The organism is Shewanella sp. K8, from assembly GCF_028823715.1.
In the GTDB taxonomy this organism is placed as follows: domain Bacteria; phylum Pseudomonadota; class Gammaproteobacteria; order Enterobacterales; family Shewanellaceae; genus Shewanella; species Shewanella algae.
Genome location: NZ_JAPEHY010000006.1, coordinates 57,672 through 115,342, shown reverse-complemented (window position 1 = coordinate 115,342; position 57,671 = coordinate 57,672). Strand labels below are relative to the sequence as shown.

The 57,671-nt window shown below is 53.6% G+C and carries 45 protein-coding genes and 1 riboswitch (2 of these 46 cut by a window edge); of the genes, 22 read left to right on the top strand and 23 right to left on the bottom strand.

Translation table 11 applies throughout. The annotated features are described in order from the left end of the window. The 4 genes from ON072_RS05170 to ON072_RS05155 all read left to right on the top strand — a co-directional run. Positions 1-3,423: the 3' portion of a pilus assembly protein gene (locus ON072_RS05170; RefSeq protein ID WP_240539461.1), read on the top strand. It extends 150 nt beyond the left edge of the window; the window shows 3,423 of its 3,573 coding nt (coding positions 151-3,573); the start codon falls outside the window, past its left edge; its stop codon occupies positions 3,421-3,423. Between the two features lie 16 nt (positions 3,424-3,439). Continuing rightward, positions 3,440-3,751, top strand: coding sequence for a TapY2 family type IVa secretion system protein (locus ON072_RS05165; RefSeq protein WP_044734008.1), 312 nt, complete (start codon positions 3,440-3,442; stop codon positions 3,749-3,751). A gap of 637 nt (positions 3,752-4,388) precedes the next feature. Then, positions 4,389-7,907, top strand: coding sequence for a pilus assembly protein (locus tag ON072_RS05160; RefSeq protein ID WP_315903432.1), 3,519 nt, complete (start codon positions 4,389-4,391; stop codon positions 7,905-7,907). Positions 7,908-7,917: 10 nt separating this feature from the next. Beyond that, positions 7,918-8,232, top strand: coding sequence for a TapY2 family type IVa secretion system protein (locus ON072_RS05155; protein ID WP_028779050.1), 315 nt, complete (start codon positions 7,918-7,920; stop codon positions 8,230-8,232). A 50-nt stretch (positions 8,233-8,282) separates the two neighbouring features. Here ON072_RS05155 and ettA read toward each other — a convergent pair whose 3' ends face one another. Beyond that, positions 8,283-9,950 carry an energy-dependent translational throttle protein EttA gene (ettA, locus tag ON072_RS05150; RefSeq protein WP_025887609.1) on the bottom strand — a complete coding sequence of 556 codons (1,668 nt, stop codon included), beginning with the start codon at positions 9,948-9,950 and terminating at the stop codon, positions 8,283-8,285. 228 nt (positions 9,951-10,178) lie between these two features. Between ettA and glyA the strand changes: the two genes are divergently transcribed. The 12 genes from glyA (at position 10,179) to ON072_RS05090 (ending at position 21,358) form a co-directional block, all read left to right on the top strand. After that, the gene (gene glyA, locus ON072_RS05145) at positions 10,179-11,432 is read left to right on the top strand and encodes a serine hydroxymethyltransferase (RefSeq protein WP_025009435.1); all 1,254 of its coding nucleotides are present in this window, start codon (positions 10,179-10,181) and stop codon (positions 11,430-11,432) included. A 109-nt stretch (positions 11,433-11,541) separates the two neighbouring features. Continuing rightward, positions 11,542-11,994: a transcriptional regulator NrdR gene (nrdR, locus tag ON072_RS05140; protein ID WP_025009434.1), complete on the top strand. Its 453-nt coding sequence runs from the start codon at positions 11,542-11,544 to the stop codon at positions 11,992-11,994. A 40-nt stretch (positions 11,995-12,034) separates the two neighbouring features. Beyond that, positions 12,035-13,159, top strand: coding sequence for a bifunctional diaminohydroxyphosphoribosylaminopyrimidine deaminase/5-amino-6-(5-phosphoribosylamino)uracil reductase RibD (ribD, locus tag ON072_RS05135; RefSeq protein ID WP_109248318.1), 1,125 nt, complete (start codon positions 12,035-12,037; stop codon positions 13,157-13,159). Then, on the top strand, positions 13,160-13,816 hold the full coding sequence (locus tag ON072_RS05130; RefSeq protein WP_062793311.1) for a riboflavin synthase: 657 nt from the start codon (positions 13,160-13,162) through the stop codon (positions 13,814-13,816). A gap of 81 nt (positions 13,817-13,897) precedes the next feature. Next, entirely contained in the window at positions 13,898-15,004 is a 1,107-nt protein-coding gene (gene ribBA, locus ON072_RS05125) for a bifunctional 3,4-dihydroxy-2-butanone-4-phosphate synthase/GTP cyclohydrolase II (RefSeq protein ID WP_025009432.1), read from the top strand. A 119-nt stretch (positions 15,005-15,123) separates the two neighbouring features. Then, a complete protein-coding gene (gene ribH / locus ON072_RS05120; RefSeq protein WP_025009431.1) occupies positions 15,124-15,600 on the top strand; it encodes a 6,7-dimethyl-8-ribityllumazine synthase in 477 nt (158 codons plus the stop codon). Between the two features lie 13 nt (positions 15,601-15,613). Next, positions 15,614-16,021, top strand: coding sequence for a transcription antitermination factor NusB (gene nusB / locus ON072_RS05115; protein ID WP_025009430.1), 408 nt, complete (start codon positions 15,614-15,616; stop codon positions 16,019-16,021). A gap of 88 nt (positions 16,022-16,109) precedes the next feature. Beyond that, a complete protein-coding gene (thiL, locus tag ON072_RS05110; protein WP_044735717.1) occupies positions 16,110-17,066 on the top strand; it encodes a thiamine-phosphate kinase in 957 nt (318 codons plus the stop codon). Continuing rightward, positions 17,067-17,561 (top strand): phosphatidylglycerophosphatase A family protein, encoded by a 495-nt coding sequence (locus ON072_RS05105; RefSeq protein WP_025887610.1) that lies wholly within the window; start codon positions 17,067-17,069, stop codon positions 17,559-17,561. Positions 17,562-17,827: 266 nt separating this feature from the next. Further along, positions 17,828-19,273, top strand: coding sequence for an NfeD family protein (locus tag ON072_RS05100; RefSeq protein ID WP_025887612.1), 1,446 nt, complete (start codon positions 17,828-17,830; stop codon positions 19,271-19,273). Position 19,274: 1 nt separating this feature from the next. Further along, complete coding sequence (locus ON072_RS05095; RefSeq protein WP_025887614.1) at positions 19,275-20,069, top strand: slipin family protein; 795 nt, start codon at positions 19,275-19,277, stop codon at positions 20,067-20,069. A gap of 176 nt (positions 20,070-20,245) precedes the next feature. Beyond that, positions 20,246-21,358, top strand: coding sequence for an energy transducer TonB (locus tag ON072_RS05090; protein ID WP_025887615.1), 1,113 nt, complete (start codon positions 20,246-20,248; stop codon positions 21,356-21,358). Between the two features lie 71 nt (positions 21,359-21,429). Here ON072_RS05090 and ON072_RS05085 read toward each other — a convergent pair whose 3' ends face one another. The 6 genes from ON072_RS05085 to nadK form a co-directional block, all read right to left on the bottom strand. Then, a complete protein-coding gene (locus tag ON072_RS05085; RefSeq protein ID WP_025009425.1) occupies positions 21,430-21,999 on the bottom strand; it encodes a LutC/YkgG family protein in 570 nt (189 codons plus the stop codon). 4 nt (positions 22,000-22,003) lie between these two features. Beyond that, on the bottom strand, positions 22,004-23,380 hold the full coding sequence (locus ON072_RS05080) for a lactate utilization protein B (protein ID WP_028779061.1): 1,377 nt from the start codon (positions 23,378-23,380) through the stop codon (positions 22,004-22,006). Between the two features lie 10 nt (positions 23,381-23,390). Beyond that, on the bottom strand, positions 23,391-24,134 hold the full coding sequence (locus ON072_RS05075) for a (Fe-S)-binding protein (protein WP_045282525.1): 744 nt from the start codon (positions 24,132-24,134) through the stop codon (positions 23,391-23,393). A 312-nt stretch (positions 24,135-24,446) separates the two neighbouring features. Beyond that, on the bottom strand, positions 24,447-27,251 hold the full coding sequence (locus ON072_RS05070) for an FAD-binding and (Fe-S)-binding domain-containing protein (protein WP_028779062.1): 2,805 nt from the start codon (positions 27,249-27,251) through the stop codon (positions 24,447-24,449). A gap of 80 nt (positions 27,252-27,331) precedes the next feature. Beyond that, positions 27,332-28,978, bottom strand: a complete 1,647-nt coding sequence (locus tag ON072_RS05065) for an L-lactate permease (protein WP_037473773.1) — start codon at positions 28,976-28,978, stop codon at positions 27,332-27,334. Positions 28,979-29,616: 638 nt separating this feature from the next. Next, positions 29,617-30,495 (bottom strand): NAD(+) kinase, encoded by an 879-nt coding sequence (gene nadK, locus ON072_RS05060; protein WP_062793309.1) that lies wholly within the window; start codon positions 30,493-30,495, stop codon positions 29,617-29,619. Positions 30,496-30,589: 94 nt separating this feature from the next. Between nadK and grpE the strand changes: the two genes are divergently transcribed. Continuing rightward, positions 30,590-31,207 carry a nucleotide exchange factor GrpE gene (grpE, locus tag ON072_RS05055; RefSeq protein WP_025009423.1) on the top strand — a complete coding sequence of 206 codons (618 nt, stop codon included), beginning with the start codon at positions 30,590-30,592 and terminating at the stop codon, positions 31,205-31,207. 159 nt (positions 31,208-31,366) lie between these two features. Here the strand turns inward: grpE and ON072_RS05050 are convergent, their stop codons facing one another. The 8 genes from ON072_RS05050 to ON072_RS05015 all read right to left on the bottom strand — a co-directional run bounded on the left by ON072_RS05050 (position 31,367) and on the right by ON072_RS05015 (position 41,401). Next, on the bottom strand, positions 31,367-33,085 hold the full coding sequence (locus ON072_RS05050; RefSeq protein WP_261752899.1) for a proline--tRNA ligase: 1,719 nt from the start codon (positions 33,083-33,085) through the stop codon (positions 31,367-31,369). Positions 33,086-33,197: 112 nt separating this feature from the next. Further along, positions 33,198-34,445 carry a diguanylate cyclase domain-containing protein gene (locus ON072_RS05045; protein ID WP_123115970.1) on the bottom strand — a complete coding sequence of 416 codons (1,248 nt, stop codon included), beginning with the start codon at positions 34,443-34,445 and terminating at the stop codon, positions 33,198-33,200. A 16-nt stretch (positions 34,446-34,461) separates the two neighbouring features. Further along, positions 34,462-35,115: an acyltransferase gene (locus ON072_RS05040; RefSeq protein ID WP_144164744.1), complete on the bottom strand. Its 654-nt coding sequence runs from the start codon at positions 35,113-35,115 to the stop codon at positions 34,462-34,464. Further along, positions 35,112-35,846, bottom strand: a complete 735-nt coding sequence (gene tsaA, locus ON072_RS05035) for a tRNA (N6-threonylcarbamoyladenosine(37)-N6)-methyltransferase TrmO (protein WP_071237879.1) — start codon at positions 35,844-35,846, stop codon at positions 35,112-35,114. The genes ON072_RS05040 and tsaA overlap by 4 nt, the downstream gene beginning before the upstream one ends. A 10-nt stretch (positions 35,847-35,856) precedes the next feature. Continuing rightward, positions 35,857-36,237: an Rcs stress response system protein RcsF gene (gene rcsF / locus ON072_RS05030; RefSeq protein WP_071237878.1), complete on the bottom strand. Its 381-nt coding sequence runs from the start codon at positions 36,235-36,237 to the stop codon at positions 35,857-35,859. 61 nt (positions 36,238-36,298) lie between these two features. Further along, positions 36,299-37,567, bottom strand: a complete 1,269-nt coding sequence (locus tag ON072_RS05025; protein WP_274625987.1) for an amidohydrolase family protein — start codon at positions 37,565-37,567, stop codon at positions 36,299-36,301. Positions 37,568-37,599: 32 nt separating this feature from the next. Beyond that, a complete protein-coding gene (locus tag ON072_RS05020; RefSeq protein WP_274625984.1) occupies positions 37,600-40,710 on the bottom strand; it encodes an amidohydrolase family protein in 3,111 nt (1,036 codons plus the stop codon). Between the two features lie 295 nt (positions 40,711-41,005). Further along, positions 41,006-41,401, bottom strand: a complete 396-nt coding sequence (locus ON072_RS05015; RefSeq protein WP_025009415.1) for an H-NS histone family protein — start codon at positions 41,399-41,401, stop codon at positions 41,006-41,008. 319 nt (positions 41,402-41,720) lie between these two features. Here ON072_RS05015 and ON072_RS05010 point away from each other — a divergent pair, with 319 nt between their 5' ends. The 3 genes from ON072_RS05010 to ON072_RS05000 all read left to right on the top strand — a co-directional run bounded on the left by ON072_RS05010 (position 41,721) and on the right by ON072_RS05000 (position 45,336). Continuing rightward, positions 41,721-42,470, top strand: coding sequence for an electron transfer flavoprotein subunit beta/FixA family protein (locus ON072_RS05010; protein WP_129978785.1), 750 nt, complete (start codon positions 41,721-41,723; stop codon positions 42,468-42,470). Then, positions 42,471-43,394: an electron transfer flavoprotein subunit alpha/FixB family protein gene (locus ON072_RS05005; protein ID WP_109248488.1), complete on the top strand. Its 924-nt coding sequence runs from the start codon at positions 42,471-42,473 to the stop codon at positions 43,392-43,394. It begins immediately after the preceding gene. A gap of 90 nt (positions 43,395-43,484) precedes the next feature. Continuing rightward, positions 43,485-43,683: riboswitch (Lysine riboswitch) on the top strand. 81 nt (positions 43,684-43,764) lie between these two features. Next, on the top strand, positions 43,765-45,336 hold the full coding sequence (locus ON072_RS05000) for a Na+/H+ antiporter NhaC family protein (RefSeq protein ID WP_028779072.1): 1,572 nt from the start codon (positions 43,765-43,767) through the stop codon (positions 45,334-45,336). 131 nt (positions 45,337-45,467) lie between these two features. On the opposite strand, the gene brnQ is transcribed toward ON072_RS05000, so the two are convergent. Beyond that, on the bottom strand, positions 45,468-46,790 hold the full coding sequence (gene brnQ, locus ON072_RS04995) for a branched-chain amino acid transport system II carrier protein (RefSeq protein ID WP_096141480.1): 1,323 nt from the start codon (positions 46,788-46,790) through the stop codon (positions 45,468-45,470). 684 nt (positions 46,791-47,474) lie between these two features. Beyond that, positions 47,475-49,613, bottom strand: a complete 2,139-nt coding sequence (locus tag ON072_RS04990) for a M3 family metallopeptidase (RefSeq protein WP_144167444.1) — start codon at positions 49,611-49,613, stop codon at positions 47,475-47,477. Between the two features lie 273 nt (positions 49,614-49,886). On the opposite strand from ON072_RS04990, the gene ON072_RS04985 reads away from it, so the two are divergent. Together ON072_RS04985 and ON072_RS04980 are read left to right on the top strand one after the other, a co-directional pair. Next, the gene (locus ON072_RS04985) at positions 49,887-50,465 is read left to right on the top strand and encodes a thymidine kinase (protein ID WP_025009412.1); all 579 of its coding nucleotides are present in this window, start codon (positions 49,887-49,889) and stop codon (positions 50,463-50,465) included. Positions 50,466-50,739: 274 nt separating this feature from the next. Then, complete coding sequence (locus tag ON072_RS04980) at positions 50,740-51,585, top strand: tetratricopeptide repeat protein (RefSeq protein ID WP_186298906.1); 846 nt, start codon at positions 50,740-50,742, stop codon at positions 51,583-51,585. Between the two features lie 13 nt (positions 51,586-51,598). Here the strand turns inward: ON072_RS04980 and ON072_RS04975 are convergent, their stop codons facing one another. The 6 genes from ON072_RS04975 to ON072_RS04950 form a co-directional block, all read right to left on the bottom strand. After that, positions 51,599-52,714: an FUSC family protein gene (locus ON072_RS04975; protein WP_028779076.1), complete on the bottom strand. Its 1,116-nt coding sequence runs from the start codon at positions 52,712-52,714 to the stop codon at positions 51,599-51,601. Positions 52,715-52,928: 214 nt separating this feature from the next. Further along, entirely contained in the window at positions 52,929-53,390 is a 462-nt protein-coding gene (locus ON072_RS04970; RefSeq protein ID WP_107111145.1) for a methyltransferase family protein, read from the bottom strand. A gap of 137 nt (positions 53,391-53,527) precedes the next feature. Next, positions 53,528-53,827 carry a DUF3861 domain-containing protein gene (locus ON072_RS04965; RefSeq protein ID WP_208163532.1) on the bottom strand — a complete coding sequence of 100 codons (300 nt, stop codon included), beginning with the start codon at positions 53,825-53,827 and terminating at the stop codon, positions 53,528-53,530. Between the two features lie 257 nt (positions 53,828-54,084). Further along, positions 54,085-54,912, bottom strand: coding sequence for a hypothetical protein (locus tag ON072_RS04960; RefSeq protein WP_025887646.1), 828 nt, complete (start codon positions 54,910-54,912; stop codon positions 54,085-54,087). A 240-nt stretch (positions 54,913-55,152) separates the two neighbouring features. Further along, on the bottom strand, positions 55,153-56,544 hold the full coding sequence (locus ON072_RS04955; RefSeq protein WP_028779079.1) for an NAD-dependent succinate-semialdehyde dehydrogenase: 1,392 nt from the start codon (positions 56,542-56,544) through the stop codon (positions 55,153-55,155). 337 nt (positions 56,545-56,881) lie between these two features. Next, positions 56,882-57,671, bottom strand: partial view of a glycerol dehydrogenase gene (locus ON072_RS04950; RefSeq protein WP_045282513.1) — the 3' portion only. 323 nt of this gene lie beyond the right edge of the window; 790 of the gene's 1,113 nt are visible here — the last part of the coding sequence; the start codon falls outside the window, past its right edge; it ends in the stop codon at positions 56,882-56,884.

Genomic DNA, 57,671 nt, shown 5'->3' with positions numbered 1-57,671 from the left:
ACCGGCGATAGGCCGCAAATCCTGATCATTTTTGATAACTCCCGCAGCATGGAAGAGTACGTCTATGATGTCGATGAAAGTTACTCGGGAGTAGAGGGCTCCGGCAGTCAAAATACCGAAAGCGGGTTCCTGTATTTTACCAAGGGCACTCCAGATTCAGTTAATATTCCTGTGTTGGATGAACAGAAAGGAAGCCGGCGGTTCAAGAGGGAGAATAACGGTTGTCAAACTTCCTGGGAGTATTTAAATAAGTATGGAACTTATACCGGGTTTATTCGGGAATATAGCTTCTCGGGGCAGAATGGTACCTGGAAAGAATTACCTGAGAATGCCGGTGCCAATCTTACCTTGATTGATTGTTTCGAAGATATTCAGGATGAACGCTATGGTAACGCCTCAGGAATTGTAGATGGCTTGCCGCTCGATGGCACCGGTAATCGTAAAGAAGTGGTTGGTTACACAGAGGTGAATGACGGCTCCAGCGCTGAGCAGAAAAAAGCCGCCAAGGAAGCCGCAGAGCGAACCGGTTTCGGCACGGGTCGGCCGGTTACTTTCTACACGGAAGATTATCTGCGCTGGTATCACAGCGACAAAAAGAAAGTAACCAAGACCCGGTTGCAGGTCGCCAAGGACGCGATTCAAAATGTGATAGTGACCACTCCTGGGGTTGATTTGGGGCTGGCAATCTTCAACTTGAACTTCAAGCTGGAAGGGGAGCGTGATGGTGGACGGATCATCTCGGGGATCAAGTCCATGACCGCTGCCAGCAAGATAGAGCTCATTAACAGGATTAATGATATTTCCTACGCCCAGGCCACGCCACTGTGTGAGACCTTTTATGAGGCTTTTCGCTATTTTAGCGGCAAGGGAGTGCACTTCGCCGATAAAGACAGTGATTATTTTTTTACAAACAGCGATGGCAAGGTTGTCGATCAGTATCTGGTTAAAGATACCCCGCAAAGGGATATGAGCATTATCAAGGGTGGCAGCTATGTTTCGCCGTTCAAGCCATGCCAGAGCCAGGTTTATGTTGTTTATATCACCGACGGTGAACCCACTCAGGATGCCTCTGCCGATGATCTGATCCAAGAGATGACGGGGGATGAGGATGCCTATATCACCCAAAGAAGCCGGAGTTATCTCAGTGCCCTGAGCAGTTGGATGAGTCGGAATGACCTTAACTCCAATCTGGCAGGCAAACAGACAGTGACCACTTTTACCATAGGCTTCAGCGAGGGGGCGGCCAAGGCCGAAGCCTTACTGAGAAAAACCGCCGAAAAGGGGGGCGGCCGCTACTTCGATGCCCAGGATGCCAGCAAGTTGCAGTCGGCAATTCAATCTGTGGTTAATCAAATTCTGGAGAAGAACGCCAGCTTCACCTCGCCTTCGGTGGCCAGCAATAATTTCAACAAGCTACAAACCTTGGATTCAGTGTATTACTCGATGTTTTTGCCCAACAAGGGACCTCGCTGGCGTGGCAATATCAAGAAGTTCCAAGTGACGGATAAAGGCAAAGTGGTCGACAGCAAAGGTGAGCCGGCCATTGCCGAGAATGGCAATATCAGTGCCAAGAGCTGTTCTTTTTGGAGTTCCAGCGGGGCTTGCAGTCAAGGAGGCGACGGCGATGATGTGACCAAGGGTGGGGTGGCCGAAGCCCTCTATAACCAAAAGCAGCGCACTTTTTATGGCAATTTTGCCGCCGGGGGCGACTTGTCACCGCTGACCTTAGATGCCGCCAGCGGTTATGCCGGTGGTGAAGCCAAGCTGGCGCAGCATATGGGGGTAGACAGCAGCCAGTTGCAGGGGCTGTTTGATTGGGCACGCGGCGAGGATGTCGATGACGACAACCGCAACGGCAATCGCAGCGATAAGCGCCGCGATCTTTTGGGTGACCCCCTGCATTCCAAGCCTCTGGCGATAGATTTTGGTTCGTCCGCAACCGACCCGGATATCCGTATCCTGGTGGGCAGTAATCATGGCATGCTGCATATGTTTCAGGACAAGGGAGCTTCGGTCAGTGAGAGTTGGGCCTTTATGCCCTGGGAATTTCTGCCCAATCTGGCTGAACTTAAAGCCAATGCACCGTCGGGCGTGCATTCGGTTTATGGTTTCGATGGTTCACCTGTGGCCTTTACCAAACGTGTGGGCAACAGGCTTGAGAAAGCCTGGGTGTTTATGGGGCTGCGGCGCGGCGGCCGTGGTTACTATGCTCTGGATGTTACCAACCCGGATAATCCCAAGCTGATGTGGCATGTTAATGCCGATACGGCCGGCATGAGCGAGTTGGGGCAAAGCTGGGCCAAACCTGTGGTGACCAGTATTCCTGGTTATGGGGATAAGCCGGTACTCATCTTTGGGGCCGGGTACTCTCCGGCCAAGGATACTCTGAGGGTGGGCAGCGCCGACAGCCAGGGGCGCGGGGTATTTATCCTGGATGCTGAAACCGGTAAGTTGCTGCACAGGTTCGGCCCCGGCGGTGATACCGAAATGCCTGAACTCAGAGACAGTATCCCCAATACGGTGGCCGTGCTTGATGACAATAGTGATGGTGTCAGCGACCGCATCTATGCTACAGACACAGGGGCCAATATCTGGCGTCTGGACCTGCCCGATGCCGACCGCAATAATTGGAGCGCCTTCAAGTTTGCTTCTCTTGGCGGCAGCACTGAGAGTACGGACAGGCGCTTCTTTGCCGCGCCTGTAGTGGCGCAAACCATGTTAAGTAATAAGTCCGAGAACCGGGTCACGACCAACGGCGAGTCAAAGACAGTCAATTCATCCATGGAGATCCCCTATGATGCCGTAGTGGTTGGCTCTGGACTCAGGCCATCGCCTTCGGATACCAGTCGTTCGGACATGTTCTTTGTGTTGCAGGACAGAAACACTGCCAGCCAAAATTTCAATGAAATAGATCCCCCACAACCACTGACCCTGGCCGAACTCTACGATGTGACGGCCAAGGCGCCGAATTCCGCCCAGGAACATATCGATTTTGGCCGCAAACTCGGCTGGTATTATGACTTTACCCGCAGTGGTGAAAAGAGTCTGTCCGATGCCAGTATTATCAAAGGGCGGGTGTTTTTCACTTCCTATGTCCCGGGCAGTAAAGCCTCGGCGGAGCAATGTCTGGTCTCGGGCAAGGGGTATCTCTACGGCTTTGATCTGCATAAGGGGGCGCGCAGCTATACCCAGACGTATCTGGAGACGGGGGAAAGTCTCCCCGACACCCCGCAGTTGGTGGTGCAGCCAGGCACCAATGCCGACGGAACCGCCGGGGACAGCTATCTCTATCTGATTGGTATTGGGAATGCCGCAGCACTCATGGACAAGCTGGTTGATGACAAGGGCTGCCCTGCTGGGGACGAACAGTGTGTCGGTGAAGGCCCGGCGACTCACAAACTCTATTACTTCCAGGCCGATTGAAGCGCAGAGGTGTACAGTGAACAAGGTGATTCTTAGCTTGTCTTTGAGCGTATGTTTCCCCCTGATGGCGAGCGAGGGGCAAACGCGACAGGATTATAAGTGCCTGGTGGAAACAACAAGAACGTCGCAGGAGATCATCCGGGTCTCCTGGGATCCGTCCAAGGCGGAACTCTATCAGCGACAGATGCCGGGAATGGTGCTGGAGCGGATTGGCAATCGTGGGCAGCGCCATTACATACGCGAAGTGTTTGAGTGCGTATCAAGGAATGAGGAATTTTACTCTGCCACAGGAAGAAAAATCGACCAGGCCGGCAAAAATCTGGACTGAGAAACCCAGGGTTGGCTTCATCGCTCTGTTTGCATCAAATAGGTAAATGCCCGAACAAGAGGTTTCTTTCGTGGCCAAGTCTCTCCTATTGATAACTTTCTTCTTCGGTGCCTTATTCCGAGTTTTTAGGATATCAGCAAATGCCATGTTAATTATAATTGAGGTTTTGATACATATATTTTACATTTGATTCGGCGCAGCCAAGAGGTGTGCCACTCCTGTTTTGAATAAAGGTCATTTTAAAAACACCATAATAGTAGTGAATACCGGATCTTCTAAAATGAACTGGCTGATATTGTGCGGGTGTTCGGTTAAATGTTGAAGTCGAGTCAGATATTTGGCTAAGGTCAAATCTGTTTGATTAACCTGAGGCCAAATCGACACATTTTGATATTAATGTAAATAATTTGATTAATTTGTTGTTTGGGTGTTCCTGTCGTGGTAAATAGAGGCTCGAAGAGATAAAAGCCTTATTTTACAGTCCGGTGTTTTGTTTATCTCTATCAGAACAGTGGAATAAACACCGGTAAAACACGACGTAACTACCATGACAAATCACGGATGTATCGGCCCTTGTTGGCGGCAAATCAGCAGGCGATTCCTGGCCTTGTTGCTCTCCTGTATTGGCAGTTTTATATTGGCCAGCCCATTATTGGCCGATGACACTGAACTCTATGTTTATGAGTCCTCATCGCGCAGCGGTGCCCGGCCGCAAATGCTGATCATTTTCGATAACTCAGCCAGTATGGGTAATTATGTATACGATGTGGATGAGAGTTATTCTCCCGGCGCAGGTGGTGGCGCTCTTGAGCCCAAGAAAGAATTTATTTACTTCACCAAAGGTGCTCCTGATTCAGACAATATGCCGGTTCCGGGCAAGCAGGATAAGACCTGGCGTTTTTTGCGCAGCAATAACGGCTGCCAAACGTCCTGGGAATATCTGAACAAGTATGGGATTTATACCGGTTTTGTCCGTGAATACAGTTTCTCCGGACAAAATGGCACCTGGAAAGAGTTGCCCGAAAACAATGGTGCCAATGTTACCCTGGTAGATTGTTTCGAGGATATTCAGGATGAGCGTTATGGCAATGCCGAAGGGATACCCGATGGTTTGCCGCTGGATAGTGCCGGTAACCGCAATCAAGTGATCAGCTACACCCAGGTCAGCAATGGCTCGACCGAGGCGCAGAAGAAGGCGGCTAAGGACGCGGCCGAGCGCACAGGTTTTGGCACAGGTCGTGTGGTGACCCTCTACACAGAAGATTATCTACGCTGGTACCACAGCGACAAGAAAAAGGTCACCAAGACTCGCCTGCAACTCGCCCAGGAAGCGATTCAGAACGTGATTGTGACGACTCCCGGGGTGGATTTGGGACTGGCCATATTCAACCTCAACCATGACAGGGAAGGAGTGCGTGACGGCGGGCGGATCATCTCCGGGATAAAACAGCAGAGTGCTGCCAGTAAGATAGCACTTATCGAGAGTGTCAAGGAAATCGCTTACGCCCAGAATACACCCTTGTGTGAAACCCTCTACGAGGCCTATCGTTACTTTAGTGGTCAAGGGGTGTATTTTGGAGACGATGACAGCGATTACACTTTCTACAAGAGGGACTATTGGGGGCGGGTTGTCACTGATCGTTGGGGCCGCCCCATAGTCACCCGCACCTACCTTACGGAAAATACGCCGCAAGCGGATCCGAGCATTATCAAGAATGGCATCTATGATTCACCGTTTAAAAAATGTCAGAACCAAGCCTATGTAATCTATATCACAGACGGTGAGCCGACGCTGGATAGCGCCGCTGACGGCTTGGTGCAGGGGATGACCGGGGGCAAGGATGCCTATGTGAGCCGTAATGGCAACAGTTATCTCAGTGCCCTGAGCAGCTGGATGGCCAGCAATGATGTCAACCCCAATATGGCCGGCAAACAGACGGTCAATACTTTTACCATAGGTTTCAGTGAGGGGGCGGCCAGGGCGGAAGCCTTGCTGAGAAAGACTGCTGAAAAAGGCGGCGGCCGTTACTTTGATGCCCAAAATGCCAGCAAGCTGCAGTCGGCAATCCAGTTGGTGGTCAATCAAATTCTGGAGAAGAATGCCAGTTTCACCTCGCCCTCAGTGGCCAGCAACAACTTTAACAAGGTGCAGACCTTTGACTCTGTGTACTATTCCATGTTCCTGCCCAACAAGGGCCCCCGTTGGCGTGGCAATATCAAGAAATTCAGGGTGACAGGCACAGGGGATGTGGTAGACAAAAACGGCAATCCGGCCATTGCCGACAATGGCAATATCAATACCTCGGCCTGCTCCTTCTGGAGCTCTCAGGCGGCTTGCAACGCCGGTGGTGATGGCGACGATGTCACCAAAGGTGGGGTGGCCGAGGCCCTCTATAACCAAAAGCAGCGCACTTTCTACGGCAATTTTGCTTCCAAAGGCGGTTTGTCGCCCCTGACCAAGGCCGCGGCCAGCAGTTACGCCGGTGGCGAGGCCAAGCTGGCGCAGCATATGGGAGTAGACAAAAGCCAACTGCAGGATCTGTTCGACTGGGTTATCGGCAAGGATATTGACGATGACAACCAAAACAACAGCCGCAGCGATAAGCGCCATGACCTTCTGGGCGACCCCTTGCATTCCAAACCTTTGGCCATAGATTTCGGTTCGTCCGCAAAGAACCCGGATATCCGTATTCTGGTGGGCAGTAACCACGGCATGCTGCATATGTTTCAGGACAAAGGGGACTCGGTCAATGAGAGCTGGGCCTTTATGCCTTGGGAATTTTTGCCCAATCTGGCAACGCTCAGGGCCAATGTACCTTCCGGCGTGCATTCGGTTTATGGTTTTGATGGTTCACCCGTGGCTTATATCAAGCGCAGCGGCAATAAGATGGAGAAGGCCTGGGTATTTATGGGGCTGCGGCGTGGTGGCCGTGGTTACTACGCCATGAATGTGACCAATCCGGATAAGCCTAGCCTGATGTGGCATATCAGCGCAGACTCGGCCGGCATGAGTGAGTTGGGGCAAAGCTGGGCCAAGCCTGTGGTGACCACCATTCCAGGTCAGGGTGATAAGCCGGTGCTCATCTTTGGGGCAGGGTACTCTCCGGCCAAGGATACTCTGGAGGTCGGTGGCGCCGATAGCCAGGGCCGCGGGGTGTTCATTCTGGATGCCGAAACCGGCAAGTTACTGCACAGATTTGGCCCCAGCGGTGATACTCCAATGCCGGGGCTGAGGGACAGCATTCCCAATTCGGTCGCGATTCTTGACAGCAATGGTGATGGCGTTACTGACCGTATCTATGCCACGGATACCGGGGCCAATGTTTGGCGGCTGGATATGGCTGGTGCCGACACCAAACAATGGAGTGCCTTCAAGTTTGCTTCTCTTGGCGGCAGCACAGAGAATACCGACAGGCGTTTCTTTGCCGCCCCTGTGGTGGCGCAAACCATGTTTGGCAATCTGAGCGAGAACCGTGTCACGGTCAACGGCCAGTCAAAGACGGTGATTTCGGCGCAGCAGATCCCTTACGATGCCGTGGTAGTTGGCTCCGGACTCAGGCCATCTCCATCGAACACCAGTCGCTCGGACATGTTCTTTGTTCTGCAGGACAGAAATACCCTTAGTCAGAGTTTCAAGGGTAAGGCAGTGCCTCAGGCACTGACGTTGGCGGATCTTTACGATGTGACTGCCAAGTCGCCGACTTCAGAGAAAGAACATATTGCTTTTGGCCGCAAGCGCGGTTGGTATTACGACTTTACCCGCAATGGTGAAAAAAGCCTTTCCGATGCCAGTATCATCAAAGGGCGGGTTTTCTTTACCTCCTATGTGCCCGGCTCGCAGACCTCCACCAACCAGTGTTTGGTTGCCGGGCAGGGCTACCTCTATGGCTTTGATCTGCACAAGGGCACCCGCAGTTACACAAAAACCTATCTGGAGATGGGAGAGAGTGTCCCGGATACACCGCAGTTGGTTGTGCCGCCCAATATCAGGAGTGATGGCACTGTGGCCGATAGCTATATGTATTTGATAGGCATTGGCAATGCCGGCGAAAAGATGGAGAAGGTGAAGCCGGATCCAGGCTGCCCACCCGGCGATCATAAGTGTGTCGGCGGCGGCCCGTCTACCAACAAGATCTATTACTATCAGGCCAACTGAGGAGCGGATGATGAACAAGCTGATATTGTCTTTGGCCATACTCTTGAGTCTGCCCCTGGCTGCCGCACAGCCCAAGGGGCAACGTCAGGACTATAAGTGCCTGGTGGAAACAACAAGAGCGGCGCAGGAGATTATTCGGGTCTCCTGGGATCCGGCCAAGGCCGAGCTCTACCAGCGGCAGATGCCGGGAATGAAGCTGGAGCGGATAGGTAACCGCGGCAAACGCCATTATGTGCGTGAAGTGTTTGAGTGTGTGCCCAGAGAGCAGGCGTTTCGCTCGGACAGTGGCAGGCAGTTGGACGATTCTGAAGCCGGCCTGGGTTAAAGGAAATAAAAAACGGAGGCGTTTGCCTCCGTTTTTGTACGGTTTTTCTATTACTTGGTCATCCGCTTGTACTTGAGTCTGTGCGGCTCAATCACATCGGCACCGAATTGGTTTTTCAGCCAGGCCGAGTATTCTGTGTAGTTACCTTCGTAGAAGTTAACCTGACCCTCGTCTCGGTAGTCGAGGATGTGAGTACAGATACGGTCGAGGAACCAACGGTCGTGCGAGATCACCATGGCGCAGCCGGGGAATTCCAATAGCGCTTCTTCCAGTGCCCGCAGAGTTTCCACGTCCAGATCGTTGGTCGGTTCGTCGAGCAGCAACACGTTGCCGCCGGCCTGCAGCAGCTTGGCCAGATGCACCCGGTTACGTTCACCACCGGAAAGTGAACCGATGATCTTCTGCTGATCGCCACCACGGAAGTTGAAGCGACCGACATAGGCGCGGCTCGGGATCTCCAGATTGTTGATCCGCATTATGTCCTGACCGCCGGAAATCTCTTCCCAAACCGTGTTCTTGTCGTTCATCGAGTCACGGAACTGTTCCACAGAGGCGATTTGTACCGTATCACCTATCTCGATTTCACCGCTGTCGGGCTGCTCGGCGCCGCTGAGCATTCTGAACAGGGTCGACTTACCGGCACCGTTGGCACCGATAATACCGACGATGGCGCCCTTGGGAACGCTGAAGCTTAAGTTGTCTATCAGAATGCGGTCACCATAGCTCTTGGTGAGATTACGCACCTCAATCACCTTGTCACCCAGGCGAGGACCGGGCGGAATAAACAGCTCATTGGTCTCGTTGCGGCGCTGATAATCTGAGCTGTTCAACTCTTCGAAGCGGGCCATACGGGCCTTGCCCTTGGACTGACGTCCCTTGGCACCCTGACGCACCCACTCCAATTCCTTGGCAATCGTCTTCTGGCGGGCGCTTTCGCTGGCGGCTTCCTGCTTCAGACGGGCATCTTTCTGTTCCAGCCAGGAGGAGTAGTTGCCCTGCCATGGGATACCTTCACCCCGGTCCAGTTCCAGGATCCAGCCGGCGGCATTGTCGAGGAAGTAACGGTCGTGGGTAATGGCGACCACAGTGCCTGAGTATTCCTGCAGGAAGTGCTCCAGCCAGGCAACGGATTCGGCATCAAGGTGGTTGGTCGGTTCGTCCAGCAGCAGCATCTCCGGCTTTTCCAGCAGCAGACGACAGATGGCCACCCGGCGACGTTCACCCCCGGAGAGCACCTCCACCTTGGCGTCCCATTCCGGCAGACGCAGGGCGTTGGCGGCGCGCTCGAGAATATTGTCCAGATTGTGGGCATCCTGGGCCTGAATGATGGCTTCCAGTTCGCCTTGCTCCTTGGCCAGGGCGTCGAAGTCGGCATCCGGCTCAGCATAGGCCGCATAGACTTCATCCAGACGCTTGAGGGCGTTTTTGGCTTCGCTGACGGCTTCTTCTATGGTTTCCCGTACTGTCTTGTTGGGATCAAGCTGGGGCTCCTGGGGCAGGTAACCTATCTTGAGTCCCGGCATGGGACGGGCTTCACCTTCAATTTCTGTGTCCAGACCTGCCATGATTTTCAACAGGGTGGATTTACCCGAGCCGTTGAGACCCAGGACACCAATTTTGGCGCCGGGGAAGAAACTCAATGAAATATCTTTGAGGATCTGCTTTTTGGGCGGCACTATTTTGCCGACCCTCAGCATGCTGTATACAAACTGAGCCATATTGTTTCTCTGTTGTCCTGAACTGAGTTTTCCTAAACTGGCGGCAGTTTACCAATTTGACAGGGCTCCTGCCAGATGCGGCCGGATAGCGGCACCATTGTTCAGCAAATGAAACATAGTCATCTGCTGACACAAGGATTTTCATCATCCTGCGACTGGGATATTTGTCACACTCAGAGTAGAATACCGCGCAACCCTACCAATAAGATTTGCCAGCTGGAGTGACAGATGCTGAAGAAAAGTATGAACATTGCCGACTATGATCCTGAGCTGTTCAAGGCGATTGAGGATGAAACCCGTCGTCAGGAAGAGCACATTGAGCTGATCGCCTCCGAAAACTACACCAGCCCCAGAGTCATGGAAGCCCAGGGCTCACAACTGACCAACAAGTATGCCGAAGGTTATCCAGGCAAGCGTTACTACGGTGGTTGTGAGTATGTCGATGTGGTGGAGACTCTGGCAATTGAGCGTGCCAAGCAGCTGTTTGGCGCTACTTACGCCAACGTTCAGCCACACTCAGGTTCACAGGCCAACAGCGCGGTTTATATGGCGTTGCTGCAACCCGGCGATACCGTACTGGGGATGAACCTGGCTCACGGTGGTCACTTGACCCACGGCTCTCCGGTTAACTTTTCCGGCAAGCTGTACAACATCATTCCTTACGGTATCGATGAGTCCGGCAAGATTGACTACAGCGAACTCGAAACGCTGGCGCTGGAACACAAGCCCAAGATGATCATCGGCGGCTTCTCGGCCTACTCAGGCATAGTTGACTGGGCCAAGCTGCGCGAAATCGCCGACAAAATTGGCGCTTACCTGTTTGTCGATATGGCACACGTGGCCGGTCTTATCGCTGCCGGTGTTTATCCTAACCCTGTGCCGCACGCCCACGTGGTGACTTCGACCACTCACAAGACACTGGCCGGTCCCCGCGGTGGTGTGATTCTGTCGGCTGCCGACGATGAAGATCTGTACAAGAAGCTGAATTCCGCGGTATTCCCGGGCGGTCAGGGTGGTCCTCTGATGCACGTTATCGCCGGTAAAGCAGTGGCCTTCAAAGAAGCACTGGAGCCGGAATTCAAAACCTATCAGCAGCAGGTGGTTAATAACGCCAAGGCCATGGTTGAGGTGTTCCTCGAACGCGGTTACAAGATAGTTTCCGGCGGTACCAGCAACCATCTGATGCTGGTGGACCTGATTGGCCGTGAGCTGACCGGTAAAGAAGCCGACGCCGCTCTGGGCCGCGCCAACATCACAGTCAACAAGAACTCAGTGCCTAACGACCCCCGCTCACCCTTTGTGACCTCCGGGGTGCGTATCGGTACTCCGGCCATCACTCGCCGCGGTTTCAAGGAAGCCGAAGCCCGTGAACTGACCGGCTGGATCTGTGATGTGCTCGACAATGCTCACGATGACGCCGTTATCGAGCGCGTGAAGGGCCAGGTGCTGGAACTGTGCGCTCGCTTCCCTGTTTACGGTTAACCTTTTCAAGGGAATAGGATAAACTTCGATGGCCGCTGAATTCAGCGGCCATTTTTGTTTCTGCCATTTAGCAGCAGCCGCTGCCGGCAACTGAGCACCAGGAGGCATAATGCATTGTCCATTTTGCAGTGCGACGGATACCAAGGTGATAGATTCCAGGCTGGTGGCAGACGGTCATCAGGTGCGCCGTCGCCGGGAATGTACTCTGTGTCATGAACGCTTTACCACCTTTGAAGGTGCCGAGCTTGTCATGCCCAGAGTGATCAAGCGCGATGGCAGCAGGCAACCGTTCGATGAGGACAAGCTGCGCGGCGGTATGCTGCGTGCCGCCGAGAAACGTCCGGTTTCCATGGATAAGATTGAAGAGGCGATCAGCAAGATCAAGTCCACCCTCAGAGCCACAGGCGAGCGGGAAGTGACCTCGGAAATGATCGGCAATCTGATGATGGATCATCTTATCGAGCTGGATAAGGTGGCCTATATTCGCTTTGCCTCTGTGTATCGTGCCTTTGAAGATGTGTCAGAGTTTGGTGAAGCGATTGCCAAGCTGGAGAAAAAATAGGCTGTCAGTCACAGCCAACTGTTAAGTAACGGAAACCCCCATGTGGTCCAATACTGATATCGCCATGATGAGCCGCGCCATAATGCTGGCTCGCCGTGGCCGTTATACAACCCGTCCCAACCCCAATGTCGGCTGCGTCATCATAGATGCCGATGGCAAGATTGTCGGCGAAGGCTGGCACCAACGTGCCGGTGAGCCCCATGCCGAAGTACATGCCCTGAAAATGGCCGCTGACAAGGCCCGCGGTGCTACTGCCTATGTCACCCTCGAACCTTGCAGTCACTATGGTCGCACGCCGCCCTGTGCCGAAGCCTTAATTAAACATGGCCTCAAGCGGGTGGTGGTGGCAATGACAGATCCCAACCCTCAGGTGGCCGGCCAAGGTATCGGCATGCTGCAGGAGGCTGGGGTTCAGGTGCAGAGCGGTCTCTTGGCCGAACAGGCCAGAGAGTTGAATCCGGGCTTTTTATCGCGGATGGAGCGAAATCGCCCCTGGGTCACCCTCAAGCTGGCGGCGAGTCTCGATGGCAAGACGGCACTGGCCAACGGTGAGTCCAAATGGATAACCGGCCCCGAGGCGCGCCGCGACGTGCAAAGGCTCAGGGCCCGCAGTTGCGCTCTGCTCACCGGCATTGAAACCGTATTGGCCGATGACCCTTCCCTGAATGTCCGGCACGCTGAGCTTGGCAGCCTGGGTGAAACCCTCAGCGAGCAACAGCTTATTCAACCGCTGCGAGTGATACTCGACAGCAACTGCCGTATGCCGCTCGATGCCAGGCTGTTGCAAATTGCCAGCCCGGTGCTCTTGGTCAGCTGCCGTCCCTATGAGGATGAATTCCTAGCCGCTTTGCCGCCTTATGTCACCACTTTGGTGCTGGCCGGTGAAGGCAACAGGGTCGATATCGCGGCGCTGATGCAACACCTGAACCAGAGCTGCAATGCGGTGTTGGTCGAAGCCGGGGCAACGCTTTGCGGCGCCTTTATTACCGCCGGGTTGGCCGATGAGATGCTGCTTTATCAAGCCCCGAAACTGCTTGGCGCCGCTGGCCGAAACCTGCTGGCCTTGCCAAACTATCAGCAGATAGCCGATACCCCGGCGATACGGGTAACTGATCAACGTAAGCTGGGCAATGATACCCGGCTTACTCTCAAGATAGGTGATTGAATGTTTACCGGAATAATTGAAGCTGTCGGTACAGTGCGGACGCTGGAGCGCCGTGGTGATGATATTCGTCTGACTGTGGCCAGCGGCAAGTTGGATCTCAGTGATGTGCGTCTGGGCGACAGCATTGCCACCAACGGCGTGTGTCTGACCGTGGTTGAACGTCTGGCGGAGGGTTATGTGGCCGATGTTTCGGCCGAAACCGTCAGTCTCACCGGCTTTGACCGCTACAGCGTCGGCACCAAAGTCAACCTGGAAAAGGCGGTCACGCCAAACACCCGCTTGGGCGGGCACTTGGTCAGTGGCCATGTGGATGGTATGGCGCGGGTCATCAGCGTGACCCCAAGGGGCAAGGCGCTGGAGTTTTGGCTCGAGGCGCCCGTTGAGCTGGCCCGTTACATCGCCCATAAAGGGTCCATTACGGTCGATGGCGTCAGCCTCACGGTTAACGAAGTGGATGGCCGCAATTTCCGTCTCACCATAGTGCCGCATACCGCCAGTGAAACCACTTTGCTTGAGCTGCGCCCCGGCGATAAGGTCAACCTGGAGGTGGATCAGATAGCCCGCTATCTTGAGCGTCTGATGCAGCACAAAGAGGAAGCGCAGCCGAGCGAAGGTGTCACCCTGGCTATGCTCGCCAAGGCCGGCTTCATGCGCTAGATGTGCGCCAGCCCACTGGTTATCGCGCGCTAACAGGTTAGAATTCATTGATTACACAGAACAAGAGATAAAGGTCTTACAATGGCGCTACACAGTATCGAAGAGATCATCGAGGATATTCGTCAGGGCAAAATGGTTATCCTGATGGACGATGAGGACAGAGAAAATGAGGGCGACCTCATCATGGCGGCGGAGAAAGTCACCCCGGAAGCGATCAACTTCATGGCTCGCTTCGGCCGTGGTCTTATCTGCCAAACCATGACCAAGGCTCGCTGCCAGCAGCTGAATCTGCCGCTGATGGTCAGCAATAACAACGCCCAGTTTTCGACCAACTTCACCGTCTCCATCGAGGCCGCTGAAGGGGTGACCACAGGTATTAGCGCCCATGACCGCGCCGTGACAGTACAGGCGGCTGTGGCTAAAAATGCCACGCCGTCCGACATAGTTCAGCCCGGGCATATCTTCCCTTTGATGGCGCAGGATGGCGGAGTGCTGGTGCGCGCCGGTCATACCGAAGCCGGTTGCGATCTGGCGCGTTTGGCCGGTTTGGAACCTTCGGCTGTGATCGTGGAGATCCTTAACGAGGATGGCACCATGGCGCGCCGTCCGGATCTGGAAGTGTTCGCCAAGGAGCACGGCGTTAAGATGGGCACCATTGCCGATCTGATCAACTACCGTAATAACACAGAAACCACAGTGGTGCGTGAGGCCAAGTGCAAGCTGCCTACCCGTTTCGGCGAGTTTGAGCTACACACCTTTCGCGACACCATAGACAATCAACTGCACTTTGCCATGGTCAAGGGCGAGATTGTTGACAATATTCTGGTGCGGGTACACCTGCAAAACACTATTAATGACCTGCTGTTCTCTGAGCGCGACGAAGTGCGCAGCTGGCCGCTTGAGCAAGCCATGGCGCGGATTGCCGCCGATGGTGGCGTGCTGTTGCTGCTGGGTAACCAGGAGCCGAACGAGAGCATTATCGCCAAGGTCAAGGCTTTTGAAGCCGAAGACAAGGGTGAAGTGCCGGTGACTGCCAAGTGGCAGGGAACCTCCCAAAGGGTTGGCGTAGGCTCACAGATTCTGGCGACGCTTGGCGTCAACAAAATGCGCCTGCTCAGCTCGCCCAAGCGTTATCACTCTTTGGGGGGCTTTGGCCTGGAAGTCACTGAGTATATTCCCGGCGAATGAGCCGACAGAATTAATTAACCATTTCCGAATAATTGCATAGGGCGAAGGGGTAAATTGCGTGCTATCATAGCGCCACTTTTTGCCCCCGGCCGGGTGCTTTAGCTAAGTTAGGTAAGATAATGAACATAGTTCAAGGTAATATCGAAGCAAAAAACGCCAAAGTCGCGATCGTTGTATCCCGTTTCAACAGCTTTGTGGTTGAAAGTCTGCTGGAGGGTGCCGTAGACACTCTTAAGCGTTTCGGTCAGGTAAGTGAAGACAACATCACTGTGGTACGCGTACCTGGTGCTTTCGAGCTGCCTTTGGCCGCCCGTCGTGTTGCCGCCAGTGGCAAGTTCGACGGTATCATCGCCCTGGGGGCAGTGATCCGTGGTGGTACACCACACTTTGATTTCGTTGCAGGTGAATGCAACAAGGGTCTGGCTCAAGTGGGTCTGGAATTCGATATCCCGGTCTCTTTCGGGGTACTGACCACAGACACTATCGAACAGGCCATTGAGCGTTCCGGCACCAAGGCTGGCAACAAAGGCGGCGAAGCTGCCCTGGGTCTGCTGGAAATGGTGAACGTGCTGCAACAACTTGAGCAACAGCTGTAATACAGGAAAAAGCATGAAGCCTTCAGAGCGCCGCAGAGCCCGCCGTTTAGCGGTTCAAGCCATCTATTCATGGCAACTGAGCGGGAACAATATTGCCGATGTGGAGCACGAGTTTCTGACCGAGCAAAACATAGACGGCGTGGATGTCGCCTACTTCCGTGAACTGTTCACCGGAGCGGCAACCAAAAAGGCTCAACTGGACGAGTTAATTGCCCCCCATCTGGATCAGCGTCCCATGGAGGAGGTCGATCCTGTGGAGAAGGCCATTTTGCGTTTAGCGGCTTACGAGCTGACTTTCCGCAAGGATACGCCTTACAAAGTGGTAATCAACGAGGCTATCGAGTTGGCCAAGGCGTTCGGCGCCGAGGACAGCCACAAGTTTGTCAATGGCATATTGGACAAGCTGGTAGCTCGTCGCTGAACCAGAAAGAAATTAGACAAACGGTATCGTAAGATACCGTTTTTTCATTGGAAAACCGGGAGGCTGCGAACCTGTGGCCAAGTCAACAGTGAAAGAATTTCAACTTATCGAGCGCTATTTTCATGGTCGTGGCCAAGCGCGCAAAGATGTCCGCCTCGGCATAGGTGACGATTGTGCCCTGGTGCACCCCGCCGAACACAAATCCATTGCCATCTCCTGCGATACCTTGGTGGAAAATGTCCACTTCTTGCCGGACATGCCGGCCCAGGCATTGGGCTACAAGGCGTTGGCGGTCAACCTGTCCGATCTTGCTGCCATGGGGGCCGAGCCCGCATGGATGACCCTGGCACTGACCATGCCCAGTGTCGATGAAACCTGGCTGGAGCAATTCAGTGCAGGTTTATTTGAAGCGGCTGATTACTATGGTATTTCTCTGGTCGGAGGCGATACCACCCGCGGCCCGAGAGCCATCAATATCACGGTTCATGGCCAAGTGCCGGAGGGCAAGGCGCTCACCCGTAGCGGCGCCCGCGCCGGTGATTGGATTTATGTCACAGGTTCCCTGGGTGATTCTGCCCTGGGGCTGGATATTATCCGCGGTGAATTGAAGGCGAGGGCAGAGCACAAGGAATATCTGGTTAACCGCCATTATCATCCCTCCCCCAGAGTCCTGGCTGGTCAATCCCTGAGGGGCTTGGCATCGAGCGCCATAGATCTCTCAGATGGCTTGCTGTCGGATATCAAGCATATCCTCAAGGCATCGGCCGTCGGTGCGGTTATTGAAGTGGATAAGCTGCCGCTGTCCCAGGCGATGAAAGATACTGTCACAGCGGATGCGGCACTCGACTATGCCCTCTGTGGCGGCGAAGACTATGAGCTGCTGTTCACTGTGCCGGAGGCGCAGCGCGGCGCGCTGGAAACCGCCTTGGGCCATGCCGGAGTCAAGTTCTATCAAGTCGGCCAGATACTTGCCGGTAATCAACTCAGGCTACAATATCACGGCGAGGTATTCGAGCCGCAACAGACAGGATTTGAGCATTTTTAGATGAAGTGGTTTGCTCATGACGAGGCGCTCGCAAGGGTCAGCCTCAAGAACCCGGTGCATTTTCTGGCACTCGGTTTTGGCTCCGGCCTCGCGGCCAAGGCGCCGGGGACCTTTGGAACCTTGGCAGCCCTGCCTGTATATCTGTTGCTGTCCCAGTTCAGTTTGGGGGTGTATATTGCCGTGACACTGCTGGCCTGTATTGGTGGCATCTATCTGTGCGGCAAGACTTCCAAAGATATGGGGGTGCACGATCACGGCGCCATAGTTTGGGATGAAGTAGCAGGGTTACTGATCACCATGATTGCAGCGCCCGCCGGTGTACTCTGGTTGCTGCTGGGCTTTGTGTTGTTCCGCATTTTCGATATCTTCAAGCCCTGGCCCATTCGGGTGCTGGATGCCAAGGTACATGGCGGTCTTGGCATTATGGCCGATGATATTCTGGCCGGTATCTTCTCAATGCTATCACTGCAGGCGATTGTTTGGGCGGTAGGCTGAAACAGCCTTGAGCTGAAACGTATAAGCCTTGAGCTGAAATATATAAGCCTTGTGGCGGGTTTCAATCTCTTGATTCCTGCCGTTGACTCAGCATAGTCCGCTAACCCTCATTGAATACCAGGCGCCGTTGATTCGGCGCCTTTTTCATTGGTCTCTCCTTCTGCTCATATCTACCGGCTCGGTTTAAGGCCGTCACATGAGTGCTTTATGCCTAATCCCCAAAGCCGACTATCCTTAAGGTATGGGGAAACCCACCCGGGGGCGTTATGAAAGGCTGGCCGGCCAATACTTTGTTCCGGCGCTGCGGCTGTGTAGGACTCTTGGCTCTGTTGTGGATCTTGCCTGGCTTAGGTGCAGACCACGTCCGGCCAAAGCCTTACTCCCCGGCCGCAGCGCCGACCATTACCCTGCTCAGTGTCAAAGGAGCCATAGGGCCTGGTGTCGGCGACTATCTGATCCGGGGGATAGAGAGTGCAGCTGCAACCCCAGGCAGTCAGTTGGTGTTGATCACTCTGGATACCCCGGGAGGCCTGGTATCCAGCCTACGGGATATCAATCAAGCGATTCTCGGCTCCAGGGTGCCGGTTGCCTGTCTGGTCTATCCATCCGGTGCCCGCGCAGCCAGCGCCGGGACTTACATCTTATATGCCTGTCATATCGCCGCCATGGCGAGTGCCACCAGTCTTGGGGCGGCCGCTCCTGTGCAACTGAGTCCCATGGGAAATGAACCACCGGAGCCCAAGCCGTCCGATAATGAAGCCGAAAAACCTGTGGGTGACAGCAACAGTCAAAAACTTGAGCGCAAGCAGCTCAATGATGCCATTGCTTATATTCGGGCACTGGCGGAGCTGCGTCAGCGTAATGTCGAGTGGGCCGAGAAGGCGGTACGTGATGCGGCAACCCTGACGGCCTCGGAAGCGCTGGAGGCCAATGTTATCGACTATATCGCCGATACGCCGCAGCAACTCCTGGCCATACTTGATGGCAAGTCGGTAGCCATGCAAGGTGGTGCTCGGATACTCAAAACCGAAAACGCCATAGTGCTGGATCGCAGCCCGGATTGGCGTGCCCGTTTCATCAATCTGCTCACCAACCCCAATATCGCTTACATACTGATGTTATTGGGGATCTACGGTTTGCTGCTGGAGTTTTACAGTCCTGGCGCCATGTTGCCCGGCGTAGTAGGGGGGATCTGTCTGCTGTTGGCCTTGTATGCCTTCCAGCTGCTCCCCATCAGCTATGCCGGTGGTGGTTTATTGCTCTTGGGAATTACTTTGCTGCTCGCCGAGGCCATGTTGCCGAGCTTTGGGATTTTAGGTTTCGGCGGCCTGGTAGCCTTTGTGCTGGGGTCGGTATTTTTGGTGGACAGTGAAGTTGAAGCCTTTCGTATCGCCTGGCCTGTGATAGCCCTGGTCAGCGTCGTGAGCCTGCTGTTTTTCCTGCTACTGATCAGCTTTGTGTTCAAAACTCGCAAATTGTCCGGAGTGGCCGGCGCCGAGGGGATGGTAGGGAAATATGCCAGGGTGATAGACGGCTTTCCCGGGCGCGGCCGGGTGCACTTTATGGGGGAAGATTGGCAAGGTGATTGCGAACAGGCCTTGAACCCCGGGCAACGGGTGCGGGTTTTGGGGCTTAAGGGGCTGGTACTCAAGCTGGCTGAGGTGAAAAGCGGTGATATCGAGCCGACTGAAAATCAACGCAGAGGAGACTGACATGGGCGAAGCTATCAGCAGTAGTTTGAATATTTCCTTTGGGGTGTTATTGGTGCTGTTTGCGGCCTTGCTTATCAGTATGTTCCGCATCCTCAGGGAGTATGAACGTGGGGTGATTTTCTTTCTTGGGCGTTTTTACCGGGTCAAGGGGCCTGGGCTTATCATACTGATCCCTGTGGTGCAGCAGATGGTGCGGGTGGATCTTCGAACCATAGTGATGGATGTGCCCTCTCAGGATGTGATCAGCCGTGATAATGTCTCGGTGCGGGTCAATGCAGTGCTCTATTTTCGGGTAGTCGACCCGCAAAAGGCGATTATCAATGTGGAGAACTTCCTCGCTGCCACCAGTCAACTGGCACAGACCACCCTGAGATCCGTGCTCGGTCAGCATGAGCTGGACGAGATGTTGGCCAACAGAGAGATGCTCAATGCCGACATTCAAAGGATCCTCGACTCCCACACAGATGCCTGGGGCATCAAGGTGGCCAATGTGGAAATCAAGCACGTGGATCTCAATGAAAGTATGATCCGCGCTATTGCCCGTCAGGCCGAGGCCGAGCGGGAGCGGCGGGCCAAGGTGATCCATGCTCTGGGGGAGATGGAAGCCTCGGAAAAACTGGTGGAAGCGGCGCAGACGCTGGGGAAAGAACCCAATGCCATCATGCTGCGCTATCTGCATACCCTGACGGAAGTTGCGGCAGAAAACAATTCGACTATCCTGTTTCCGCTGCCGCTTGAGTTACTGAGTAAATTAAATGGTGCATTTAAAGATTTAAACGAAAAATCAAAAAACTAGCCCGAGAGCTGTTTAAAATACCAGCTATTTACAATAGGTTTATATATTGTTACTTTGAGCAGTTATTGGCGTTTGTGATTTGCTCGGCAGTAGGCCCGCCGAGTCAGTGACTTGAAGTCACCAAGCGCCGATTATCCATAAAAGTGCTAGATACTCAGTGTTAAGGAAGACGCGCCATGTTCAACTTCTCGCAATCTACTAAATCTATCCCTGTTTCAGTATCCAAACTGTCGCTGTTACTGCTGCCTCTTATATTCGGTACTGCCCAAGCCGGGTTGGATGAAAGTTATCAGGCCTATCAACAAGCGTTGGAAAAGGGTGACAAGGCTCAGATAATTAGTGCTGCCGAGCAGGCCTATGCTGACGGTAAAGCCAAATTGGGTGCAACCGATAGGACGACTTTGGCGTTGTCGATGAATCTGGCCAAGGCGCTGCAACAGCCGCGTAATCTAATGTTGGACGAGCAGGGAATTGCCAATCAGCAAAGGAGCAAAGTCTTATATCAGCAAGCGTTGCAAAGCTATCAAGCGCTGTATGGCGAACAGGCCTTGGAAGTGCTCGACCCTCTGATGGGGCTTGCGCACAGCAGCAATCCCAAAGAGGCGGCTAAGCTTTACCAGCAGGCCATAGCCTTGGCTGATGGCAAAAATGACCGGCTGCTGTCCGCCGCAGTGCGTCTCGAAGCTTTTAACGATCTCGTTGTGACTGAGGTTTATGACCGCGAGGCTCGGGCCTATGCCCTCGATGCCCAGAAGATTTACCACGAACTTGCACCAAAGGATTCATTGCAGAGGGTCAATGCCGATACAGCTGTGGCAGCCATCTATCTGGCGGAGCAAAAGTACGCCAAGGCCGAACCTCTGTTGCTGGAAGTGATAGAGCAGCTCAAGGTATTACCCTTTGATGCGCCTGTCGCGCTGTCGGCTCATGCCTATCTGGTCGAACTCTATTCCCGCAATGGAGAAGAAGACAAAGCGACTCAACACTGTCAGGCGATAGGCAATATGCGCCCCTGGAGTGTGGATCAGGAGCAGCGGCCCTTGTTTCGTGCCGTGCCCGGTTATCCAATTCAGTACGCCAGGATGAGCCGAGAAGGTTGGGTCAACGTGGAAGTGACTGTAAACGAACAGGGCTTTGTCAGCCATGTGGAAGTGCTGGATTCCAAGGGTGGCAAGCAGTTTGAAACCGAAACCGTCAAAGCCGTGTCAAAGTGGCGTTATGCACCCAAGTTTGTCGATGGTAAGCCCGTTAGTGCCAAGACGTGGTCAAAGATTTCCTTCACGCTTTAAGGCCGCAGAGCTGATTGTAACCCAATAAAAACGCCGGCAGTTGCCGGCGTTTTTGTCATCCTCATCCTGAGTTAGATAAGGAAGACATTCAGGCTACAGGCGCCGTGGGCACCAACCACCAGGGCCTGCTCAATGTCAGCCGTCTTGGATGGGCCGGCAATAAACACCCCAAACTCACCCGAGTCCAAGATTATCTTGTCGGCCGCTTCATGCATGTTGGCGACAATGGCATCGGCTTCCAGTACCAGGAACAGGTTCTCACAGATAAAGGGCGTGATCCTGTGGGACAGAGATTTCTGACTGACCCAGATGGCACCATTTTCGGCAACACCCACTTGCCCCTTGATCACGGCATAATCGATATCACGCAGATCATGGCTGTCAGCGGGCACTTCACGGTTACCTGTTACCCCTTCCACCTGAGAAATCACTTGCTTGCCTTCGGCAATCAAGGCATCGACCTGCTGCTGCAGCTCGGTAAAACCACCACGCTTATGCAGCTTGCCGGCAACGGTTCCCAGATTGGTTTCAAACTGACCAATCAGGTCATCCAGTCGGGGGGCCACATCTATGGCCGGCATATTGTGTCCTTCAAGTGCACAGGACTTGAGGGCATCCAAAATAAGAGATTTGCTGGACATCTGATTAGCTCCTGTTTTTCTTGAACCAGGCCTCGAAACTGGAGGCGGGTGCCTTGGGCAGTTCACGATATTTACCCCAGGCGCCGGAGAACGGCTTGAGCAGGCTGCCGGGCAGTATTCTCAAGCCCAGTCTTGCCATACTCATGGAGCAGTTCAGCATAGTGGTGCTGGCCATAAACTTACCGACCAAAGGCATATAACTGCCTTTGCCATATGGCAGTTGACCCGACTCGGCTTTGAGGCGACGCTGACGGAAGATGATCTTGTCCAATGGCACCTTGGTGGGGCACACATAGGAGCAAGAGCCGCACAGGGTACAAGCCCAGGCGATGGAGTTGGTGTCATCGTGTTGAGCGCCGACGGCGATGCCAATCGGGCCCGGGATGGTGTAGTTGTAGCTGTAGCCACCACTGCGACGATATACAGGGCAGGTGTTCAGACAACCACCGCAGCGAATACACTTGAGCGACTCGGCCAGGATCTTGTCCTTGAGCATCTCGGTGCGGCCGTTATCCACTATGATGACATGCATCTCGCCACCGGCCTGTGGGCCGCGGTAGAAGCTGGAGTAGGTGGTTACCGGTTGTCCCGTGGCGTTACGGGCCAGGGTGCGCAGATAAACCGAGGCACTTTCCACTGAAGGTACCAGCTTGTCTATCCCCATGGAGTGCAGTTGCAGCTTGGGCAGGTTACAGCCCATGTCGGCGTTGCCTTCGTTGGTACAGACCACTACCGCACCTTTGTCGGCGATAGCCATGTTCACCCCAGTCATGGCGGCATCGGCACTGAGGAATTGCTCACGCAGATGGGCTCGGGCGGCGCGGGTCAGGTAAGTTGGGTCGCTGGCGCCGGCTTCTGTGCCCAGTTTTTCATGGAACAATTCGCCCACTTCCTCTTTCTTGAGGTGAATGGCGGGAACCACAATATGTGAAGGTGGCTGCTTTTTCAGCTGAATAATACGTTCACCCAAGTCAGTGTCTATAACCTCTATGCCCTTGCTCTCGAGGAAGGGGTTTAGGTGGCACTCTTCGGTGAGCATGGACTTGGACTTCACCAGTTTCTTCACCTGATGGTTGGCCAGAATCTCATGCACTATACGGTTATGCTCGGCGCCGTCTTTGGCCCAATGCACTTGAATGCCGTTCTGGATACAGTTGGCTTCGAACTCTTCCAGATACTTGGCCAGATTGGTCAGGGTATGCAGCTTGATAGCCGAACCCAGATCCCTCAGCTGTTCCCACTCGGGCAGGCTGCCGGCGGCGCGGTCGCGTTTTTCCCGCAACACCCACAGGGCTTTGGAATGCCAATCGACTCTGGACTCATCACGGCAGAAGATCTCTGCCTGGCTGGCGTGGGCGTTGGCCCCTTGTGTCTGTGACATGGCTATCTCCCTAAATGGCAGCGTTGAGGATCTGCGCCAGATGGCGGGTTTCAATCGGCAGCTTCTGGCGGCGGATCATGCCATCCAGATGCATCAGACAGGATGGGTCGAAACCGACGGCAAAGTCTGCTCCCGTAGCCGCATGGGCCTGAGCCTTGTCTTTACCCATCTTGGCCGACACTGCACCTTCATCCACCGCAAAGGTACCGCCGAAGCCACAGCATTCGTCGCGGCGATCCGGATAGGTGATCTCTATGCCGGGAATGCGTTCCAGCAGGGCTTCCATCTTGTTGTAACGTGGGCCCATATATTCGCTGGGGCTGGCGAGATCCAGCATACGGATACCATGACAGCTCAACTGCAGGCTCACCTTGTGAGGGAAGGCCTTGGGGAAGCTCTCTACCGGGGCGACATCGTGCAGGAACTCGGTCAGTTCGTACAGCTTGGCGATAACGGCTGCGGCTTCCGGGCTGTCGTCAAACTCATGGAAGTTTTCCTTGGCTGCCACCAGGCAAGAGGCGGCAGGACAGACGATAGCGTCGCATTCGACTCCCTTGAAGGCGTTGAGCAGCTTCAAAGTGGTGTTGCGGGCTTCGTTAAAACAACCCGAGTTGGTCATGGGCTGACCACAACAGGTTTGGCCTTCAGGCAGGATCACCTGGTGCCCCAGTTTCTCCAGCAGTTCCAAGGTGGCGATGGCCACATCCGGCAGCATCTGGTTGACCAGACAGGGAATAAACAAGGCTATCTTCATTTGGTGTTTCCTAATTGGATGTTGCTTGCGTTAACCGACATCATCTATGTCCGGTGTGGCCAGATGCTTTCTGACTCTGTATTTGAACATCACCTGACATAGGGTAAATATGCTTGAATATAAGCCTATAACCACACAATAAATAGTGCTAATTCAGTAAATGAGTAAAATCTTTTTTGCAAAAATGAGAATATTGTAACTAGCTGATTTTTATTGATTAAATATCTTGGTTTTTGTTTCGTAATCCGAACGGAAATCCATTATTTGACACAGATGAAAAAAGAGGGAGCTTAGTGCTCCCTCTCTCGGTTATCAGCGGCTGCATTCCTCCAGCAGATAGGCCAGGTGGCGGTATGAGATGCCACTGTGGTGGCTCAGGCCCACCTCACACATACGGTTGGCATAGTAGCCTTCCTTGAAGTCAGTGGGGATGAGTTTCTTGATGTTCCGCAGTGCCGAGGCGTTGATCTCAGGTTTGTAGAGACCTTTCTCACCGGCATAACCACAACAATCGACGCCGGCAGGGCGCAGTACCTTGTCGGAGCAGGCATCGGCAATGGCTTGCATCTTGGGTTCCAGCTTCATTTTGCGCGCCGAGCACCCCAGGTGCAGTGCCACATTGACTTTCTTGGTGAGGGTGAGTTTCGGCAATACCTTGTCGTGCAGGAATTCGACCAGATCCAGTAGTTCAACCTTGGGATTACCGGAAAGGGCACGGTAGGTACAGGAGAGGGCATCGACAACCACGGGCAGCTTGCCGCCTTCTGTCATGGCACTAAGTGTATCGATAAGCTCATCACGCTTCATGTCGGCATTTTTGAAATCCCCTTTGGATTCCCACATCTGGCCGCAGCACAGATTGCGGGTCTTGGCCGGCGTAATCACGTTATAGCCGGCACGCTCCAGCAAGGTCACTACCACTTCAGGTAGGGTGCGGTCATCGGGATCCAGCGGTGTTGGGCCGAAGGTGCGGCCGCCGCAAGCGGCGAAGTAGACCACGGTTTCCTGGTTGGCTTTGGGCGCCGAAGGCTTGGGCAGCTTACCGCCTTTGGGGAAGTCAGGGTTCCAGTAAGGCACTTCTTTGGAAATCGCCCGGCCCATGTTCATCAGCCCTGAGGTGATACCCGTGCCCGTGAGTTTGTGTATTGTGCCCAGGGCATCAAAGCCTGTGCTCAGCACCTGGTTGACGGCGCCCCAGTGCTTGGCCTGGAAGTCCAGAACCTTCTGCTCTGTGGTGGTGATGTAGGGAGTACGCAGCTTGCGGACCAGTTGGCCCATGCTGTTGTCTACCGGGCAGGCAATGGTACAGAGCTGACAGGCGGCGCAGGTATCCACCACATCATACTTGGCGGCGGCACGCATTTTCTCGGCCGCTTCCTTGTCGCCGCTCTGTTCTAGACGCTCGATTTCACGCAAGGTGGCTATCCGCTGTCTGGGTGACAGGTTCAGCGCCGAGGTGGGGCAGGTCTTTTCACAGAAACCGCACTCGATACACTTATCTACCAGGTCGTCCACTTCGGGACAGGGCTTGATATTCTTGATGTGCACCTGCTTGTCGTCGTTGAGGATCACCCCAGGGTTCAGCAGTCCTTCGGGATCGAAGATCTGCTTGATGTTTTTCATCAGGGTGTAGGCGTCACTACCCCATTCCATTTCTACAAAAGGTGCCACGGCGCGGCCTGTGCCGTGCTCGGCCTTCATCGAACCGTCGTACTTGTTGATCACCATATCGGCGACCGCTTCCATAAATTGATGGAACTGTTCGATATCGGCCTGGGAGCCGAATTTAGGGGTAATGATAAAGTGGAAGTTACCGGCCAGCGCGTGGCCGTAGATCACCCCTTCAGGATAGCCGTGCTTATGGAACAGCTCGGTCAGATCGTGAGCGGCACTGGCCAGGTTTTCAACCCGGAAGGCCACGTCTTCGATGATTACCGAAGTGCCCTTGGGACGCTCACCACCGATAATGGGGAATAGGCCGGAGCGCATGGCCCAATATTTACCGTAAACGGCCGGGTCACGGCTGAAGCTGATGGGGCGCTCGGTTTCAATATGCGCCAGCTTGGCGATAACGTCCTGGGTATAACGTTCCAGAGTCTCATCATCATTGGCGCGGGATTCTATCAGCAAAATCGCAGCGCCTTCCGGCAGTTCGGCCAGCCAATCCGGCATACCCTTTTTGCCTGTTACCGCCTTGATGGAGGCCCAGTCCAGCAGCTCGGCCGCAGCCACGCTTTCGCCCTGAATAGGGGGGATTGCCCGGGCTGCATCTTCCATATTGAAGAATACCGCCATGGCCGAGGCCTTGAATTTAGCTTCGTCCACTGTGTGATAGGTGACTTCGTTAACAAACGCCAGAGTGCCTTCGGCGCCGACTATGATGTGGTTGATGATATCGAAGGGATCTTCAAAATCCACCAGGGCGTTGAGGCTGTAACCTGTAGTGTTTTTAATGGCGAACTTTTTACGAATTCGCGCTGCCAGGGTCTCATTACCGCGAGCCATGGCACCCAAATCTGCCAGTGCCTTGAGCAGTTCGGGGTGTGACTGACGGAAGGCTTCTTTGGATTCTTCGCTGCCGGTATCCAGCTCTGTGCCATCGGCCAGCAGCAGTTTTACTGAGGAGATGGTTTGGTAGCTGTTTTGGGCCGTGCCGCAGCACATACCGGAAGCGTTGTTGGAGACGATACCGCCTACCATGGCCGAAGCCAGAGTTGCCGGATCCGGGCCGATTTTCTTATTCAAAGGTTTGAGGGCGGCGTTGGCATCGGCGCCAATAACAGCCGCACCCAGGGTGACCTTGTTGCTGTCTTTACTGATATCCAGAGTGCGGAAACCATCGAATCCCAGGATAAGCAAGATGCCTTCACCTATGGCCTGACCCGACAGACTGGTACCTGCGGCGCGGAAAGTTACCGGAGCGCCGTAGCTTCTGGCCACCGCCAGAGTACGTTTTACCTGCTCCAGCTCTTCGGCATGTACCACCACCTCGGGCACTATTCGGAAATAGCTGGCATCGGTTGACCAGGCAAAGCGGCGCACAGGATCATCACTGACGGCGGCTTCTCCCAACTGTTTACGCAGGTCGCGGATCACGGCTTCATAGTTGATAGACATAAGACATTTCTCTACACATTAAATTTGATAATAAAGGCAGCGCTAAAGGCGGCTGCCTTATCGAAGGATTATTATCGTTTTTAGAATCCGCCCCAGATCACCGCCAGGGTACCGGCCAGTAAAGCATAGCCAAGCGCTACGGGCATAGTCTTGCGGATGATTTCAGATTCGCGACCGGCCATACCGACCACAGTTGCTGCCGCGACCACGTTCATCACGCACATCATGTTACCGGCGTTGGCGCCAATACCCTGCAGTGCCAGGATCAGCGCGTGGTTGGCTCCTATATTATCGGCCACGCTGTATTGCAGGCCGGAGAACATCATGTTGGAGAAGGTAGCCGAACCCGATAGGAAGGCACCGAAAATACCGACTATAGGTGAAATCCAGGCCCAGACACTGCCGAGGCTTCCGGCCAGCATATCCGCCAGTGCTACCGGCATTGACTGCAGACCGGCACTGTTAGTGCCTGAGTTAAGGAAGATTTTCACCATGGGCACAGAGGCACCCAGAGAGATAATGGTTGGCACCATGGACTTGCAGGAAACCGTGACCGATTCTTTAATGGCCTTGGAGTTCATTCTGAACAGGAAGAAGCCCAGAATACACACGGCAACAAAGAAGGCGCCCGGTGCAAAGAAGGTGGCGAAGCTGGCCTTGAGCTCAGTGCCCAACAGGCCGGTCCAACTGATGTTGAAACCGTTCAGCCAGGCTTTCAGTGGCTGTACCACACGTGAAAGCACCAAGAGAGCGGCCATGATCAGGTACGGAGTCCAGGCGGCCAACTGAGAGAAGCGTGCCTTGGTTTCCACTTTAGCTGTTTCTGCTTCCTTGTCGTTTTCGGCAAAGTCATTCCAAGGGGTTTTCGGCAGTAACCAGCCTTTGCGGGCAACCGGGATAACCAGTGACATACCGACCAGGGCACCAATCACTGAAGGGAACTCTGGGCCGGCGAAGAAGTTGATCAGCCAGGCAGGAATGGTAAAGGCCAAACCGGCGAACAGGGCGAATTTCCAGATGGCAAAGCCTTCCTTGAAGGACTTATTGCGACCAAAGAAGCCTGTCAGCACAGACACCATTACCAAGGGGATCAGCGTACCTGTTATCAGATCTATGGTGATCATATGCATGGCAATGAACTGGGCATAATCGCTGAAGTGACCGCCATGTTCGGCAATTTGTGCCGCAGCCATGCTGGTACCGCCTTCGAGCAGACCCTGCTCCATACCAAAGAGCACCGGTAGACCGATAGCGCCGAAAGACACTGAAGTTGAGTCGGCAATCAAGGCAACCACGGCGGCCGCAACCGGTGGGATACCCAAGAGTACCAACAGAGGTGCACCGATAGCGGCAGGTGTACCAAAACCGGCTGAGCCTTCAATAAAGGAGCCGAACAGCCAACAGATGATGATCACCTGGACCCTGGCATCTGCGCTGATATTGGTAAAACCGGCACGAATGGTATCCATGGCGCCTGAATATTTCAGGGTGTTGAGCAGGAAGACCGCACCGAAGATGATGGTCAAAGGAGTAATCGCCGACAGCAGGCCTTCAACCACGGAGGCGGCCAGTAGGGTAGTGTCCATCTGCCAGATAAAAACGGCGGCCAGGGCGGTGATCACCATGGAGATTGGCATAGCTCTGGATGCGGGCATCCGGAGCAACACCAGGAACAGCATGACGCTGATCACGGGTGTCAGGCTTGCGAGTAACTGTAGAAATGTCATGGTTGCCTCATCATTTCATATGTTGCTTGTGCTTATTGTGGTGTTGAGAAAGTGCTATCGCCTTTCCCTTTTGTTGTTGTGCGTGCTTATCATGGTTAATTTACCCGGAACCAAAATGATCTGGATCATCTTGCCTTTCGTATGTGGCTTAAGTTTTTGGTTATGGGAGCAGTATCTCCGCCACAAAATGGCTAAATGTGATCAAGATCGCCTTTTGTTGGGCTCTTATATAACTTTGGGGAATAGAAATCTTGGAAATGACCCAAAACCCTTGGAATTATGGCTTTGTTTTGCTCAAAACGGTAATAAAGTGATCCTGTTATTTCATTTATGATGGAAACGCAGGCTTATATCGTAAAATTTGAATGTGATTCATGTCACACTAATTGAGTGTTTGGTGAAGTTGGGTTTTATGTGGTGTTGCTTATATTGTTAATAATCAACAGGTTGTGATTGTTCTGACTTTTGTTTATGAGTGATGCAGATCACTGTTTTATCGAGCGCAGTAAATTGTGATCTTGGTCACGTGAATGGTGTTTTACATTTTTTGAAAATAAATAACAAAAAAGCACCTTTATTCTCAGGTGCTTTAACTAAGTTGGATTGAGTGGCAAGCTGACATCGCCCAAGCGCCGGCTTCAAAAGAGTTTACTGCCCCAGCCCAATTTGTTGCGCAAGACGTGAAAGTAGTTGTGCCCCTTTGGGTGGATGAGTTTGAGCCGCTCCTTGCTGCGCTTCAGGATAATTTCATCGCCCGGCATTACAGATAAGGTGACATGGCCGTCACAGCTCACTTCCAGGTTTTCGCCGTTTTCCGGTGACACCACCAGTTTGATGGTGCTGGAAGCGTCGACCACTATAGGGCGGCAGGAGAGGGTATGGGGAAACATGGGCACCAGGATCAGCGCCTCGAGATTTGGGGTCAATATTGCGCCGCCGGCCGACAGCGAATAGGCGGTTGAGCCGGTCGGTGTAGACACTATCATGCCATCGGCCCGTTGGCTGTACATGAACTGGTTGTCGATATAGACCTCAAACTCGATCATATGGGCTATCTTGCCCGGATGCAGTACGGCCTCATTGACGGCGGTATTGCTGGCTTTGACTTCACCGTGGCGATAAACTTCGGCTTCCAGCAGGAATCTGTGTTCTGTGGCATATTCACCATCCAGCACCTTGGCCAGAGATTCTTCAAAGGCATCCGGCGGCAGATCGGTTAAAAACCCCAGATTGCCGCGGTTGACACCGATAACGCCGAGATCGAAGCGTGCCAGAACCCGGGCCGCGCCCAGCATATTGCCATCACCCCCGACGACTATCGCCAGATCACAGTGTTCGCCGATATCCAGTAGGTCTACCGCGCGCACATCTTTCCCGAGTTCGGCCGCGACTCTCTCTTCCACCAGCACATCATAGCCTTGCATTTTCAGCCAATGATGCAGGCGCTTGAGGGTCAGGTTGGTCCCCTGATGGTGGGGTTTTCCTATCAGGCCTATAGTATGAAACTCAGTGGACATAGATTTTGGGAACTCTGGGGGTTGAAACGGTCAATTTGATCCCCATAATATGCCCAGAGTATGCAGAAACAAAGCATTTTTAGCTGGAGTAGAAATGAACAAAGAGTCATTTAAAGCAGAGCAGGAACAGGTCGAAGAAGTGGTTGACCAGGTTGAAACCACCGAGGGCATAGCTGAGGAAGGCGGCATTATCGACGAGCTGACTCAGGCGAACTTCCGTATTGAGGAGCTGGAGCAGGCTTTATCTGACGCACAGGCGACAGTTGAGGAGCAGAAAGATTCTGTCATCCGTGCCGCAGCTGAAGTTGACAACATCCGTCGCCGGGCGGCGCAGGATGTGGAGAAGGCGCATAAGTTTGCCCTGGAAAAGTTCAGCAATGAGCTGCTGCCTGTGATCGATAACATGGAGCGTGCTCTGGTGGGTGCCGATAAGGCCGATGAAGCCACCAAGCCTTTGTTTGAAGGGGTTGAGCTGACACTGAAAAGCTTCCTGTCCGCGGTGGAGAAGTTCGGGGTCAAGCAGATAGATCCTATGGGTGAAGCCTTTAACCCTGAGCAGCATCAAGCCATTGGCATGCAGCCAAGCGCCGAGTTCCCGGCCAATACTGTGATGCTGGTTATGCAAAAGGGCTATCAGCTCAATGAGCGTCTGCTGCGTCCTGCCATGGTAATGGTGTCCAAGGGTGGTGAAGGTGTTGATACCCAAGCCTGATAGCGCACTAAAACGCCCATAGCGGCGAGACTAAAAAACCGCAGACTTATCTGCGGTTTTTTATTTGCAAGCAGGTTTCCAGCCATGAAAAAGCCGAGCTAAGCTCGGCTTTCTTGTTCCTGGGTTTTCTGGAGCCTGGGGGCTCTTGAATTCAGGAGCTTACTTCTGGCCAGCGGCCTTTTTGATAAAGTCCACTATCTTCGCCATAGGCACTTCCTGCTTTTCTCCGGTGCGGCGGTTCTTATATTCATAAACACCGGCATCCAGGTTGCGGTCGCCAATCACTATGGTGTGAGGCAGACCCAGGAGCTCCATATCGGCAAACATCACGCCAGGGCGCTCTTTACGGTCGTCGAACAGCACTTCGATACCTGCATCGGTCAGCTCTTTGTAAAGCTGCTCGGCAGTATCAGTTACTCTGTGTGACTTGTGCATGTTCATCGGCAGAATACCCACTGTGAATGGGGCAATCGCTTCCGGCCAAATGATACCGCGGTCATCGTGATTCTGCTCGATAGCGGCGGCAACGATGCGGCTGACGCCGACACCATAACAGCCCATCAGCAGGGTCTGAGACTTGCCATTCTCGTCCAGCACAGTGGCGTTCATGGCGGCAGAGTAGTTGGTGCCCAGCTGGAAGATATGGCCAACTTCAATACCGCGGGCGAACGCGTAAGTGCCTTTGCCGTCAGGGGTGGTTTCGCCTTCCACTACGTTACGGATATCGGCGGCGCTGGCCAGCGGCAGATCCCGCTCCCAGTTGATACCAAAATAATGTTTGTCGTCTAGGTTGGCACCGGCGGCAAAGTCGCTCATCACGGCAACACTGTGATCTATGACCACAGGAATAGTCAGACCGACTGGACCGAGAGAACCAGGGCCGGCTCCCAGCGCGTCACGAATTTCCGCTTCAGAGGCAAATTCCAGCGGCGCGGCAACCAGTTCCAGTTTGTCGGCTTTGACTTCGTTCAGCTCATGGTCGCCACGGACAACCAGGGCTATCAGCGGGGCCTCTTCGGTGGCGCCTTTGACTATCAGGGTCTTAACCGTCTTGGTGATATCCAGGCCAAACTGCTCAACCAGTTCGTCTATGGTCTTGGCATTGGGTGTGTCTACCAAGGTCATTTCCTGAGTGGGCGCGGCGCGCTCTGTGGTTGGCAGCGGCGCTTCGGCTTTCTCGATATTGGCGGCATAGTCGCTGCCATTGGAGTAGGCAATCAGATCTTCACCGCTGCTTGCCAGAACATGGAACTCGTGTGACATGCTGCCACCGATAGAGCCGGTATCTGCCAGTACAGGGCGGAAGGCCAGGCCCATGCGCGACAAGATGTTGCTGTAAGCCGTGTACATGGCCTGATAGGTATCATCCATGGTTTGCTGATCCAGATGGAAAGAGTAGGCATCTTTCATCAGGAACTCACGTGAGCGCATGACACCGAAGCGTGGGCGGACTTCATCACGGAATTTGGTCTGGATTTGATACAGGGTCAGCGGCAGTTGCTTGTAGGAGCTGACTTCTTTGCGCACCAAATCGGTAATCACTTCTTCATGGGTCGGGCCCAGAACGAAGTCACGATTGTGACGGTCTACAAAGCGCAGCAGTTCCGGGCCAAACTTGTCCCAGCGACCTGTTTCCACCCAGAGATCCCCCGGCTGTACCATGGGCATCAGAATTTCGATGGCACCGGCCTTGTTCATCTCTTCACGCACAATGGCTTCGACCTTGCGCAGTACGCGCAGGCCGGACGGCAGCCAGCTATAGAGGCCTGAGGCGTTGCGACGTATCATACCGGCGCGCAGCATAAGCTGATGACTGACTATCTCTGCATTGGCAGGGTTTTCTTTCTGTGTTGATAACAGGTATTGACTGACTCGCATTACCTTGGGTCCGAAATGAATTGAATGGCCGCCATTTTATCACTTGCTTTGATGATGTCACGCGGCCAGGGCGGATAAATTCCCCTTTCCTTGCTCGAATTTAGCCTGTCGGCTACTGATTGGCACCGGCGCTGCAGTTGCCGCCGCGGTTTTGGGCGCTGAGCAGGGCTTCTTCAGCCTGAAATACCAGGGTGTCCCAACCGAGTTGCCTGGCCGGTTGGATGTTGGCCACACCGATAGAGACTGTCAGTCTTGGGCTTTGGGCCTTGGCTCTCAGATTGGCCGCCAGCACAAATTGATTGAGGCTCTGGGCAATGCGGATACAGGCTTCCGGATCCCGGTCTGGCAGTAACAGTGCCAACTGAGATTGTTGCAATCGCGCCAGAAAATGTTCACCGCTAATTTCAAAGTCCAGCAGCCTTTGGGCCAAATGCAACAGGGTTTCGCTGGCAATGGCCTGATCGCTCTGAATGAGCAACAGGCCTATCCTGTGCTGTTTCACTACCGCTTTGTGCCAGGCCTGCTTCAACAGTTGGTTGAAGCTGCGGCGGTTATAGAGTCCTGTGAGTTCGTCTTGTTGTTGCTCGCTGGTCAAGGCACTCATTTGGGCCTCAAGAGACAACAGCGCATGGTTTATCTTGAGTGTTTCCCGATTCACGGCATTTGGGGAGTTGCCACCGAAGTTTTGTTCCGCCAATTCGCTGAGCTTGTGGCTGGTCTGCAACAAGGGTTTGAGTAGGTGGCGGCCAAGTACAGTCCAGGCCACAGTTTGACTCAGAACTATCAGCGCCAGTGACCCGAGGACTAGCCATAGCAAGGTTTGCATCAGCGATTTGCTGTTCTTTTGTGCCTGGGCATCCAGGTGGGTCAGCCCTATGCCGGACAGGCGCAGAGAAAGATTATCTATGGCACTTATCATGCCGGTCATATGTGGTGCTCTCAAAGGCTGACCACTCATCACTGACAGCTGTTGTCCAAGAGCCAGGGCCTCGTCATATTCTTTGGCCGCCAGGGTAAACTGACTCAGGGTGGTTATTATCTGTTGTTGTCTCTGCCTGGTTTCGTCGAGGATCGCCTCCCGCTCGTTGGAGGGATAGGTAGGCCAGTTGTTTTTGAGTTTCAGCAGTGCCAGATGCTGCATCTGGTTGGCTTTGATGGTTTGCAGCAGCAGTTTCTGATCCTGGAGCTCGGCGATATGGGCCTTGCCTGTACGCTCCATCACCCAGAGGCTGGCTCCGCCAAAAAACACTATCAGCCCGGCAAGCAGAAAAAAACTCAGTAGTAACCGGCTGCGGATCCCCGGCAAGCCAAGTGACGTGCTTCTTGGTGTTTGTGTGTTTGGGCGGGTTTGGCAATCCATGGCGCTCAACTTCCTCTTATTGATTTTTTTCACTGCCCGTCAGTGGCTTATCGCGTCTATCTCCCACTACTCTAGCAGGATTTCCCGCCATTATGGCAAACGCGGGTACCGACTTTGTGACAATGGCGCCCATGGCAATGACGGCGCAGTCGCCTATGGTAACACCATCGACGATACCGGCCTGGGCGCCAATCCAGACATCCTCGCCAATCGCAATCCCCTTGGATTGGCTGCTCTGACGATAGATGGGCATATCCGGTGCCATGCCATGATTGAAGGCGTAGATGGTGACATTGTTGGCAATACGGGTCTTGTCACCTATCACTATGCCGCGACTGCCGCCATCCAGCGAGCAGCCGTGGTTGATACTGACTTCCCGTCCTATCTGTATCGGCCCATGCAGAAAGCAGTTGGCGGCTATCATGGACTCATCGCCAAGGGTTATCGGCCTGCCGGGTTCGGCAAACAGCTCTGCCTCGGGGGCGATAAAGCAGTTTTGCCCTATGCTGATGGTTTCAAGGGCTTGGAGCCTGGCCTGAATCGCCTGTTGCCAGGGAAGGGCCCACTCGAGATGTTTGGGTTTGAGGCGATACCAGAGCCAGGGCATCCAGGAGAGGCGCCTCTTGTGTTGCGCCTGATAGTCATCAGCTGAGGGGGTAAAATCACTCATGCACCGGCGCCGGACGCTTTGGCACAAAAGGGCTGTATGGTTTCGACCTCAATGCCTTGCTCTTGGGCATGCCAGAAGATATCCAGATCATACAGAGCTACTTGATAGCGTTTGGGATCCGGCTTGCCTTTCTTGTAGGCGGGTCTCGGATCCTGGGCCAGTACCGCCTGAATGAGCTTATCCAGCCCGGGATAGCGTTTCTCGAGTCGGCTTAGTTGTTCTACAGCGAGATTGCTGAAGTTGACCTCAACCTGCTCGGGAGCCTGCTGCGCTATGCCGCCTATCGCCTCCGGTATCGCATCCGAGAAGGGGATGTAGGGCTTGATGTCGATTATCGGAGTGCCATCGAGCAGGTCCATGCCGGAGATCTCCAGGACCACCTTGCCTTTGCCTTGGTGGATCTGATGCAGCTTCACCACAGATTGGCCAATGCCATTGGGCCTGAAGGTGGAGCGGGTGGCAAACACCCCGAGCTTTTCATTGCCGCCGAGCCGGGGAGGGCGCACCGTGGTTTTCCAGCCCTGGGCCAGATTTTCATGAAAGCAGAACAGTAACCAGAGGTGGGAATACTGCTCCAGCCCACGCACCGCATCAATATGATTGTAGGGCGCTGTCAGTTCGACAAAACCGCGAACAAAATCCACCAAGCCCGGCTGACGAGGAATACCAAACTTCTGTTTATATGGTGTCCGGCAATAGGCAACCGCTTCTATCTGAGTCGAAAACCCCATAACGTCAGGCTTACTCCTTCGGGGTTGCCAGGCGAATAGCCTGGCCGACACACATGGCGCTGGTGTAGCAACCGGCTGCGGCTTCCTGGGTTTCGACACAGTTTTTAATGATAAGACCATTGGCCTTCATATCGGCGGCCGCCCGGCGCGCCTCAGTGCGGGCATCGGCCATGGAAGCCGGTACACCATCGAGCTCAGACTGACAGGCATTGCCTTCAACCAATCCCAGCACTTCATATTGGCCCGTTGGCCGGCTGCCATCGAACAGCTGTACTTCCGAGGGTTTGAAATACTCCTGGATAGCCTGGCTGTCCAGGTTGGAATTGAAGCTGTATTCCCCGGCGCAGCCGCCAAGCAGCAGTGCCAGAGTGGAGAGGAAAATCGGTTTCATGGCCTGGCCTTATAGTTATTCGTCCATGCTCCCGGCCATCCCGGGAGCTGTATGGGAAATTCTATCGCTTCAAATACTTTTGATAAAGCTGCCGATGACGATTGTTGAGATCCACCTGTCTGCCGTCGATAAACATCAGCTCTATCCGGCTGCTCATGGGGTCGAGAATATCGCCGCTGCTGACCACAATATTGGCCTGAAACCCGGGCACTACCGCCCCCAGGTTGTCTACCCCCAGTATCTTGGCGGCATCTTGTGTAATGGCCTTGAGCGCCTGCTCTTTACTGAGCCCCCAAGCCACGGTTTGGCCCGCGGCCAGCGGCAGGTTACGGCTGTCCCAATCGGAGCTGAAGCCGAGGGCGAAGGGAATACCAGCGCGCTTGAGCAATGCCGGTACTCTAAATGCCTGACCTATGGGCTCATCTTCTCGTAGCGGCAAGTCAAGCGTATGGGTATAGATGACACTTGCCTCTATTTCATTGAGCGCTGCGCCCAGGCGCCAGGCATCATAGCCACCGACCAGGGTTAACTTGAATCCATACTGACGGGCCAGGGCAATGGCAGCCTCTATCTGCTGCTGCCTGTCGGCATGAACAAATAGCCGCGCCTCCTGGCGATACAGAGGCAAGAGCGCTTGCCAGCGGCTGTCTTCAAGGGCGCCTTCACTGCCTTGCTGACTCAAGGCGTAGCGTTTACCCGCTTCAAAGTGTTTGTGTATCTGTGACAGCGCGTCCTGATAGGCCTTTTGTGCCTGCTTATTTGCCTCGCTGGTACCTTGTTTTTGCGGCGCAGTTGGCCAATAGAGGTGGAACTGTGGTTTGGATGGGACCTGGGCATCTTCTATGGTCCAGGCGTCCAGTGAGACCAGTGCCGATTGCCCGGCAATGCCTGTGCCTCTCGGCACTATCTGCGCGTGGGTGATACCGTTGGCCCGCACACTGGGCAGCAATTCCGAATCCGGGTTGAAGGCGCTGGCGGCTTCAAGCTGCGGATTGGCACTGCCCACATCGCGGCTGTCGACTGTTGGTCTGGCCATGGCTATCTCTACCAAGCCCAGGGTGGTATCCAGTGCTATGAGGCCGGGATAAAGGTGTTTGCCACTGAGATCAAATTCCCGGGCATTTTCGGCCGTTAATCTTGGGCCTACGGCGCTGATAACACCTTGCTCGAGCAGCACATCGGTATTTTCGAGTGTGCCTTGGCTGACGGTGTGAACCGTGGCGTTTTTCAATAATATGGCTTGTTGCTGACGCTCGGCCGGGAGCAGGTTATGGGCCTTTGCCGGTGCGAACATCAATAGCGAACCACCCAGCAGCAGATATACCAGCATAGATGCCATGCGTGGCAATAGAGGAAACTTGGTCACAGGCGGCTCTCCTTATTCTGGCCCCAGGCGTTGAATTGGGTATCGCATTGCCACAAGGGCTCTATGATTTCAGACGTTGTTTCGCCTTGAAGCCGCGCCGGGTCACTGCCAAGAATTTTCTGGATCAGCGCCTGGCGCTCGCCGGCGATAGCCTGGGTCATTTGCCTATCCTCAGCGCGGTCGAAGTAGCGTTTGCCGCCAATCCACACTGCCTGGCTCTTGGCATAAACCGATAGGGGGTTGGCATCCCAGAGCACCAAATCTGCCTGTTTCCCCTCTTCAATTGAACCTGTTATGGCGTCTATCCCGAGCTGCTTGGCGGGGTTGATGGTTACCATCTTCCAGGCATCTTCCTGGGACATGTCGCAGTATTTCACCGACTTGGCGGCTTCCTGATTCAGGCGCCGCTGCATCTCAAAGTCATCTGAGTTAATCGAGGTGAGCACGCCGGCATTCATCATCAAACAGGCGTTTTGCGGAATGGCATCATAGACCTCAAATTTATAGGCCCACCAGTCGGCAAAGGTGGAAGCACCGGCACCATGAGCCGCCAACTCGGGGGCCAGCTTGTAGCCTTCCAGTACATGGGTAAAGGCGGTGACCTTGAAATCGTAGGCCTCGGCGAGGCGCAAGAACATCAGGATTTCAGACTGGACATAAGAGTGAATATGCACATCGCGCTCGCCATTCAGCACTTGGGCAATCGCCTGTAAACGATAATCGGGGCGAGGGGAGAGCTGCTTACGTTTCTCCCGTGAGCGCAGCTCGGCATATTGGGCCTGGGCGTCTTTATAGTCTCTGGCGGCATTGAAAGCATCGCTCATCAGGGCCTTCACCCCCATGCGGCTTTGCGGGAATCTGCGGGTATAACGCTCACCCCAATTGCTCTGTTTGACGTTTTCCCCCAAAGCAAACTTAATCCCCTGATGGGCCTGGGTGAACTTGAGTCCCTCGGCCGACTCTCCCCAGCGCAGTTGAATGACTTGCGACTGACCGCCTATGGGGTTGGCGCTGCCATGCAGCAGATTGGCGGTGGTGACGCCGCCGGCCAAAGAGCGATAGATGGCAATATCATCCGGGTTAAGCACATCGGCTATTCGCACTTCTGAGGTGATGGCATCGGACATCTCATTGAGGCCGCCGTTGACGGCAATGTGGGAATGCTCATCTATGATCCCGGCAGTCAGGTGCATGCCTGCTCCCTCTATGACCTGATAACCACTCGGGGTGCTGAGATTGGTACCAACCTTTTCAATCTTACCATTGGCCATAAGCAGGTCGCTGTTGCCAATAATGCCGGCCTCGCTTGAAGTCCAGAGGGTGACATTGCGGATATGCAGTTTTTCCGTACCTGGCAGCTCACTGCGGCCATAGGCTTGCAGTGGACTCGTCAAACGACTGAGATACTCGGGTTCAGTCTTTGGCCCGGTCTTTGACACAGTTTTGGGGCTTGTTGCCTGAGTATTTGTCCGTGTATCCTCTTCTGTCTCTGGCATTAAAGGCGCGTGCGGCAATCTTGAGCCGGCCAGTTGAGTCACGGCGCCATCGGCACTCAAGAGTCTTCCTCTCAATCCTTCATCATCTTGCCATAGAGTCAATCTACTGATGCCATTTATACCGGCACCCTGCAAATTGACGCTGAAACTCAGACGTTTGCTGTCGGCTGTCAGGTGAGCAAGCGCTATCTGTTGATCGCCACTGCTGAGGTTGCCCCTGAGTTTTCGGGGCGTTTGCTGGGTCAGTTGCAGCTCAAGATCCAATTCCAGTTCAGCCAAATGCAGGCGATAACTGCCTTGCCACTGGAATCCCGGAGCCAGCTGTTTTTGCTCTTCACCCTGCAGCCAAACGCTGACTATTTCGCCATCCTGAAACAGATTGCCTTTGGCTATCACCAGATCGGCCATATAGCCGGGCGCCAGTTTACCGACCAAATTATCTATGCCGGCGGCCGCAGCGGCTTCTGTGGTCAGCGCTGCCAATGCGGTTTCTTCGTCGAGACCGGCTTGCAGCGCCATTCTCAACCTGGGCCAAAAGGCTTTACCGTCCATGCCGTATTGGGTGAAGGAGAAAGGGATATTGTTGGCGGCCATCACAGCAGGATTGCTCGGTGCCCGCTCCCAGTGTCTCAAGGTTCTGAGTGGTACTTCCCTGGCATTGTCTTCATCACTGACCTGAGGGGCAGCGGGGAAGTTCAACGGCAATATCAACACGGGTCGATATTCTTGCAGTTCTCTCACTCTTGCATACTCCTGGCCATTTCCCAGTAAGATTGGCTGGATATCTTCTTGGCTCAAGAGTTTGGCTGCACGCAACTGGTTATTGAGGTTTCGGGTGTCAAATATCGCACCACGAGTTTTTATATCGTGCAAGCGCTCAAGGGCGATATTAAATTCCGGTGACAATAAATCCTCGCGACCGGCTGCTTTCATTTTATTCTGGTTATACCAGTTGGCATCACTGAGAGTCTGTCTTATTAACGCTATGCTTCCCATCAGGGAGTTGGGGTAGTCCTGTGGTGAATTGCCTTTATCAAAAGCCATAAAATGTCGACTTTGGGGATTATATATCAGTTGATTGCTATTCTTGTCCGCCAAAGACAGTGAAACACCAATTCCCCTGAATATTCCGTTAAGATGAGCACTCTGAACGCTGGTAAAGCCATTGCTTATCCAATTTGACGCGGCTTCTTTATCTGCCAATACATAGGAAAACCATTCTTTCTCTGCGTGAATAGCCCCATTTGCAGCCACAGCCCCTTTGGGGTTTATCCGATAGACAGGGCCTTCAATAGTTGCCGGCGATTCTGAATACTCCAAGCCATATTCGGCAAAGGGATCGATAAACCCCGGATAGATGGTGTAACCATTGAGATCTATCTTATAAGCATTTTGTGGAATTTCATTATTGGAAATAACTTGCTTTATCCGGTTATTTTCAATAAGCAGGGTAGCGTTATCCAATTGCTTACCCGGGGAGAGCATGAGTTTGGCGTGGGTTAAGGCGGTCAATCTCGGAGTATTGTCTGTCAGTTGCGTTTCATCGGCGTAGGCGCTGCAGGCCACAAGGCTGATAAACAGCAGTTTTGCGGCGGGGAAAGAGGGTTTCATCTGTTGTGGCTACCTTGTCATTATTCTTTTGGGGAAAAGTCACAGCTATCAGTAAAAAGATATGAACATCAGTATATATTCACTACTTTTTTACCAAAGAGTTACAGATATCCATAATACAAAAAGGTATCTGAGGCCGACGGGATACATGGCTGTGTGCTGATGTCCATAAAAGTTAACCCAGTAAAAATGTAAATGCCAAGGCGTAATTGTAAGGCTTTTTAACAGATGCCAGACGTCTATCAGACATAAAAAAGCCCCGACACTGTCGAGGCTTAAGTAAATAGATGCCTGATTAGATCAGGAAATCATCCATTGAACGACCTTTGTCTACTTCGTTCTTGAATACAGTTGGCATACGGCCTTGACCGGTCCAAGTAATAGTTTCACCATCTACAACGATTTTGTATTTTGGTGGGCGAGGAGCACGCTTCTTGGGAGCAGCCTTGGCGGCAGCAACATTACCCAGATCTTCAACAGACAGGCCAACGGCTTCCATCTGCTTACGGATATCTTCTATTTTAGAAAGACGTTCAGCTTGTGCCTTTTCTTCTTCCTTGGCTTCCTCTTCACGATCAATAATGATCTTATCCAATTTGGCAGCCAGATCGCGCAGATCTGCAACGCTCAACTCTTTTACTGCGGCCTTAAAACGACGACCGTGAGTCAATATATCAAGAAAATCGCTCATAAGTATTTTGGTCCCACGCTAATTTATAAATTGGGTTATGGTGAACATCGCTATAAATAATAGAAACTATAAGAGTCTGGATCAAATATTTTTACGCCAATTGACATTAATTTCTTTATTTAACTCAATTCTACGACCATGAAAGTTGCCAAGTGTTCAAAAAACTGGCCTTAAAGTGTGACAGAAGTGACAAACGAGCGTTTAAGTTGCTGTTGACGTTAACGTCAACAGCACGTAAAGTTGAGCCATCCTGTACTGATGGCCCTGGTATCATCGGTACGCAACCCACATTAGATACAAGGTGTAGGAAGGAAACCCTATGAAAGTATTGGTGCCAGTAAAACGTGTGGTCGATGCCAATGTGAAGGTCAGGGTCAAGGCCGACAACACAGGCGTTGAAACAGCCAACCTGAAAATGGCGTTGAATCCATTTTGTGAGATTGCGGTAGAAGAAGCCGTGCGTCTGAAAGAAGCCGGCAGTGCTTCTGAAGTTGTCGTTGTCAGCATAGGTCCCAAGGCGGCACAGGAGCAGCTGCGTACCGCACTGGCTCTGGGTGCCGACCGTGCCATTCACATCGAAACCGATGAAGAGCTGGTGCCCCTTTCTATTGCCAAACTGCTCAAGGCGGTGCAGGACAAGGAACAGGCGCAACTTATTCTGCTCGGTAAGCAGTCCATCGACGGCGATAACAACCAGACAGGACAGATGCTGGCGGCGCTCGCCGGTATGCCTCAGGCAACCTTTGCATCTGAAGTGAAGCTGGAAGGCGAAACTCTGCTGGTCACCCGGGAAGTGGATGGCGGCTTACAGACTCTGTCCATGCCTCTGCCTGCCGTGGTCACCGCAGATCTGCGTCTGAATGAGCCCCGCTATGCTTCTTTGCCCAATATCATGAAAGCCAAGCGCAAGCCGCTGGAGACCATGAGCATTGATGACCTGGGAGTGGCGCTCAAGCAGCACGTACAGGTGTTGGACGTAGCAACGCCGGCCAGCCGTCAGGCGGGTGTGATGGTGGCTTCCGTTGAGGAGCTGGTGGACAAGTTGAAAAACGAAGCGAAGGTGATCTAAATGGCCGTATTAGTAATAGCAGAACACGATAATACCAGCCTGAAACAGGACACAGCCAAAGTTGTCGCCGCAGCCAAAGCCATAGGGGGAGATATTCACCTCTTGGTTGCCGGTCAGGATTGTAAGGCCGCCGCCGATGCTGCCGCCAAGCTTGAAGGCGTCAGTAAAGTACTGCTGGCCGATAACCCTGCCTATGGTGCTCATCTTGCCGACAATATTGGTGAACTCATCTTGTCTCTGAGTGGCGACTACAGCCACATTCTGGCTGCAGCTTCAAGCCAGGGTAAGGACATACTGCCAAGAGTGGCGGCTTTGCTGGATGTGGCTCAGCTTTCTGAGATCACCAAGGTGATTGATGCCGATACTTTTGTCCGTCCCGTCTATGCCGGTAACGCCATGGCGACCGTTAAGAGTCTGGACGATAAGAAAGTGGCCACAGTACGCGCCAGCGCCTTCGACGCCGTTGCCGAGACAGGCTCAGCTGAAATCAATCAGCTCGATAGCGTCTTTGACGCCAAGAGCAGCTTTGTATCCCAGAGCCTGACCGAGTCGGCTCGTCCGGAGCTTGGCAGCGCCAGAGTCATTGTTTCCGGTGGTCGCGGTATGGGTAGTGGCGAAAACTTTGCCATGCTGGAAGCATTGGCCGATAAGCTTGGCGCCGCCGTAGGTGCATCGCGGGCAGCAGTGGATGCCGGCTTTGTTCCCAACGACCTGCAGGTTGGCCAGACGGGTAAAATCGTGGCGCCAGAGCTTTATATCGCTGTGGGTATCTCCGGGGCGATTCAACATCTAGCCGGTATGAAGGACTCAAAAGTCATTGTGGCCATCAATAAAGATCCTGAAGCGCCTATCTTCCAGGTTGCCGATTATGGCTTGGAAGCTGACCTGTTTGATGTTGTGCCTAAATTGAACGAGTTGATTTAATCTGTGATCTAGGTCACGATAGGCGGCTTTGGGGTAGCATCCTCAAAGCCGCCTATGTTTTTATGTGCCTCACGCCTGACATCAGGCGTCCTGAGAAGTAGAGGCGCACTAAATATCAGTAGCGGTAAGCAGGGTGATTCCGTTTATGTATCGCGAAAGGATTTGGTGCCGAAGTGGTTGCGACTTATCAAGGTCCACCGCTGGGGCTGTTACCAAATAGGGGCAGCACTGCCATAGTATATTCTGTCGGGATGACAGATTGATGTTACTATGGAGCGCTACTGAAAGGACAGGTGCTACTCGGTATGCCATTGCCTTTTCCCACCAGTTCAGTTGCCCTCCATTCGTATTTAACGAAGAACAAGACTCAATGACACTAACAAGTTATGCCGATTCGGCACTCTCTTTGTTGCCGCCGGTTGTGGCAATTTTATTGGCGATCCTCACCCGTCGGGTGCTGTTATCGCTGGGACTGGGGATATTGATTGGAGCCCTGTTGCTCAATCAATGGTCGGTATTGGACACCGGGGTTTATCTGGGGCAAAGGGTGCTTTCCCTGGTATGGGACGATGGCGCTTTCAATGCCTGGAACCTGTATATTCTGGGGTTCCTGGTGCTGCTGGGGATGATCACTGCGCTGATCACCGTCAGTGGCTCGGCCAGAGCCTTTGCCAACTGGGCCAGACAGCATATCCGTAATCGCCGTGATGCCAAGCTGCTGACCATGTTTCTCGGCTGTGCGGTGTTTATCGATGACTACTTCAACAGCCTGGTGGTGGGCAGTATCGCTAGGCCTCTGACCGACAGATATTATATCTCCCGCTCCAAACTGGCGTATCTTTTGGATTCTACCGCGGCGCCCGTGTGCGTTATCTCGCCGGTGTCCAGTTGGGGCGCCTATATTATCGCCCTTATCGGCGGCATTCTCACCGCCCACGGGTTTACCGAGACCGGACATCTGAGCGCTTTCGTGCAGATGATCCCGATGAACTTCTATGCCCTGTTTGCCCTGGCGCTCTTGCTGTGCGTCACCTTTATGGAGCTGGATATCGGCGCCATGCGCAAACACGAGCTCAACGCCCGCAAGGGCAATCTCTATGATGAGTCCAAGGGGCTGCCACCCGGCGCCAATGCCGATCTGCCCGAGGCGGAAACCGGCCAGGTGCACGGCCTGTTCCTGCCCATAGGTGTCTTGGTGGTGGCGACCTTCTATTTTATGGTTTCCAGTGGTGCCGATGCCCTGGCGGCAGAAAGCCTGCCTTTCAGTATCATAGGTGCCTTCGAGAAAACCGATGTGGGCTCATCTCTGTTCTTTGGTGCTTCCATCGGTCTGGTGGTGACGCTGCTGCTGGCCTTTATCCAGAAGATTGAAGCCAAGATGATCCTCAAGGCACTCACCTCGGGTGCCCGTTCCATGTTGCCGGCCATCTATATTCTGATGTTTGCCTGGACCATAGCCGGGATCATAGGCTCACTGGAAACCGGCAAGTTTATGGCCAGCCTCGCCAGTGGCAATATTCCCTTTGCCTTGTTGCCGGCCGTGCTGTTTATTTTGGCTGGGCTTACCGCCTTTTCTACCGGCACCAGCTGGGGCACCTTTGGTATCATGTTGCCGATTGCCGCCGATATGGCCATGGGCAGCCACAGTGGCATGATGTTGCCTATGCTGGCCGCCGTGCTTTCCGGGGCTGTGTTTGGCGATCACTGCTCGCCGATATCGGACACCACGATTCTGTCATCCACAGGTGCCAGCTGCCATCATATCGACCATGTGCTGACTCAGTTGCCCTATGCGGTCTTGGTAGCAGTTATTTCCCTCGGCGGCTATATAGTACTCGGCTTTACCGAGTCGGTATGGCTTGGGCTTGCCAGCAGTTGTGTGCTGTTTATGCTCGGGCTGGTGTGGCTCAAGTGGCAGCAGCCCAAAAACAGTGCTGCCTAACCGGCCAATTAAAAAACGCTGCCTCGGCAGCGTTTTTTGTTACCTATATTTCAGGGCCATTGGAGTTGGAGGCGTACTCTCGTCTTGGATATTCAGGCTAAATACCTATTGATTCAAACTGGCCTCGCCAATTATTTTTGTGGCAGCTCTATTGAGTTTTCCGTGATGACGCGAGCCGATGCCGAGCGGGCAAACAGAGTCAAACTCGTCGCTATGGCCAGAACAATAACCGTCGGGACAATCCAAGCTGCATAGCAAGCGTATAAGGGTAGATATTGGTTCAAAATTGCATCCAGGTTGGCAGGCATACTGCCGAGAATATGCAAGGCGTCCAGAGCGCCAAAGATCAACGCTGCCGCTAAGGTTGCAAGTACGCCAGACATGGACACAAGGCGCCGTAGCGGCGCAATCAACAACAAGGCAATCGCAATCGGATGCAGGGCTACCACGACGGGTTGGGTGATCTGTAAAAGTTGCTCCAGACCAATATTGGCAACCAATGCTCCAATTATCATGGTGACCAGCACACTGTTACGGTAAGACACGTTACTGAATGTGCGGCTATAAAACTCACTGCCGGCAGTCGTCACGCCGATTATCGTCGTCAGGCAAGCCAATATCATCACTGCCCCCAACAGCAAGGTACCTAAAATACCAAAATGTGTTGTGGTAAAGGTGGTCAGAATATCCCCGCCGTTACTGTATTCACCGACGCTGCTGGCGCCGATATAAGCCAGGGAGATGTATACCAGTGCCATAGCCACAGCGTACATCAAGGCGGCAATCAGGGTATACCTGGTAATCGCCTTTGGCTGAGTGACACCCATACTTTTAATCGCGCGGAAGATAACCCATCCAAAACCGATAGAGCCCAAGGCGTCCATGGTCATATATCCTTGAGTCACACCTTCGGCAAATGCGCTGCTTACATAGGCGCCGGTCGCCTGGGAAATGCCTTGACTCGGAAACAACAGTGCGGCGATAGCCATTGCCAGTAGGATAGCCATTAGCGCCGGCGTCAACCACTTCCCCAGGTTGTCGACCAGTTTGCCCGGATACAGGGAAAACAGCACAGCGATAATGCAGAAGATAATTGAAAAAGGACCCAGAGCGTTGTCACCGAAAAACGGGCTAAAACCGAATTGGTAAGCGACTGTGATGGCGCGAGGAATGACAAATGCCGGGCCAATCACGATAAATACCATAATCCAGAACGTGGTAGCCAGAGGGCGGGGAAGTACTGAAGTCAGGTTATCGGAGCCCCCCACCAGGGCCACAATGACCAAAGCAAAGGCGGGTAAGCCCACACCGGCCAGTAGAAAGCCCGCCATGCCCTGAAACAGGTTTTCGCCTGCCTGATAACCCAAAAATGATGGGAAAATAAGGTTGCCGGCGCCTAAATACAAGGCAAAGGTCATAAACCCCAAAGCGGCTATATTGCGTGCACTTAACATAGTCTTCCTCAAATATGTCAGCTTTGAAGTAACCAGCAAGTGAGCGTTTTGATGACTCTGCCAGCGACTCTCACTGACAGAAAATAAAAGATAATAGCCTGTCAGCCCCGGTTGAGTTCCAGAGAGAGCAGGAGGAGATTGGCGACGGTCACTTGTTGGCGACTAGGCTGCAAACAACTTGTGGAAGTGACCAATGACATACAAAATCCAGGCTGACAGAAAATACGGGAGGAGGCTCCTCCCTGCGTGGATCCCTTATAAACCTATCTCTTGGAACCTGGCAAGCCTTAAATAGTGGATAGTGCGTATTTCAACATTTTCTCCACTCACAGGAATAAGCCACTAAAAATTCTTTAAAGAAACATTAACGATTCAATCCGACTTCGACAGGCCCCGGCATGCCTTCAGTCAGATGCCTTGAACGGCAAGTTGCTGTGCAAGCCACTCTCTACAAAAGAGAACGCCACGAGGACTTATTCGCACCTTCCTTAGGTATCACGTGTCCATTTTCAAGGGGTTGCAAAATAGACCCGGCCCTGATTACGGGGAGAATGAGTGCCGGTGCTGGAAGTCGAATGGCTTGTCATAAAAAAACACCTGAGCCGGAAGACTCAGGTGTTTTTCTGCTTAAGTCCGAGGTGTAATCTCGCCCCTCGGACTTAAACTGTTGTCAGCGCTCACTTATCAGAGCAGACCACGACGCTTGAGCAGGGCATCGGTTGTCGGCTCTTGGCCACGGAAGTTTTTGTAAGCTTCCATAGGTGGCACGCTGTTACCCACTTCGCGGATAGTCTTGCGATACTTCATGCCGATATCCCGTTTCAGGCCGCCTTGGGTCTGTACATAGGCAAAGGCATCGGCCGCGAGGATTTCGCTCCACATATAGGCGTAGTAGCTGGCACTGTAGCCACCCGGGAAGGCATGGGCAAAGTAGGTCGACTTGTAACGTGGTGGCACGGCTTCAATGTTCAGGCCGTGCTTTTCAAGCGCCTTGGCTTCAAACTCGGCGACATTCTGCAGCGGTGCGTCCTTGTCCAGTGAGTGCCACTCCATGTCTACCAGGGCGGCTGCCATATACTCCAGGGTGTCGAAGCCCTGGTTGAAGCTGCGGGACTTCAGCAACTTGTCCAGCATCGCCTTGGGTAAAGGCTCGCCGGTTTGGTAGTGCTTGGCATAGTTGGCCAACACTTGTGGATGACCGGCCCAGTCCTCTTCGAAGGTGGATGGGAACTCGACAAAGTCACGGGATACCGCAGTACCGGACAGGCTGGGGTAGGTTACTTTGGAGAACATGCCGTGCGTACCGTGGCCCAACTCGTGGAACATGGTGGTTACTTCGTCATAGCTGACGAAGGTGGCTTCGCCTTCCGGTGCCTTCTTGATGTTCATCACATTGACCACCACAGGCTTGTCGCCCTTGAGCAGGTTCTGGTTGACGAAAGAGCTCATCCAGGCACCGCCGCGCTTGCCTTCACGGGCGAAATAGTCGCCATAGAAGATGGCCATGCTGCTGCCGTCGGCATCGAACATTTCCCAGGCTTTGACATCAGGGTGATAAACCGGCAGATCCGGCCGTGGCTTGAAGGTTACCCCATAGAGTTGGTTGAGGGTAAAGAAGACGCCGTCTTCCAACACTCGATTGAATTCGAAGTAAGGCTTGAGGCTGGCCTCATCCAGATCATATTTCTCCTGGCGCACCAGTTCGGCATAGAAGGCCCAGTCCCAAGGCTTGAGCTGGAACTTGCCACCAGTCTTGTCGATCATCGCCTGGATATCGGCGGCTTCTTTCTGGGTGTTGGCGACAACGGCCGGCACCATGGAGCCGAACATCTCATAGACGGCCTCGGGTGTCTTGGCCATCTGTGGGCTCAGGCGGTAACTGGCCCAGTTATCAAATCCCAGCAGGGCGGCGCGTTCGGCGCGCAGTTGCGCCAGGCGGGCCACCAGAGAGGCGGTTTCGTTTTCACCTTCAAGGCCGCGGTAGGCCGAGGCTTCCCAAATCTGTTTTCTCAGCTCTCGGTTTTTCAGCTGAGCCAGCACAGGCTGGCGAGTGGTGTTGGTGATGCTGATCAGGTATTGACCATCGAGCCCGGCTGCCTTGGCATCGGCCGCGGCATTGCGAATGGCCGAGTCGGACAGACCCTCCAATTGAGCAACGTCAGTAACAGTTACGGCGATTTCTTTGTTCATCCGCATCAGTCGTTGCTGGAATTCGTTCACCAGCTTGGACTGCTCTTCGTTCAAGGCGCGGATCTGGGCTTTTTCGTTCTCGGTCAGCTTGGCGCCGGCAAGCACAAAGCGTTGGTGGTACACCTCAATAAGGCGCACTTCTTCGCTGCTCAGGCCCAATTGCTGCCGTTGAGAGTAGAGGCTGTCGATGCGGACAAACAGCTCCGGGTTCAGGTTGACGTTGTCTGAGTGGGCCGCCATCTTGGGCGCCATTTCACCCTGAATTTTACGCAGTTCAGGGTTGGAGTTGGAGCCGGTCAGATTATAGAAAACGCTTGAGGCGCGGCTTAGCAGTTCACCGGATTTTTCCAGGGCGACTATGGTGTTGGCAAAAGTGGGTTTCTCTGGGTTGTTGGCAATGGCCAACACTTCCTGGTAGTGCTCGGCAATACCGGCTTCGAGTGCAGGCTTGAAGTGTTCATCTTTGATCAGGCGAAAATCCGGGGCCTGATATTGCAAGGTGCTCTTGGCAAAAAGTGGATTGCTTTGAGTGGCTTCCGCACTTGCCAGATTTGTGTCCTGAGGATTGTGGGTGCTGCAGCCAGAAATAGCCAGTGTGGCGCCAACGGCCAGCGCCAGAAGAGATTTTCGCATTATTATGACTTCCATCTTTAGTTATGAGTTTTTTAGCGCAACTTAGCACTTGTTGCTTAAAAGTGGCTGAATTTAATGTTTATAGCCTACATAATCGCGACGTTTGCAGGCCAGCAGCTTATTGATAAAGAAGTGTAACAAATTGATTTTAATGGGTAGATTCAGCGAATGCTGAATCAATGCTCAAGTTTGGCTGCATGGGGCATGCATCCTGTATTTATGTGGTAAAAAGTGTAAAATTGCGGCCGGAATTTTTCTCAGGGGAGAGCCGTTTTGGCGCAACTTTATTTCTACTATTCGGCGATGAATGCCGGGAAATCCACCTCTTTACTGCAGTCATCCTATAACTATCGCGAGCGCGGCATGCATACCCTGGTGATGACACCCGCCATAGATGACCGTTTTGGAGTGGGAAAGGTCGCTTCCAGGATCGGTATTGAATGTGATGCACGTATTTTTGCCCATGATGACAATCTGCTCGAGATGATCCGCGCCGAACATGAGCGTCAGCACCTGAATTGTGTGCTGTTTGATGAATCCCAGTTTCTCAGTAAAGAGCAGGTCAAACAGCTGGCCTATGTGGTCGACATCCTGGATATTCCTGTACTTTGTTACGGTTTGCGTACCGACTTCCAGGGCGAGCTGTTTGTTGGCAGTCAGTACCTGTTGGCCTGGGCCGACAAGCTGGTAGAACTGAAAACCATCTGTCACTGTGGTCGCAAGGCCAATATGGTGATCCGTCGTGATGGGGCGGGTAACCCGGTGCGCGAGGGTGAGCAGGTGGCGATAGGCGGCAATGAGAGTTATGAGTCTGTCTGTCGTAAGCACTACCGCGAATTGATTTGGGACTGATGTGAGGCGTCGCGTTTGCAAGCCCGAAGCGGCAAGTTCAATAGTAAAAGTGTAGGCGAACAGCCAAAGATATAAATAAAGCGATAAAGAAAGAGATAAAGAAAGGAAGCTTATGTCGTCTATTTCCCCTGCTGGAAGCCGTATATCCAGAAAGCGGTTGCCGGGTTTGTTGCTGTTGTTGCTGGGCTCAGTTTTGCCATTGCAGGCCGTTGCAGATAAAGCCGTTCCCGCCTCAGAAATTAAAGTGATTCAAAAGCTTATTTTTGAAAGGAAGATGGCAGAGGCGGCGCCCAGACTGGATGCGGCCATAGAAAATTATCCGGACTCCGGGCGGCTGGCATTTTTGCTTGGGCAGCTTTATTACTTCAGCAATATCCCCAATTATCCCAAGGCGGTGGCGGCCTATGACAAGGCCGAGCCCATGCTGTCCAAGGACTCTGAACTGTATTTTTTCCGCGCCGCGGCCAAGGCTCAGGTGCTGTCCGCTTATTCCCAACGCCTGCGTCCGGACTATAGCGGCGCACTGGCCGATTACCGCAAAGCCGAGGCTTTGGGATCGGAGCGTGATCTCAGGTTGGATATTGCCAGGACACTCTATGAAACCCGGGACTATCCGGCAGCGCTGGAGCAGATAAACCGCTATCTCAATAACAAGCCTCAGCTTTGGGGCGATGGCCAGATGCTCAAAGGCAATATCCTGGCACAAATGGGCCAGCATGAGGCAGCGCTCAAGAGTTATCAACGAGCCGCGAGACAGTATGACTATCTGGATAAGCTGCAGTTTTATCAGGCCGTCAGCTTGCGGGCGTTGGGACGATCCGATGAGGCTCTGGCGCAGCTCGATAAGGGATTAAAGCGTCAGGGCCGTGCGTATTTTCAGCTTGTCTATCTCAAAGCCATGCTGAGCTATGAGCAGAAACAATACCAAGAGGCCGCCCTGTTGTACCAGCAGCTGATTGAAAGGCGCCGCGGCTGGGCCTTACCCTTACTGGGCTATTACAACAGCTTAAGCCAGATGGGAGAGGGACCCATCAGCATCAGCCATATACTGGATCTGGCACTCGAGCTTGACCCTGAAGTGGTGATCCACTTTCATCAGCAGGACCTGTTGCGGCTGTAACGCCGGCGGCCAGTTACTCGGGAATATCCAACTGGCGCTGGGAAGATGCTTTGCGCTTATAAGCCAGATCCAGGCTGGCCAGCTCGCCATGAATGGCCAACAGCGCCTGGGCCAGTTGATAGATAAGCCAACTGTAACCGCTGAGTGCGAAACCTTGATGGGCCGATTCCGGCGAGTCGTCGCTCGGCTCAGATGGCAGTTGCTTAAGTAGCTGTTGCTGCAATTGATAGCCGAGTCCCAGGGGGAGTTTGGGGCAGTCGGGTGTGTTGCCGGCCACATAGTCCGCCAGATAGGCAAACTCTCGCTGTAGCCCGCTGGCTACCTGTTTGACTCTGGCATAGGCCTCATCCTCTTCGGCCTTCCAGCGGGTGAGCAGCAGTAGCTCCAAAAGCGTGATCACCCTTATCTGTTTGTTGGCCAGCTCGGTCAGAGTAGCGGCCTCTTTCTTCAAGGTTTGGCTTTCCCATTCCAGCGAAAACAGCAGTTTTTTCTGCGCCAGCACAGCCTTCATCGCCGTTTCCAGCGACTTACGGGCATTTTCCGGCTCTTCCTGGCCGGCATTGAGATGCTGCTCCAGCACTTGGGTCATGATTTTCAGTGAGCTTGCCAGCTGGGCCCGCCAGTCCTGTTTGGCCTTGATTGGCAGCACAAACAGGGATACCAGCACGGCAATCACGCAGCCGATGAGAATATTGGCGGTGCGCCATAAGGCTTCCGAGGTGTCGTGGTTGGCGTCACCTATCACTATGATCATGGTGAACCCAGCCACCAGGTAGGCATAGCTGTAGCGGCCGGCATTGATATAGCAGACTATGCTGACCCCGAGGATCAGTAAGCCCATCAAGTCCCAATAGCCGCCCATGGTGATCACCAACAAGACCCCATAAGCCGAGCCCAAGCAGGTGCCTATGGCCCGCTGCAGCGATTTTTCGATAGCGCCGCCCACTTGTGGCAGGCCCATCATGATGATCACTATGGTGACCATGCTCCAGACAAAGTGAGGCAAAGACCAGATGGCGTTGATGGCGGCGGCAATAAACAGTGCCAAGGCCAGTTTTACCGTGTGTACGGCGCGGGAATGGCGATAGATGAAATCGGCGAAGGCGGAGGCTCTGGCAAACAGGGGCATGGCAGTGTCTCAAAAAGCGTATGGGTTGACCGTCAAGGGCAATTATGACAGAGATGAATCGCGATGGAGTCGGCGGTGGCCGGGAAAGGTGCAAACTGGGAGCCACAATTGCCTGACGGCAAGGCCTTTATGCGCTGGATCACAGCTTGTCCCCTTGTGGCATCATTCGAATGTGGTTTTTTGCCTGGGGCAGGTTTACAAGAGGAGGCCCGGGTTAGATCCAGCGTCTGACTCTCTGACAATAGGTGCGGTAGGGTTCACCAAAGAGTTGCTGCATCGCCCGCTCTTCTGGAAGGATCTGAAAGCGCTGTAAATAGGCAATAAACAGGGCGACCAAGAGCAGCAGCCAGAGTGAGTTGAGGAAAAATGTCTGCGCCAGCAGCAAGAACACAAATCCCAGATACATGGGATTGCGTGAGCAGCGATAAATCCCCGAGGTTACCAGCGTTGAACTTTGCTCCGGCACCCTGGGATCCGGTGTCGTCCCATGGCGTTTGAAGCTGAGTACTCCCGCCAATGGGATAATCAGCCCGGCCGCCAACAGAGAAAAAGCGAGGCTCAGGCTGAGGCTGGAAGGCAGGCCGGAAGAGGGCAGCCAATAGGACGTCAGTTGCAGCAAAAGAGCAAACAGCAACAAGAGAGCCAGGGGCGGCAGTTTCTTTTCCAATCCAGACATGAATGATGCAGCTGTGAGTATTAGATGCCGCTTAAGATGACACGGCCCAAGCTGTGAATACAAGCACTAAATACAAGTTGTTAACGCCTGGGGCTCTTGCCAGGGTGATAACACTGCATTCCTTGCCATGAAGCTATTTAGGCGCTGCGGTTTCCTTGTTTGAGCTGTTTCATAAACTGCATAAAGTGAGGCCGAAACTCATCGAAGAGTGGATTTTTACGTTGCTCCAGCATCACTTCACTGAAGAGTTTAAGGCCAACGGCAAAGGCGGCAGCCTGATCTTCATCGAAGTCCTGTCGCTGTTTGATTTTGTCCGCTATGGCAAAGACATCGTCGTGATTGCCGACTTCAAATTTGAGCGCCTGTTGATAGCTCGATGGCATACCGTTTTGATCTTCGAGATGTTCGACACTGATACGGTATTTGTGTTGTTTCATTGAGGGCTCCATTGACTAGAGGCCGCCGCGCGGCAGCGGCGTGGATATGAACCGGGACAGCATTGCAAAAGCGCTGCGAATAAACACTTTAACTGTCAGGGAGCTCTCAAGGATAAGGGATTTGCCTAAATTTACATGCCAGAGTGCCAGATGCGGCCGGGTCGCGTGGCATAGATTTCCCGGCAGCGGCTCTGAAGCCGTTCAGGCAACAATGCTGGCAAGCATTGGCTTGGCGAGCCTGCCGGGATAGGTGCTGCCTATCTGTTTTTCATCAGGGTATCGTAGAGGCGCTTGGCGCAGGCAAAGTTGGGGCCTACGTCTTCCCGGGTGCCGTCTGAGCCGTGATCGTTATCCAGGCGCCAACTGAACATGCCCCGCAAGCCATTGTGAATGGCGAACTCAGTCCACTGCTCAACTTGTTCGAGCGGGGTTTGTACCCGGGAGTTTTCACTGCAGACTCCGCCCATCAATATCTCGGCTTTTAAACCGGCATCGAGCCAAACCGCAGCATCGCGGGCGGTATTGATGGAGGAGTAGTCCTGCATTTCCACCGCATCGACATTATCGTTAAAGGCCTGGATAGCTCCCTCTCCGTAGAGGTAACTCGGTCCTTCCCCGGGCCAGGGGACTGAAACGGCAATTCCGAGACCGGCAGCACGAAATTCAGGCCCCAACTGAGTGACGAATTCGGCCACTTGCTTCATCGCCTCTCTTTCTTCGGCGTCTATGTTTATCCCTGTGTAGTGATTGTCCTTGAGCCAGGAGACAATATTGCGGGTAGAGAGATTGTTGTCACTCTTGTTACTGGCAACGCTTGCCTGTATGCCTTCACTGCCAATTCCGGCATAAAGCTCGATCCCCGGCGCTTGAGAGAGCAGCTGATCTTTGATGGCATCGGCATATTTGCCACTCATTTCAATACAGTAACCACCAGAGTGAATAGCCGACAACTGGCCGAATGCCAGGCTGTAGCGACTGGCAAGGTGCAACGGGACCAGGTTGTTGACCAGATTATTCAGGCCAACAGGATTCCAGGTATCGTACCAGGTAGCGATTTCAAAACCTTGGCTTATTTGTGAGTTCATAGGGTGTCCTCCATGACATGGCTGAAGTGGCGATAACCTTGGGCTTCCTTGTCCTTGTGGTGCTGTCGGTTGCCGGGGATATGCCGGGTCACAAATCTATAGTCGATGCTGTCCATTTAAGCAATCTGGTCCAGCCTGTAAGCCTTGCTTGTCAGTATCTGTGTCAGTTCATGGACTTACACAAAAAGACCCGGCCAAATGGCCGGGTCTGTCATTGATAGCTGCGTGAGTCAAGTGAGATCAGAAGGGGGCGTCGATATCCACCACATTGATCAGCTTGTGGTTGACGAACTCTTTCAGGCCTAAGTCGATCAATTCGCGGCCATAGCCGGAGCGGCGGATACCGCCAAAGGGCAGATCGGCCTTGACCATGGTGGGGTGGTTGACAAACATCATCCCGGTAGAGACTTGTTTGGCTACCGCCAGACCGCGTTGTTTGTCGGCGGTGAATACCGAACCACCGAGGCCGAAGGGAGAGTCGTTGGCAATGGCAATCGCTTCCTGTTCATCTTTGGCCTTGAGGATCATGGAGACAGGGCCAAAGAACTCCCAGTAGTAAGCCGGGTTGTCCGGGGTGACATTGGTGAGTATGGTCGGCTGCACAAAGGCGCCTTGCTCCGGCACTTTGGGGCCGACTTCGGTAGCCGTGGCACCATGCTCAACTGCTTCACGAATTTTCTGCTTCACTTCATCTGCTGCGCCCTGGGATGACAGTGGGGCCAGGGTAGTATTCGGATCCATGGGGTCGCCGGCTTTAAGCTTGGCCACACCTTGGGTATAGCCTTCCATAAACTTGTCATAGATGGCTTCCACCAGGATCATTCGCTTGGATGAAACACAAACCTGACCCGCATTCCAGTGACGGCCGAACACCGCCCAATCTATGGTTTTCTCGAGTTCGGCATCTTCCAGCACGATAAAGGCATCAGAGCCGCCCAGCTCCAGGGTGGATTTTTTCAGCGCCTTGCCGGCCTGGGATGCGATAACGGCGCCGGCACCTTCAGAGCCGGTCAGGGCCACGCCATGCACCTTGGGTGAGTTAATGATCTGTTCGATTTGATCCCGGGTGGCATACAGGTTTTGGAAGGCGCCCTGCGGCAGCCCGGCATCACGCATCAGGCTCTCAAAAGCGGCGGCGCACTGAGGCACATTGGAGGCGTGTTTCAACAGCAGGGTATTACCGGCTGAAAGCTGTGGTGCCAGGATCCTGGCAATCTGGTAGTAGGGGAAGTTCCATGGCTCAATGGCCAACAATACCCCCAGAGGTTCATTGACTAAAAGGGCTTCCCCTTCGGCGGGATCGGCCACCGGCAGTTTCTGCGGTGCCAGCAGTCTCTCGGCATGCTGGGCATAGTATTCGAGGATTTGTGCCGACAATTCTACTTCGGCCTCCGCCTCTCCAATGACTTTACCCATCTCCAGAGTCAGCAGCTCTGCATAGCGGCGCTTGCTGTCTCTGAGCAGGGCTGCAGCCCGATTGAGTATTTCAGCCTTGGTGGCGAAGGGCGTATTGCGCCAGCTCAAGAAGGCCTGGTGGGCCGATTCAATCGCCTCGGTGACTTGGGCGTCAGTGGCGTTGGGGAATTCTTTGATGAGCTCTCCCGTGAAGGGATTGATCGTTGCATATGCCATGTGTTCCTCCCAGCGTTGCAAGTAATAGGGTATTGATGCCAACTCCTGGCATCGGGTGAAAATGTTTGGATTTATCGTGGATTCCGGCCCTCAGAGGCGAGTGGCTGGAAATAAAGCTCAAACCTTTCTACTCCTTAAATGGCGATAGTTGTGTGATGAGTGTCACGCAAATCCCCGGGGTTCTGCCGGCCGGTGATTTTTAATCCTTTTTTGTTAGGTCTTTGTTTTTAAAAAACTTAAAAACATCTTTGACTAACAAAAATGTAACCTTGGGCCTTGCTGTTATTTAAAGAAGGCTGCAAACCAACTCGCGGAGGGTTTGCAGCTCTGGCTGTTGTCAGTCCTGGCGGCGATAGCGCTCGGCCATGGCGTTGGCGGCTATCATCGCCTGATAGACATCATCGGCGCTGATAGCCATAGGCATATTGCCCATGGTATCGCCTTCGGCGCAGGCGATTTCGGCGACCTTGCGCCACTCTTCTTCGCAAAAGTGCTTCAGCCCCATATCTGCCAGAGTCAGCGGCAATCCCGCGGTTTTAATGATGCGGACAACATTGTCTATTTCACTCTGTGGAGCGTTTTCCAGCACCAGTTGGGTCAAGAGGCCAAAGACCACCTTCTCGCCATGTTGGGCGCCATGCAGCTCGGCAACCGCCGACATACCATTGTTGACCGCGTGCGCTGCCGCAAGGCCACCGGCTTCGGCGCCGACACCGCTTAAATAGATGGTTGCCTCTATGGTTTGCTCAAGCGCCGGAGTGACTATCTTGTTGTTTACCGCATCCATGGCGGCGGCAACGTTTTCACTCAGCAGTTGATAGCACAGCTGCGCCAGTCCAAGGCCGGTACGCGAGGGCTTTTTCAACACCAGGTTAACGCCATCGGCCTGATAACAGGCCCTGGCTTCAAAGTAGGTGGCCAGGGCATCACCTATACCCGCGGCAAAGAAACGCGCCGGTGCGGCGGCGATGATGCTGGTGTCGGCAATCACGGCATCTGGATTCTGTGGCAGGAATAGATAGCGTTCAAACTCACCCGCTTCGGTATAAATCACTGACAGAGCCGTACAGGGAGCATCGGTAGACGCTATGGTGGGGTAGAGAACGACGGGGTGCTTAAGGTGAAAG

What these genes read in the sequence shown, in the direction of transcription:
- ON072_RS05155 (WP_028779050.1), top strand. Translation starts at nt 7,918, where the DNA reads ATGAACAAGCTGATATTGTCTTTGGCCATACTCTTGAGTCTGCCCCTG.
- ettA (WP_025887609.1), bottom strand. Translation starts at nt 9,950, where the DNA reads ATGGCTCAGTTTGTATACAGCATGCTGAGGGTCGGCAAAATAGTGCCG.
- glyA (WP_025009435.1), top strand. Translation starts at nt 10,179, where the DNA reads ATGCTGAAGAAAAGTATGAACATTGCCGACTATGATCCTGAGCTGTTC.
- nrdR (WP_025009434.1), top strand. Translation starts at nt 11,542, where the DNA reads ATGCATTGTCCATTTTGCAGTGCGACGGATACCAAGGTGATAGATTCC.
- ribD (WP_109248318.1), top strand. Translation starts at nt 12,035, where the DNA reads ATGTGGTCCAATACTGATATCGCCATGATGAGCCGCGCCATAATGCTG.
- ON072_RS05130 (WP_062793311.1), top strand. Translation starts at nt 13,160, where the DNA reads ATGTTTACCGGAATAATTGAAGCTGTCGGTACAGTGCGGACGCTGGAG.
- ribBA (WP_025009432.1), top strand. Translation starts at nt 13,898, where the DNA reads ATGGCGCTACACAGTATCGAAGAGATCATCGAGGATATTCGTCAGGGC.
- ribH (WP_025009431.1), top strand. Translation starts at nt 15,124, where the DNA reads ATGAACATAGTTCAAGGTAATATCGAAGCAAAAAACGCCAAAGTCGCG.
- nusB (WP_025009430.1), top strand. Translation starts at nt 15,614, where the DNA reads ATGAAGCCTTCAGAGCGCCGCAGAGCCCGCCGTTTAGCGGTTCAAGCC.
- ON072_RS05105 (WP_025887610.1), top strand. Translation starts at nt 17,067, where the DNA reads ATGAAGTGGTTTGCTCATGACGAGGCGCTCGCAAGGGTCAGCCTCAAG.
- ON072_RS05100 (WP_025887612.1), top strand. Translation starts at nt 17,828, where the DNA reads ATGAAAGGCTGGCCGGCCAATACTTTGTTCCGGCGCTGCGGCTGTGTA.
- ON072_RS05095 (WP_025887614.1), top strand. Translation starts at nt 19,275, where the DNA reads ATGGGCGAAGCTATCAGCAGTAGTTTGAATATTTCCTTTGGGGTGTTA.
- ON072_RS05090 (WP_025887615.1), top strand. Translation starts at nt 20,246, where the DNA reads ATGTTCAACTTCTCGCAATCTACTAAATCTATCCCTGTTTCAGTATCC.
- ON072_RS05085 (WP_025009425.1), bottom strand. Translation starts at nt 21,999, where the DNA reads ATGTCCAGCAAATCTCTTATTTTGGATGCCCTCAAGTCCTGTGCACTT.
- ON072_RS05080 (WP_028779061.1), bottom strand. Translation starts at nt 23,380, where the DNA reads ATGTCACAGACACAAGGGGCCAACGCCCACGCCAGCCAGGCAGAGATC.
- ON072_RS05075 (WP_045282525.1), bottom strand. Translation starts at nt 24,134, where the DNA reads ATGAAGATAGCCTTGTTTATTCCCTGTCTGGTCAACCAGATGCTGCCG.
- ON072_RS05070 (WP_028779062.1), bottom strand. Translation starts at nt 27,251, where the DNA reads ATGTCTATCAACTATGAAGCCGTGATCCGCGACCTGCGTAAACAGTTG.
- ON072_RS05065 (WP_037473773.1), bottom strand. Translation starts at nt 28,978, where the DNA reads ATGACATTTCTACAGTTACTCGCAAGCCTGACACCCGTGATCAGCGTC.
- nadK (WP_062793309.1), bottom strand. Translation starts at nt 30,495, where the DNA reads ATGTCCACTGAGTTTCATACTATAGGCCTGATAGGAAAACCCCACCAT.
- grpE (WP_025009423.1), top strand. Translation starts at nt 30,590, where the DNA reads ATGAACAAAGAGTCATTTAAAGCAGAGCAGGAACAGGTCGAAGAAGTG.
- ON072_RS05050 (WP_261752899.1), bottom strand. Translation starts at nt 33,085, where the DNA reads ATGCGAGTCAGTCAATACCTGTTATCAACACAGAAAGAAAACCCTGCC.
- ON072_RS05045 (WP_123115970.1), bottom strand. Translation starts at nt 34,445, where the DNA reads ATGGATTGCCAAACCCGCCCAAACACACAAACACCAAGAAGCACGTCA.
- ON072_RS05040 (WP_144164744.1), bottom strand. Translation starts at nt 35,115, where the DNA reads ATGAGTGATTTTACCCCCTCAGCTGATGACTATCAGGCGCAACACAAG.
- tsaA (WP_071237879.1), bottom strand. Translation starts at nt 35,846, where the DNA reads ATGGGGTTTTCGACTCAGATAGAAGCGGTTGCCTATTGCCGGACACCA.
- rcsF (WP_071237878.1), bottom strand. Translation starts at nt 36,237, where the DNA reads ATGAAACCGATTTTCCTCTCCACTCTGGCACTGCTGCTTGGCGGCTGC.
- ON072_RS05025 (WP_274625987.1), bottom strand. Translation starts at nt 37,567, where the DNA reads ATGCTGGTATATCTGCTGCTGGGTGGTTCGCTATTGATGTTCGCACCG.
- ON072_RS05020 (WP_274625984.1), bottom strand. Translation starts at nt 40,710, where the DNA reads ATGAAACCCTCTTTCCCCGCCGCAAAACTGCTGTTTATCAGCCTTGTG.
- ON072_RS05015 (WP_025009415.1), bottom strand. Translation starts at nt 41,401, where the DNA reads ATGAGCGATTTTCTTGATATATTGACTCACGGTCGTCGTTTTAAGGCC.
- ON072_RS05010 (WP_129978785.1), top strand. Translation starts at nt 41,721, where the DNA reads ATGAAAGTATTGGTGCCAGTAAAACGTGTGGTCGATGCCAATGTGAAG.
- ON072_RS05005 (WP_109248488.1), top strand. Translation starts at nt 42,471, where the DNA reads ATGGCCGTATTAGTAATAGCAGAACACGATAATACCAGCCTGAAACAG.
- ON072_RS05000 (WP_028779072.1), top strand. Translation starts at nt 43,765, where the DNA reads ATGACACTAACAAGTTATGCCGATTCGGCACTCTCTTTGTTGCCGCCG.
- brnQ (WP_096141480.1), bottom strand. Translation starts at nt 46,790, where the DNA reads ATGTTAAGTGCACGCAATATAGCCGCTTTGGGGTTTATGACCTTTGCC.
- ON072_RS04990 (WP_144167444.1), bottom strand. Translation starts at nt 49,613, where the DNA reads ATGCGAAAATCTCTTCTGGCGCTGGCCGTTGGCGCCACACTGGCTATT.
- ON072_RS04980 (WP_186298906.1), top strand. Translation starts at nt 50,740, where the DNA reads ATGGCAGAGGCGGCGCCCAGACTGGATGCGGCCATAGAAAATTATCCG.
- ON072_RS04975 (WP_028779076.1), bottom strand. Translation starts at nt 52,714, where the DNA reads ATGCCCCTGTTTGCCAGAGCCTCCGCCTTCGCCGATTTCATCTATCGC.
- ON072_RS04970 (WP_107111145.1), bottom strand. Translation starts at nt 53,390, where the DNA reads ATGTCTGGATTGGAAAAGAAACTGCCGCCCCTGGCTCTCTTGTTGCTG.
- ON072_RS04965 (WP_208163532.1), bottom strand. Translation starts at nt 53,827, where the DNA reads ATGAAACAACACAAATACCGTATCAGTGTCGAACATCTCGAAGATCAA.
- ON072_RS04960 (WP_025887646.1), bottom strand. Translation starts at nt 54,912, where the DNA reads ATGAACTCACAAATAAGCCAAGGTTTTGAAATCGCTACCTGGTACGAT.
- ON072_RS04955 (WP_028779079.1), bottom strand. Translation starts at nt 56,544, where the DNA reads ATGGCATATGCAACGATCAATCCCTTCACGGGAGAGCTCATCAAAGAA.